At 66.5% G+C, this 57402-nt stretch carries 53 protein-coding genes (1 of these 53 only partly in view); 24 read left to right on the forward strand and 29 right to left on the reverse strand.

The window, feature by feature from the left end:
• Positions 1 to 109: 109 nt before the first annotated feature.
• From E6K76_02700 to E6K76_02725, 6 genes are all read right to left on the reverse strand, one after another.
• Entirely contained in the window at positions 110 to 1111 is a 1002-nt protein-coding gene (locus E6K76_02700) for a TauD/TfdA family dioxygenase (protein ID TMQ60046.1), read from the reverse strand.
• A 12-nt stretch (positions 1112 to 1123) separates the two neighbouring features.
• Positions 1124 to 3580, reverse strand: coding sequence for an amino acid adenylation domain-containing protein (locus E6K76_02705; protein ID TMQ60113.1), 2457 nt, complete (start codon positions 3578 to 3580; stop codon positions 1124 to 1126).
• A gap of 67 nt (positions 3581 to 3647) precedes the next feature.
• Positions 3648 to 6122 (reverse strand): peptide synthetase, encoded by a 2475-nt coding sequence (locus tag E6K76_02710; protein ID TMQ60047.1) that lies wholly within the window; start codon positions 6120 to 6122, stop codon positions 3648 to 3650.
• Positions 6119 to 7132, reverse strand: a complete 1014-nt coding sequence (gene sbnB, locus E6K76_02715) for a 2,3-diaminopropionate biosynthesis protein SbnB (GenBank protein ID TMQ60048.1) — start codon at positions 7130 to 7132, stop codon at positions 6119 to 6121. Before sbnB ends, E6K76_02710 begins: the two co-directional genes overlap by 4 nt.
• 8 nt (positions 7133 to 7140) lie before the next feature.
• Positions 7141 to 8223, reverse strand: coding sequence for a 2,3-diaminopropionate biosynthesis protein SbnA (gene sbnA, locus E6K76_02720; protein ID TMQ60114.1), 1083 nt, complete (start codon positions 8221 to 8223; stop codon positions 7141 to 7143).
• Positions 8224 to 8739: 516 nt separating this feature from the next.
• Positions 8740 to 9438, reverse strand: a complete 699-nt coding sequence (locus E6K76_02725) for a transcriptional regulator (GenBank protein TMQ60049.1) — start codon at positions 9436 to 9438, stop codon at positions 8740 to 8742.
• Positions 9439 to 9650: 212 nt separating this feature from the next.
• Here E6K76_02725 and E6K76_02730 point away from each other — a divergent pair, with 212 nt between their 5' ends.
• Positions 9651 to 10070 carry a hypothetical protein gene (locus tag E6K76_02730; GenBank protein TMQ60115.1) on the forward strand — a complete coding sequence of 140 codons (420 nt, stop codon included), beginning with the start codon at positions 9651 to 9653 and terminating at the stop codon, positions 10068 to 10070.
• A 32-nt stretch (positions 10071 to 10102) separates the two neighbouring features.
• Here the strand turns inward: E6K76_02730 and E6K76_02735 are convergent, their stop codons facing one another.
• The 4 genes from E6K76_02735 to E6K76_02750 all read right to left on the reverse strand — a co-directional run bounded on the left by E6K76_02735 (position 10103) and on the right by E6K76_02750 (position 13845).
• Complete coding sequence (locus tag E6K76_02735; protein ID TMQ60050.1) at positions 10103 to 10606, reverse strand: DUF4440 domain-containing protein; 504 nt, start codon at positions 10604 to 10606, stop codon at positions 10103 to 10105.
• 55 nt (positions 10607 to 10661) lie between these two features.
• Positions 10662 to 11780: a hypothetical protein gene (locus E6K76_02740; GenBank protein TMQ60051.1), complete on the reverse strand. Its 1119-nt coding sequence runs from the start codon at positions 11778 to 11780 to the stop codon at positions 10662 to 10664.
• Between the two features lie 353 nt (positions 11781 to 12133).
• On the reverse strand, positions 12134 to 13153 hold the full coding sequence (locus E6K76_02745) for a M50 family metallopeptidase (GenBank protein TMQ60052.1): 1020 nt from the start codon (positions 13151 to 13153) through the stop codon (positions 12134 to 12136).
• 41 nt (positions 13154 to 13194) lie between these two features.
• Positions 13195 to 13845, reverse strand: coding sequence for a hypothetical protein (locus E6K76_02750; GenBank protein TMQ60053.1), 651 nt, complete (start codon positions 13843 to 13845; stop codon positions 13195 to 13197).
• A 147-nt stretch (positions 13846 to 13992) separates the two neighbouring features.
• Here E6K76_02750 and E6K76_02755 point away from each other — a divergent pair, with 147 nt between their 5' ends.
• Positions 13993 to 14466 carry a DinB family protein gene (locus tag E6K76_02755; protein ID TMQ60054.1) on the forward strand — a complete coding sequence of 158 codons (474 nt, stop codon included), beginning with the start codon at positions 13993 to 13995 and terminating at the stop codon, positions 14464 to 14466.
• A 99-nt stretch (positions 14467 to 14565) separates the two neighbouring features.
• The gene (locus E6K76_02760; protein TMQ60055.1) at positions 14566 to 14958 is read left to right on the forward strand and encodes a VOC family protein; all 393 of its coding nucleotides are present in this window, start codon (positions 14566 to 14568) and stop codon (positions 14956 to 14958) included.
• A gap of 54 nt (positions 14959 to 15012) precedes the next feature.
• Here E6K76_02760 and E6K76_02765 read toward each other — a convergent pair whose 3' ends face one another.
• On the reverse strand, positions 15013 to 15816 hold the full coding sequence (locus E6K76_02765) for an SDR family oxidoreductase (GenBank protein TMQ60056.1): 804 nt from the start codon (positions 15814 to 15816) through the stop codon (positions 15013 to 15015).
• Positions 15817 to 16003: 187 nt separating this feature from the next.
• On the opposite strand from E6K76_02765, the gene E6K76_02770 reads away from it, so the two are divergent.
• The 3 genes from E6K76_02770 to E6K76_02780 all read left to right on the forward strand — a co-directional run bounded on the left by E6K76_02770 (position 16004) and on the right by E6K76_02780 (position 20002).
• A complete protein-coding gene (locus E6K76_02770) occupies positions 16004 to 16762 on the forward strand; it encodes an SIMPL domain-containing protein (protein TMQ60116.1) in 759 nt (252 codons plus the stop codon).
• 329 nt (positions 16763 to 17091) lie between these two features.
• Positions 17092 to 18927 (forward strand): response regulator, encoded by a 1836-nt coding sequence (locus E6K76_02775; protein ID TMQ60057.1) that lies wholly within the window; start codon positions 17092 to 17094, stop codon positions 18925 to 18927.
• A 130-nt stretch (positions 18928 to 19057) separates the two neighbouring features.
• Positions 19058 to 20002: a hypothetical protein gene (locus tag E6K76_02780; protein TMQ60058.1), complete on the forward strand. Its 945-nt coding sequence runs from the start codon at positions 19058 to 19060 to the stop codon at positions 20000 to 20002.
• A gap of 344 nt (positions 20003 to 20346) precedes the next feature.
• On the opposite strand, the gene E6K76_02785 is transcribed toward E6K76_02780, so the two are convergent.
• Positions 20347 to 21222 (reverse strand): hypothetical protein, encoded by an 876-nt coding sequence (locus E6K76_02785; GenBank protein TMQ60059.1) that lies wholly within the window; start codon positions 21220 to 21222, stop codon positions 20347 to 20349.
• Positions 21219 to 21578 carry a hypothetical protein gene (locus E6K76_02790; GenBank protein TMQ60060.1) on the reverse strand — a complete coding sequence of 120 codons (360 nt, stop codon included), beginning with the start codon at positions 21576 to 21578 and terminating at the stop codon, positions 21219 to 21221. Before E6K76_02790 ends, E6K76_02785 begins: the two co-directional genes overlap by 4 nt.
• 422 nt (positions 21579 to 22000) lie before the next feature.
• On the opposite strand from E6K76_02790, the gene E6K76_02795 reads away from it, so the two are divergent.
• Positions 22001 to 22780, forward strand: coding sequence for a hypothetical protein (locus tag E6K76_02795; protein TMQ60061.1), 780 nt, complete (start codon positions 22001 to 22003; stop codon positions 22778 to 22780).
• A 202-nt stretch (positions 22781 to 22982) separates the two neighbouring features.
• Positions 22983 to 23729: a hypothetical protein gene (locus E6K76_02800; protein ID TMQ60062.1), complete on the forward strand. Its 747-nt coding sequence runs from the start codon at positions 22983 to 22985 to the stop codon at positions 23727 to 23729.
• Here the strand turns inward: E6K76_02800 and ispG are convergent.
• Positions 23708 to 24979, reverse strand: coding sequence for a flavodoxin-dependent (E)-4-hydroxy-3-methylbut-2-enyl-diphosphate synthase (gene ispG, locus E6K76_02805; GenBank protein TMQ60063.1), 1272 nt, complete (start codon positions 24977 to 24979; stop codon positions 23708 to 23710). The two genes, E6K76_02800 and ispG, sit on opposite strands and share 22 nt — an antisense overlap.
• A gap of 99 nt (positions 24980 to 25078) precedes the next feature.
• Between ispG and ubiE the strand changes: the two genes are divergently transcribed.
• Together ubiE and E6K76_02815 are read left to right on the forward strand one after the other, a co-directional pair.
• Entirely contained in the window at positions 25079 to 25780 is a 702-nt protein-coding gene (ubiE, locus tag E6K76_02810) for a bifunctional demethylmenaquinone methyltransferase/2-methoxy-6-polyprenyl-1,4-benzoquinol methylase UbiE (protein TMQ60064.1), read from the forward strand.
• Positions 25660 to 26211 carry an acyl-CoA thioesterase gene (locus E6K76_02815; GenBank protein ID TMQ60065.1) on the forward strand — a complete coding sequence of 184 codons (552 nt, stop codon included), beginning with the start codon at positions 25660 to 25662 and terminating at the stop codon, positions 26209 to 26211. The genes ubiE and E6K76_02815 overlap by 121 nt, the downstream gene beginning before the upstream one ends.
• On the opposite strand, the gene E6K76_02820 is transcribed toward E6K76_02815, so the two are convergent.
• From E6K76_02820 to E6K76_02850, 7 genes are read right to left on the reverse strand one after another with little or no spacing between them, the layout of a single operon-like run.
• The gene (locus E6K76_02820) at positions 26152 to 27621 is read right to left on the reverse strand and encodes a 2-succinylbenzoate-CoA ligase (protein TMQ60066.1); all 1470 of its coding nucleotides are present in this window, start codon (positions 27619 to 27621) and stop codon (positions 26152 to 26154) included. The genes E6K76_02815 and E6K76_02820 overlap by 60 nt on opposite strands.
• The gene (locus E6K76_02825; GenBank protein ID TMQ60067.1) at positions 27618 to 28733 is read right to left on the reverse strand and encodes an o-succinylbenzoate synthase; all 1116 of its coding nucleotides are present in this window, start codon (positions 28731 to 28733) and stop codon (positions 27618 to 27620) included. The genes E6K76_02820 and E6K76_02825 overlap by 4 nt, the downstream gene beginning before the upstream one ends.
• Before the next feature lie 34 nt (positions 28734 to 28767).
• The gene (locus tag E6K76_02830) at positions 28768 to 29649 is read right to left on the reverse strand and encodes a 1,4-dihydroxy-2-naphthoate polyprenyltransferase (GenBank protein TMQ60068.1); all 882 of its coding nucleotides are present in this window, start codon (positions 29647 to 29649) and stop codon (positions 28768 to 28770) included.
• Positions 29650 to 29670: 21 nt separating this feature from the next.
• Positions 29671 to 30501 (reverse strand): 1,4-dihydroxy-2-naphthoyl-CoA synthase, encoded by an 831-nt coding sequence (menB, locus tag E6K76_02835; GenBank protein ID TMQ60069.1) that lies wholly within the window; start codon positions 30499 to 30501, stop codon positions 29671 to 29673.
• Positions 30502 to 30513: 12 nt separating this feature from the next.
• Positions 30514 to 31530, reverse strand: a complete 1017-nt coding sequence (gene menH, locus E6K76_02840; protein TMQ60070.1) for a 2-succinyl-6-hydroxy-2,4-cyclohexadiene-1-carboxylate synthase — start codon at positions 31528 to 31530, stop codon at positions 30514 to 30516.
• The gene (gene menD / locus E6K76_02845) at positions 31371 to 33203 is read right to left on the reverse strand and encodes a 2-succinyl-5-enolpyruvyl-6-hydroxy-3-cyclohexene-1-carboxylic-acid synthase (GenBank protein TMQ60071.1); all 1833 of its coding nucleotides are present in this window, start codon (positions 33201 to 33203) and stop codon (positions 31371 to 31373) included. Before menD ends, menH begins: the two co-directional genes overlap by 160 nt.
• Positions 33184 to 35022 (reverse strand): isochorismate synthase, encoded by a 1839-nt coding sequence (locus E6K76_02850; GenBank protein TMQ60072.1) that lies wholly within the window; start codon positions 35020 to 35022, stop codon positions 33184 to 33186. Before E6K76_02850 ends, menD begins: the two co-directional genes overlap by 20 nt.
• Before the next feature lie 78 nt (positions 35023 to 35100).
• Between E6K76_02850 and E6K76_02855 the strand changes: the two genes are divergently transcribed.
• The 13 genes from E6K76_02855 (at position 35101) to E6K76_02915 (ending at position 48653) form a co-directional block, all read left to right on the forward strand.
• A complete protein-coding gene (locus tag E6K76_02855) occupies positions 35101 to 35349 on the forward strand; it encodes a hypothetical protein (protein TMQ60073.1) in 249 nt (82 codons plus the stop codon).
• 97 nt (positions 35350 to 35446) lie between these two features.
• Positions 35447 to 35974, forward strand: coding sequence for a cytochrome C (locus E6K76_02860; protein TMQ60074.1), 528 nt, complete (start codon positions 35447 to 35449; stop codon positions 35972 to 35974).
• Positions 35962 to 39042, forward strand: a complete 3081-nt coding sequence (locus E6K76_02865; protein TMQ60075.1) for a 4Fe-4S dicluster domain-containing protein — start codon at positions 35962 to 35964, stop codon at positions 39040 to 39042. Before E6K76_02860 ends, E6K76_02865 begins: the two co-directional genes overlap by 13 nt.
• Positions 39039 to 40448, forward strand: coding sequence for a hydrogenase (locus E6K76_02870; GenBank protein ID TMQ60076.1), 1410 nt, complete (start codon positions 39039 to 39041; stop codon positions 40446 to 40448). Before E6K76_02865 ends, E6K76_02870 begins: the two co-directional genes overlap by 4 nt.
• Complete coding sequence (locus E6K76_02875; protein TMQ60077.1) at positions 40438 to 40980, forward strand: DUF3341 domain-containing protein; 543 nt, start codon at positions 40438 to 40440, stop codon at positions 40978 to 40980. The genes E6K76_02870 and E6K76_02875 overlap by 11 nt, the downstream gene beginning before the upstream one ends.
• The gene (locus E6K76_02880) at positions 40973 to 41659 is read left to right on the forward strand and encodes a cytochrome c (GenBank protein ID TMQ60078.1); all 687 of its coding nucleotides are present in this window, start codon (positions 40973 to 40975) and stop codon (positions 41657 to 41659) included. Before E6K76_02875 ends, E6K76_02880 begins: the two co-directional genes overlap by 8 nt.
• A complete protein-coding gene (locus E6K76_02885) occupies positions 41656 to 42876 on the forward strand; it encodes a hypothetical protein (protein ID TMQ60079.1) in 1221 nt (406 codons plus the stop codon). Before E6K76_02880 ends, E6K76_02885 begins: the two co-directional genes overlap by 4 nt.
• Complete coding sequence (locus tag E6K76_02890) at positions 42873 to 43922, forward strand: c-type cytochrome (protein ID TMQ60080.1); 1050 nt, start codon at positions 42873 to 42875, stop codon at positions 43920 to 43922. Before E6K76_02885 ends, E6K76_02890 begins: the two co-directional genes overlap by 4 nt.
• Before the next feature lies 1 nt (position 43923).
• Positions 43924 to 44634, forward strand: coding sequence for a cytochrome c oxidase subunit II (gene coxB / locus E6K76_02895; GenBank protein TMQ60081.1), 711 nt, complete (start codon positions 43924 to 43926; stop codon positions 44632 to 44634).
• Positions 44635 to 44640: 6 nt separating this feature from the next.
• On the forward strand, positions 44641 to 46263 hold the full coding sequence (ctaD, locus tag E6K76_02900; protein ID TMQ60082.1) for a cytochrome c oxidase subunit I: 1623 nt from the start codon (positions 44641 to 44643) through the stop codon (positions 46261 to 46263).
• Between the two features lie 51 nt (positions 46264 to 46314).
• Complete coding sequence (locus tag E6K76_02905; GenBank protein TMQ60083.1) at positions 46315 to 47208, forward strand: heme A synthase; 894 nt, start codon at positions 46315 to 46317, stop codon at positions 47206 to 47208.
• Positions 47189 to 48067 carry a protoheme IX farnesyltransferase gene (locus E6K76_02910; GenBank protein TMQ60084.1) on the forward strand — a complete coding sequence of 293 codons (879 nt, stop codon included), beginning with the start codon at positions 47189 to 47191 and terminating at the stop codon, positions 48065 to 48067. Before E6K76_02905 ends, E6K76_02910 begins: the two co-directional genes overlap by 20 nt.
• A gap of 10 nt (positions 48068 to 48077) precedes the next feature.
• The gene (locus tag E6K76_02915; protein ID TMQ60085.1) at positions 48078 to 48653 is read left to right on the forward strand and encodes a hypothetical protein; all 576 of its coding nucleotides are present in this window, start codon (positions 48078 to 48080) and stop codon (positions 48651 to 48653) included.
• A 39-nt stretch (positions 48654 to 48692) separates the two neighbouring features.
• On the opposite strand, the gene E6K76_02920 is transcribed toward E6K76_02915, so the two are convergent.
• The 8 genes from E6K76_02920 to E6K76_02955 are packed head-to-tail and all read right to left on the reverse strand — an operon-like array spanning position 48693 to position 57062.
• Complete coding sequence (locus tag E6K76_02920; GenBank protein ID TMQ60086.1) at positions 48693 to 49682, reverse strand: class I fructose-bisphosphate aldolase; 990 nt, start codon at positions 49680 to 49682, stop codon at positions 48693 to 48695.
• 43 nt (positions 49683 to 49725) lie between these two features.
• Positions 49726 to 50784 carry a glucokinase gene (gene glk, locus E6K76_02925; protein ID TMQ60087.1) on the reverse strand — a complete coding sequence of 353 codons (1059 nt, stop codon included), beginning with the start codon at positions 50782 to 50784 and terminating at the stop codon, positions 49726 to 49728.
• Entirely contained in the window at positions 50709 to 51491 is a 783-nt protein-coding gene (gene pgl / locus E6K76_02930) for a 6-phosphogluconolactonase (protein TMQ60088.1), read from the reverse strand. Before pgl ends, glk begins: the two co-directional genes overlap by 76 nt.
• Complete coding sequence (locus tag E6K76_02935; protein TMQ60089.1) at positions 51488 to 52627, reverse strand: hypothetical protein; 1140 nt, start codon at positions 52625 to 52627, stop codon at positions 51488 to 51490. The genes pgl and E6K76_02935 overlap by 4 nt, the downstream gene beginning before the upstream one ends.
• The gene (gene zwf, locus E6K76_02940) at positions 52624 to 54168 is read right to left on the reverse strand and encodes a glucose-6-phosphate dehydrogenase (GenBank protein ID TMQ60117.1); all 1545 of its coding nucleotides are present in this window, start codon (positions 54166 to 54168) and stop codon (positions 52624 to 52626) included. Before zwf ends, E6K76_02935 begins: the two co-directional genes overlap by 4 nt.
• Before the next feature lie 20 nt (positions 54169 to 54188).
• Complete coding sequence (gene gnd, locus E6K76_02945) at positions 54189 to 55088, reverse strand: decarboxylating 6-phosphogluconate dehydrogenase (protein TMQ60090.1); 900 nt, start codon at positions 55086 to 55088, stop codon at positions 54189 to 54191.
• Positions 55089 to 55111: 23 nt separating this feature from the next.
• The gene (tal, locus tag E6K76_02950) at positions 55112 to 56251 is read right to left on the reverse strand and encodes a transaldolase (GenBank protein TMQ60091.1); all 1140 of its coding nucleotides are present in this window, start codon (positions 56249 to 56251) and stop codon (positions 55112 to 55114) included.
• 22 nt (positions 56252 to 56273) lie between these two features.
• Positions 56274 to 57062 carry a hypothetical protein gene (locus E6K76_02955; GenBank protein TMQ60092.1) on the reverse strand — a complete coding sequence of 263 codons (789 nt, stop codon included), beginning with the start codon at positions 57060 to 57062 and terminating at the stop codon, positions 56274 to 56276.
• A gap of 10 nt (positions 57063 to 57072) precedes the next feature.
• Between E6K76_02955 and E6K76_02960 the strand changes: the two genes are divergently transcribed.
• Positions 57073 to 57402: the 5' portion of a hypothetical protein gene (locus E6K76_02960; protein ID TMQ60093.1), read on the forward strand. Its footprint extends 333 nt past the window's final position; 330 of the gene's 663 nt are visible here — the first part of the coding sequence; it begins with the start codon at positions 57073 to 57075; the stop codon falls past the right edge of the window.

Below are 57402 nucleotides of genomic sequence, written 5' to 3' on the forward strand. Positions count from 1 at the left end.
CAAACATGCACTTCGTCGGACGCCAATCGAGACGGGCGCGCCGGCGTGGGGGCGCGCGCCGTGTTGGGCTCGGACACCGCTGGGTCCGATGCTGTGGGAGCGGTTGCCGTCACTTGCCGGTCACCTCGGTCGTCAGCGAGCAGTCGGCCAGGTGCATCGCGTCGGCCATCGCGACGAGCACTTCGCGTGGCCCCTGGAAGGGCTCCCTGCCGTGCGCGGTGCGGATGTTGTCCACGAGCATCAGGTCGCCGGACTGCCAAGGCTCGCGTACGGTGTTTGCCTCATAGACTTGGTTGATCACCTGCACGACATCCGCGCCGATCGGGTCGCCATCGCCGAAGCGGGTATTGAACGGCAATCCGTCCTCACCGCAGATGTCCACGAGGTACTCGCGCACCTCCGGCTCGATCGTCCACTCGCTGAGGAAGGCGATCTGGTTGAACCAGCACCGCCGGCTGGTGAGCGGGTGAGCCATAACCGCGCTGCGGCGCTGCCAGGTGCGCAATGCGCCGTCGGGTTGCCACTCGAACCGGATCGCGTTGGCACGACAGTAACTCTCGACGGCGGAGCGGTCGTCGGTCCCGAACGCTCCGGCGATCGACGCCCCGATGTCGTCGTTGTAGTTCCGGATCAGGAGCCAGCCCACCCTCTCGAAACGCTCGACCAGCTCGGCGGGGAGCGCGTGAAGCACGGTCGGCGAGTCGGCCACCGGGGTAGCGCCCCCGGCCGTTGGCGCCATGAGGCAGGCGAACAGCATGAGGCCGGGGACCTGGAGCGCATAGCTGAGCTCGTGGTGCATGCACATGGGCTGGTTGGGGGGCCACTTCGACGAGGAGTACACGCCGTTCGCGTAGCTTCGCCGCGGCGCGAACGCCTCCCGCTCGGTCATCAGGCCGCCCAGCTGCCGAAAGACCGCCTCGGTCTCGGCCGCGTCGCGCAGCCCGAGACCGCGAACGAGGAGGGAACCGTGCTCGACGACGAGGGCGCGCAGCGCGTCGCGGTGCTCCGCCGCCCAGCGCGGCGCGCCGCCGGTTGCCTCGGCTTGGAGCATCGGCGGTTTTCCAGGTCGCCGGTCCACGTGGAGCTGTGAGGTCGGGGGTGAGGTCGACATCTCGATTCCCCTTCAGGCGCTGCCGTTCTGGGAGCGGCGCTCGGCCCTGCCATCGATCAGCGTGGCCAGGTCGGCTAGGATCGGGTGGTCGGTGAGGTCCTTCAAAGACACCGCACGATCCAAGGTGATCACCAGCTTCAGGGCCGACAGCGACGTGCCGCCCAGGTCGAAGAAGTGATCGCGCCGGCCGATCTCGTACTTCGCGATGCCGAGCACCTCCGCCCACGCGGCCGCCAGCCGCTGCTCGGTCGCCGTGCCCGGCCCGTCGCGGTCCTGCTCGGCGACATCGAGTTCTCCGGCGAGCGCCGTCAAGGCCTTCCGGTCGATCTTGCCGTTCTCCGTCAACGGCAGCTCTCTCCGCCAGTGGAAGGCTGATGGCACCATGTACTCGGGCAGAGACTCACTCAACCGGTCCCGCAGCGCGTTCGCATCGAGCGGTCGCTCTCCGGAATAGAAGGCCAGGAGGCGCCTGCCTTGGTCGACCCGCCCGGTGACCACGACGGCGCAGTCGCGGACGCCATGCAAGCGCAGCAGGGTGTTCTCGATCTCGCCGATCTCGATCCGGAAGCCGCTGATCTTGACCTGGGTATCCCGGCGGCCGAGGAACTCCAGCTTGCCTTCGGGAAGCCAGCGGCCATAGTCGCCGCTCCGGTACAGGCGGCGCCCCTCACGGTGTGGATCGGCCATGAAGGCGCGTCGCGTGCGTTCGGAATCGTTGATGTACCCACGGCCGACGCACACCCCGGAGAATACGATCTCACCGGGCGCGCCGAGCGGTACGGGTGACATGTGCTGGTCCACAACGTAAACGTGCACATTGTGGATCGGGCGACCGAGAGGAACCCGCTCCCGGTCGGGCGCGCGGTCCATGACCTCGTGATTGGTGTCGTCCGAGGTCTCGGTGAGCCCGTACGCGTTGACCAGCTTGATCGCAGGCTGGGTCGCGAACCAGCGTTGCACGAGCTCCTTCTTCACCGCCTCGCCCGTGACCGAGACGCAGCGCAGATCCGGGAGCTCGCGGGGGCGCAGCGTCAGATACGACAGGACGACTTCGAGGTAGGACGGCACGACCTGAACGACGGCGACCCTGCCGCCCACGATCCTGTCGAGGAAACGCTCGGCGTCCAGGACGGCCTCCTGTTCGACCAGCAGCGTGCGCCCACCCACCAGGAGCGCGGAGACCAGTTGCCAGAGCGAGATGTCGAAGCACTGGGGTGCGGTCTGGGCCACCACGTCGCCCTCGCCGATGCCCAGGTCATGGATCTTGGCGCAGACGTGGTTCAGCATGCCCGCGTGCTCGCACATCACGCCCTTGGGCTCACCGGTGGAGCCGGAGGTGAAGTAGACGTAGGCGAGCTGGTCGGCGAAAACGCGGACACCCAGATCGACGTCGGCGTGGTTTTCCTCGTGGACGGTGTCGACGTAGAGCGTCTGGACTCCGGACATCGACTCGAGCGCGCGGTCGAGCGTCGCCGTGCTGCCGCGTTCGGTCACCACGAGCCGGCACCCGGCCCGGGAGAGCATCCTCGCGATGCGATCGGCCGGGAAACGGGGCTCGATCGGCAAGTACGCGCCGCCCGCCTTGAAGATGGCGAGCACCGCGGCCATCCAGTCCAGGTTGCGCTCGGTCGCCACGGCGACTATGCCTTCGCGGCCGAGCCCTCGCGCCAACAGGGCTCGCGCCAGCTGATTGGCACCGCCGTTGAGCTGCCGGTAGGTCCAGTGACGGTCGCCGTGCACGGCCGCGATGGCGTCCGGGTGTGCACGGACGCGCTCCTCGAACAGTTCGTGGACTCGGCGGTCCGGCAGCTTCCTGCGCGGGCCGGCGAGACCATCGAGATGGAATCGCAGCTCCTCGCCGGAGAGCAGGCTCTGCCGCGCGTGCTCGGCATCCGGGTCGGCGGCGACCCAGGCGAGCGCCGTAATGTGATAGCCGGCGATCCTCATGGCGCACTCCGCGTCCAGCACGTCCGTTCTGTGGCGCAGCCGGATTACGATCCCGTCCCGTTCCTCGATGCCGACCCGGAGGACGGTGCCCTCGGCGAGCTCGCCACGGGCGGCGGCCGTCGGATCGAAGACGGTCTCGAACAAGGGCTGGGTGAGGCCCAGCTCACGCCCGAGATCCTCGACCGCGAAGTCGGCGTGCGACAGCAGCTCCACCTCGGCTCGGTGCGTTTCCAGCAGCATCGCCCGCCAGGAGTGCGGTTCGGTCGTCATCCGGCAGAGCAAAGGCGAGCGGCCCTGCGGGGCGACATAGCCGGTCGAGACCTCGCGCTCACCCGAAAGAGCGGCCAGGACCTTGGCGTGCGCGGTCAGCAAGACCGAGCTGAACGACACCCCCAGCTCGTCCGCCAGACGGCGCAATGCCGCCACGAGCTCGTCGGGGATCCTCGACTCGTGTTCGCCCACGCCGGTCGCCGGCTCACGGGTCCACCGCGGAAGCACGGTGAACGGACCGGCGAGAAGCATGCGGCGCCAGAATTCCCGGCCCCGCTCCGCGCGGGTGCCCGTGTCCCGCAGTCCGAGGCTGCTCATCTCACATCTCCCTGGCCGGGTTTCCACCCCAGCGCGCGTGTGCCGGCACCTCCTCTCCCTTCATGAGAAAGGAGTGGGCGGCGAGAACGGAGCCGTCACCCATCGTCACTCCGTAGTGGACCAGCGCGCCGACGCCAATCGTGCAGCCGGCACCAATCGTGGTGTGGTCGGATTTGAAGGTGGCGTCCTCCTGTGAGTGGCATTGGATATGGCTCCCGTTGTTGAGCGCGCAGTGGTCCCCGATGGTGGCGAGCGTTCGCTCGGGTATGTGGGCGCCGTCGTCAAAGACCCTCCTGCCGATCCGAACCCCCATCAAACGCCAGAGGAAGGTCTTGTACGCGGTGCCGTCGAAGGAGTGGAGGTAGTCCATGGCGGGCACCTTCCACAGGCGCTCGTACAGCCAGAACCGCGGGTCGTAGATGGAGCAGTAGATGGGCCCGAGCGAACGGAATCCGACCAGGCAGCGCTCCACCAAAATGAAATACAACGGGCTGACCAAGAGGCTCGCCGCCAGGAGCCCGACCGTGGCCAGATGTCCCGCCACGTCGTAAAGCGCGAAGGCGGGAAGGTCCAGCAGGGCGACGATGAAGACGCCGAGCCACCGCGCGAAGAGGAAGATCCCCATGGTGCGGATATTGTGCCGGTTCTTGGCCGCAAGGCGGCGGGGGAACTCCTCCCCGATCCGAAGATGATCGAATCGGGTGTCCCGGTCGACGGTTCGTGGAATCTCGAAGCAGGGTGAGCCGAGCAGGCCTGTGTTCTCGCGAATCGCGCCGTCCAGCGGAACCATCACCTTGGTCGCCAGCAGGCAGTTGTCGCCGGTCCGGTCTCCCGGTGGATAGGTGACGCCATTGCCCAGGAAGCTGTGCGGCCCGATCGATACGCGAGACACGCAGAACGACGTGCTCGAGACTTCGTCGTTGATGATCGCCAGCGCGTCGGCGACCATCGTGCCGGTGCCGACGGAACACAAGTGGGGGTTTGCCTGCCACACCGAGGTGCCGAAGTTCGACCCGGTCTGCTCGACCGGGGACAGGCGGTACCCCAGCCAGCTCAGATAGTGGACGATGTAGGAGCTGTCGCCGAACAGACGGGCGAAGAGCTTGATGTTGCTCACGCGCGTGATCGCCCGCTGTACCCTGTCGTGGAAGCCATATAACGGATAGACCCTGTCCGGCTCGACAAACAGGTTCAAAAGGCGAGGGATCGTGACCACGAGGGGCAGGCCGATGAGAACGGCGCCGAAGACCAGAATCAGCGAGAGTTCCAGTGCGTCGATCGAGAGCTCCCGTAACGTCAAGACGCCGACGCCTGCGGCACTCGGATGCAGAAGCCTTGCCAGCGACGGCACGACCTGCGCGAGCAGGTACGGAGTCCCCTCGAGGAACGGCAGGTACACGAGGAAGACCAGGAGCAGCGTGCCGGCGGAGAAGGAGACCCGTCGCAGCGTGCCGCAGGGCATTGGCGCGACTCTCAGGTAGTCCACCTCCGTGCGCTGTGCCGGACATCCATGCCGTCGCTCGCCGGCGGGTATCGCCTGGCCGCTGTGCAGCGCTGAGGCGTGACCGAGTTGCGCCCCATCCCCCATCGACGTGTCGATGTCGAGCACAGTCTGCTCGCCGATGAAGGCGTCCCGGCCGACCGTGACCCTTCCGGTCTCGATTCGACCTGCATGCGCCCGGTAGCACTGGAAGAACGACTCCCTGCGAATGATCGTTCCCGCGCCGATGGTGAGCAGGTCGGTGCATACCGGTATTCGGCGGGAGAAGATCGCGACGCCCGAGCCGATCTTCGCGCCGAGCGCCCTCAGGTACAGCGCGTAGATAGGAGAACCGACGAACAGGAGGGCGCACGGGTTCGCCCGGATCAAGGTCTTGACGAACCAGAAGCGGACGTACGCCAGGCTCCAGAGACGGATCCTCCCGGGCTTCCAGCGACCGATGAGCACCCATTTCGCCAGGATCGGCACGCTGCACACGACGAGAAAGGTCGCGGCGCCGCATAGCACGAGCCGCAAGTAGATCTCGACCATGTCCGGGGCCGCGGAGATCCATTCGTAGGCCAAGCCTGCGCCGAGCACGGCAAGGTAGGAATAGCCGAGAAACGACAGGAGCTGCAGCACTCCACAGGCGACGTACTCCAACCTGCTCGCCGGTGCGACCGCCTCGGTCGGTGCCGGCACCGGCGACTGGACAGCGCGGGGCTCGGCGTCGGCGAGCGCTGCTGCAAGGCTCCGGATCGTCGGATGCCGGTAGACGTCCTGCATCGATATCGACGGCAGGTCCCCTCGCTTCCTCACCCGCGCACAGAAATGGGCCATCACCAGGGAGTCGGCGCCCAGCTCCTCGAAGAAGTGGCGATCGACCGGCACGCGGTCGACGCCCAGGACACCCGCCAGCACTTCGGCGAGGACGCTCTCGGAGCTAAGGGTGGCGGCGCGGCGCCGCTCCTCGATCACCGTCGATTCAGGGTTCATCGCACGACCTCGTAGAAGAAGTCCGACAGGCGCAGGTCCCTGCCGGCGGCGACCGCTTTGTCATACACCCACTTGCCGACCGCCAGGTCGAGCATCCCCATGCCGAAGGGCGAGAAGATGATCGGACGGCTGCGATCGACAAATCGGCGTTCGAGCATGATGTCGGCAAGCGTGCCCGACACGAAGCTTCTGTCTCCCGTCCGCTTCTCGGCGAGATGGGGAGAGGTGTTCGCCTTCATGACGTGCTCGACGTCGTCCACCACGTTCTGCGACCTGAGGAGGATCTCGGGTGCTAGATCGCGAAGCGAAATATGCAGCACCAACGGGTTGTGTTCGAAGAGGGCAGGGTCGGTGATGTAGGGCGTCGAAGCCACGGTCGTGAAGACGATCAGATCGCAGGCCCTGACGAGTTGTGCCACGTCGGGGACAATCGTGACCGTGCGGTGCCGCTCGGGACGGCAGGCGGTGTTTCTGAACTTCTCGCTCTCGAGAGGCACCAGGTCGTACAACCGTACTTCCTCGATCGCCCACCCCGTGTCGATCAGGAACTCGTAGACATACCGGGCGATGAACCCGGTGCCCACGATTCCCAGCGAGCGGGCCCGCCGCGATCGCCCCCCCAGCCAGTGCGCGGCGAGAACGGCCGAAGCGGCTGTCCGTGAGGCCGAGATGATCGAACTCTCGAGTATGGCAAAGGGGTAACCGGTGTCGTAACGATTGAGCACGAGGACGGCCGAGGCACGCGGAAAACCTCGCTGGACGTTGCCGGGGAAACTGGCGATCCACTTCAGCCCGGCCACGTCGAAGCCGTCTCCCAGGTAGGCAGGAAGCGCGATGATCCGGCAATCGGGCTTGTCGGAGAACCGCAAGAAGTAGCTATCGGGGTTGACGGACCGTCCGTTGGCGTGCGTGAGATACGCCCCCCGCACGATCTCGATGCATTCCTCCCGATCGGCGCGGATGATGTCGGAGACGGTCTTACCATTGATGATCGAAAGCTCGAACGGCACGCCTCCTCCTACTCGAGCCTGGACACCCAGCTCGCATCGAACACCGTGTCGAGATATGCCGTACCGCGGTCCGCGCACAGGAACAGCACGGTGGGCCGCTTGGACCTTGTCATCTTCTCCGAGTAGCGCTTGATGGCCGCGAACGCGGACCCGCTGGAGCCGCCGGCGAACAATCCATGGATCGTGAGGAGTTCCCGGCACGCCTGAATGGCCTCGCGCTCGGGAACCAATACGACGTCGTCGATCTCGGCATGCGACAACAACGGTGGGACGATGCTCGACCCGATGCCCGGAATATGACGTTTGCGGGGCGCCCCGCCGAAGATGACGGAACCTTCCGTATCGACGGCGATGACCCGAACGTTCGGATAGCGCTCCTTGAGGCGGCGCGACACCCCGGCGATCGTTCCCCCGGTGCTGACGCCGATGAAGACATAATCGAGCGAGTCGAAATCGGCGCAGATCTCGCCCGCCGTGAGCTCGTAGTGCGCCTCCATGGCGTCCAGATTTCCGTACTGGTTCGTCCAGTACGGGTTCGGAACGGTGGCGCAAAGATGCTTCACCATCTCCAGGCGGGTCTTCAGAAATCCGCCCGTGTCGTCCAGGTCCTCGACCTTCACCACCTTTGGGCAGATGCGCCGGAGGAACGACTCGTACGTGCTGGAAATCTTGGGGTCGATAACCGGGATGAATTTCAGGCCGACCAGGTGAGTGAAGGCTGCGAGAGCGGCGGCGAAATTCCCAGAGGAGGATTCGATCACCGTCGTCTCGTCGCGGATCTCACCTCGCTCGGCGGCTCGCTTTAGGATCCAGTAGGCGGAGCGGTCCTTGATGCTGCCAACCGGGTTGACATACTCCAGTTTGGCAAATAGGTGGATGCCCTTCATGGCCAATGGCACGTGCGGGGTGGGTCGTAGCAGATTGCCCAGCAGTTCCAAGCGCGCGGCGAGAGGTGAGGGCGGACCGGCGGTCGGGAGGCCGACCCGGTCCGTTTCTATTCCAAGTCGAGATTCGAAGGGGGCCCATTTGCGAGATACCCTGCCCAATTGCGAAATGGGCGTCCGTGTCGATGTGCCATTGTGCCGAGGCATGAGCAGTCCAAGCAAGTTGTTGGCTGACAAGGCGCATCTGGCGGAAACTCCGCCAACCCCGCGCGCACCGCATTCTCGCGATGGCAGCGGGACCGATGTACAAAACACTCGCGCTGTAGGTGGCGAAAGGCATTATGCGTGCCATGCAATTTCATCCCGGACTAAACAGACAGTTTGCATTACCTGCTGCTTCGCGGCCGCTCCGTAGAGAACTCTTTGAAACCGCGGGGATTGTGAGCCAGGAGGACATGCGAGGGTTGATTGATCTGGGGATCGAGAGGGGCGTTGAGCGATTTGTCCCGCTTTTGTCCCGTTTCGGATACGTCCGGACATGATTTGTAGAATTGGGATGCTCAGACAAAGCAGGTGGGGGGGCTGGCAGGTGGTGCTCCTAGCCGGAAGTCGCCTTGCGGGACCTACGGGAAAACAACCTGCAGGCAGAGGGGTCAAGGGTTACATAGTTCTGGTAGAACCTTCGGCCAACGCGCCACAGGACACCGCTGGCAGCAGTGGTCATCAGCGTCGCGAACCTTTCAGGGCCACGCAGCACGTTCCCGCGTGTGGAGCGAGCCTCGCTCGCACCCCCTTCACTCCAAGACCAGCGAGTAGACCCTCGATCAACGCGAGATTCATCGGGCAAATCAGGTCTCTGGACTCGGTCCGGAGCGAATCGAAGGGGCAGTTGCGTAGCACTACTTCGCCTTCACCGCCGGTCGTTCCCTGCGGTTCAAAGCCGAGGGCCTTCAGCGCCCGCGCCGCCCGGCTGAGGGGGCCGCCCCGTCCTGTGCCCGCAGCGGATTCCTCAGCCAGCCGCTTGCCACATTCGCGGGCCGCGTTTCGCAGCGCCTCCAGCGTGGCGCCGGCTCCCGCCTTGGCCAGCGCGTGGGCGAGTACGTGCGCAGCAAGCTCGTAGCGGCGCTGCGGGAGGCTCACGTCGAACTGTGCGGAAGAGCGGCGGTAGAGCTTCGACGGGCGCCCGGCGCCTGGACCCTTGCGACCCGAGAGCCTGCGGAACGTGGCTTGTAGGAGGTCCGCTTCCACAAGCTTGTCGAGGTGGAAGGCCGCCAGAGCGCGAGACACCCGCGTCGACCGGGCCGCCTCGTCCCGACTGACATCCCCACCCCGCCCGACCACGTACAGGTAGAGCTTCCGGCGAACCGGCTCGTCGAGAGCCGCGAGACCTTCCAGCTGTTTGGCGAACTCCTTGGAATTCATTGGATTGGGTCCATTCTAAAACGTACGATCGCTTGTAAAAAGACTTTATCTGAATCGCTCCCGCGTTCTAAACATCAGATGCATTAGTTATAGAAAAGGAGCAAAGCACCGAGAACCCACCCTACCGGAGGCATCGCCGGGGAATCTGCGGGGCGCGGTCCACCCCCCGGTACGAGAGGAGGAACTGTATGGGCAATGCAAGAACCATCGCCATGGGAGGCGCGGAGCTGGCCGAACCGTCCACCGCCGCACGAGACACCACCAGGCCTTCGTACCAGGCCTATCGGATCCTGCACTTCGGCTTCACGGTGGCGCCCATCCTTGCGGGTCTCGACAAGTTCTTCAACCTACTAGTCGACTGGTACAAATATCTGCCCAGCGTGGTGAGCAACTTGGTCGGCGGCCACGGCCATGCCCTGATGTTGGTCGTGGGCGTCATCGAGGTGGTAGCGGGCGTCGGTGTGGCCCTGAGGCCACGGATCTTCAGCTACGTGGTCGCGGTCTGGCTCTGGGGCATCATCGTCAACCTGCTCCTGATCCCGGGATACTTCGATGTGGCGCTTCGCGACTTTGGCCTATCCCTGGGTGCTCTGGCGTTTGGGCGGCTGAGCTCCGAGTACAGCGACAAGTAACGGCGAAGGCAACCGGCACGAGACCAGAGGGCTTAGCCCCCCGACGTCCCTCCGCGGTGCGGGCTGCCCGCTGTCGGCGGCTGGCTGTTCCAGATATCGACCACGCAGCGCCAGACCCCATCTGGATCCTTGCGCCACACCGTCACGGCCTTCCCATTGCTCGTGTGAGTGGTGCCGGCGGGGTCCGCGATCGTGAACTGGTTGGTCCCGATCTCGTAGGCCATCTTTCCGCCGGGAGCCACGACCACCTCTTGAGCTTTCCATGTCACCTGGAAGCCTGGGGCTTGGAACCCGGCCGCGACGTATTGTCGAATCGCGTCTTTGCCTTTCAGGGCCGCCATGTCGGGCGGCATGAGCGTAGCATCGTTGGTCCAGTACGCGACTGTTCGCTCGAGGTCCTTTGCGGCGGCGGCCGAAGCCCATGCTTGATCCTGCGCGAGGATGTCTCGGCGTTCGGTCTCAAAGTCCCGCTGAGTGGAGCTACATCCGAGTAGGAAGGTTGGGAGGAGGAACAGACACAGCGCGAACGACCTCATGAGCACCCCCTGACTCTGGTCGGTGAGAACCACTCATCGCACGCGCCCCTTCTAATCAATTCCTGCCGTCCGATCCTGTCGGGCGGTCCAGATCGATCTGCCGTGAGGCGGGCCCTACGGTTCGGGTCGGCCGGCCGTCGAAAACATAGCCCTGCCGCACGGACTGCGAGCCGCATCCCGCGGCGCAGTTTTTCGCCCAATCGCTCGCCACGAGGACCCTTGTTCCGTCTCTCGAAGGCACCGCGTGGGGCTCGCATCGGTAGCATCCCGCGTAGTCGCTGTGCGTGTGTCCCCAGCGTTGCAGGGCGCGACTCCCGTCCGTCTTGACCGAGATCACCTCGTCCCAGTAACGCTTGCCGATCTGGGATGGATTGTTCATGTACGTGACGTAGGCCCATCCGGGCCGGTCCAGATTCCGCATGGACACCCATCCCACGGATGCCTCGTTCTCCGGATTCGTGAGTCCGAGGACCGTGCCGTCGTCGAGCTTCACCATCGTCACACGGCCTATGTCCGGCCCGCCGACACAAGCCCTTCCCCCGACGATGACCTCTTCGCCGGTCTCCGTGAGACCCATATCGGCATGCTTGAGCGGGAAAATCCAGCCCTGGGACGGAGGAAAAAGGGATGCGTAGGCTCCTCCGGGATCGCATACCGTGCCGGGCGACATGGGATGGGCGCTCAAAGCGAGGGTGCCGGGATCGACGCCCAGGATGCGATGCGCGTCGGCCGTCACCAACGAATCGGTCGAGCCGCCGCGATAGATTTTGTCGGCGTACTTCACGTCCACATAGTCTCCCAGGGGAGAGATCGAGACGTTGCCAATCGTGTCCGGCGGGGCGGGAAGGGAGGTTGGAAGCGTCAAAATCGGCCCAACGCGGACGTTCGGATACGGCGCGTACGGAGGCTGCGGGTCCATATCCACGACGAATACCGAGCTCCCGCTGCTCAGAGCGACGAACCGGCCATCATTCGATGGATTTCCTTCTCCCTTGCCGAAGCCGTCCACCGCGAGCGGCAGAGGCCACGCCCTGGTTTGCCGACACTCCAGGACGTCGAACCATTCGAGGGTCCGACCATCTTGCGAGACGTTGATCTGCTCGTGGGGATACGCCCGGGAGGGATGCCAGCGAAAATCCCACGGCGCGAAGCTTCCGCAACCCATCCTTTGCACCGGGAGAAATGTCTCCCCATCCAAGGTGAGTTTGCTTGGGGTGCCGCCAGAGCGGTTCTCGATCAGTACCCACGACTGATCCGAGTTCCAGGGTTCCTGTTTGGAATACACGTGCCTCACGTCGGAGCCCCACGTCTTCGAAGGACCCGGCCCAAGAGGGATGGGTGCGCCTGGGTCTCCGGCGATCCTCCTGAATGGCGTGCGAAAGATCGAATCCGGCATGGATACAAGGTAGGCTGGCTTTCCGACTTGAGGCTCCGAACAGACGGAGGAATCCGAGATCATATCCCGGAATCCAGGATAGGTCGTGGCCGAGCTTGTCGCGGGTATGAGAAGGAGAAGCAGGAACCGTTTCATCTGGCCACCTCATCCTGGATCACAAGGCTCCCCTTCAATTGCGCGCTTCCTTTCGCGTCGACCAGCTCGTTGCCGACGGCTGCAACGAGATCCCGATCCAGGTCCGTCACTTCAACAAGCGCATGCTCAAGAGCAGCCTGCGCCTTCCTGAGGGCCCGCGTCGCCCCCGCGGCGTCCGAGGAGCGGAGGCGAACGGCCGCGTCCGCGCGGAAGATCCGGTGCTGCTCCGTCAAAGCCGGCTCGGCATCCTTCAAGAACTTCTTCGCTTCCACCACATCTCGACGAAAGAACGCCAAATAGAACGCAACCTCGGCTGCCGCGTCTCCACGGACCAGCGCGGGGGAGGCATCGTACATGCCGAGGAGCGCGTCGACGGCGGCCTCGGCTTGCAGGCGATTTCCCTGATCGAGTCGGTGCCGTAGAACGAGCGTCATGGCGCCAAGTGCCAATGCCGCCGGAGAGCGTATCGCCCCGGCAGTTCGTACCAGCTCTGCGCTCCACTCGCGCGGCCGGACCCCGGCTGCCGCCAGCCCCATCAATGCCACGACGGCGGCCTCTTCCTTGGCCTTCACCCGGTTCGCCGCGAAGAGCAGGACCTTGCCGCCGTCACTCCGAACTCCGATTCCAGTGCCAAAGGGCTGGACGGTGGCAACCAGCACGCACGCAGACATCAATGCGAGCACCATGGCCCATCGACTGAGGGATGTGAGCGCGGGGATGGAATTGCCGACCCAGAAGGCAACGACCGACAGCGCGAGGCTCGCCAGCGGACCTCCGGCCGCGTAGAAGGCCATCCGCGCCGCGAGCGCGCGCGTGTCCGTGGGATACGCTAGGGCCATTCCGCCCCATGCGGCGGGAAGTCGATTCCATCGGAGGCGAATGCTGGCTCCCTCGCGAGCGAGCCAGACTGGACCGATGGCGAAAAAGCCAAAGCGAAAGCCCATGATTCGGCCGGCGACGAGGTGTCCCGCCTCGTGCACCGCGAGGGCGCACGAAGCACCTCCCAGAAGCATCATGAATGATAGAATCGATCTCAAATTCTGTCCCCGTGATCCAACTACGCCTCGCGCTTCGAGGTCCGCGCGCGTCTCGCGGCAACGCGGCGGTAAAAGGCGCGTACCTTGTTGCGATTTCCGCAACTCTTCATGCTACACCAGCGGCGGCTGTGACTGCGCGAGGTATCCAGGAAGAACCAGCCGCACTCGGCGTCGCCGCATTGGCGCACGAACCGGCAATCGGCCGAGGTCAGGAGGTGGGCCGCGTCGAGCGCGGCGGCCCACGCCAGCCGGTTCGGGTCGGACGCGCCCTTGCGCCACGCCCACCCCGTCGCACGGCCGCTCGGTTGGAGCGTGCGGGCCGCCCACGCCATGCGGCACGCCGCCTCCAGCCGCCGGAGCGGACCGGACGGAGGCGTCTTTCCTCGGATTCTGGCCCTGAACACCGCAGCGATCGCCTCGCGCACCTCGATTGCTTTGGTCAGCGCGCGCGCCGCCGCGCGCGGATGCGATCCGGCCCAGGCGCGCAACCTGCCGACCTCGGCGCGTCCGAGCGCACCCCCGGACCAACCCCAGCGCAGCAGATCGGGGAAGGCGCGCAGCAGCTCGACGGGCCGTTTGCGAAGCCGCCAATCGAGCGTGTTCGCAAAGTCCAACGCCAGGCTTCCACCGGTTCCGGTGCCCGGCCACGGGCTCTTGAATTGATCCTTCACAGGTCCTCCTCCCGCCGCCGCCGACCCGATACTAACCCTCAAAAGCAGTTTGACAGGTTATGTCGCCTGGGTCATCATAACCCATGTTAGCCGATACACGGGTTATATGCTAGGGCCTGTGCGGGCCCCTTACCAGGGGAGGGAACGATGAACGAATGCGAGCGGCTGGCGGACCAATTGACACGGGCACTGAACGGCGATGCCTGGCACGGGCCATCCTGGCGGGAGACGCTCGAGGGGATCACGCGCGAGGCGGCCCTCCATCGACCGATCCCCGAAGCCCACACGATCGCCGAGATCGTCCTGCACGCCACCACCTGGCACGACGTGGTGCGGCGCCGGCTCGAGGGGGAATCACCCGAGGTGTCGGACGCCCAGGACTGGCCCGCCGCGTCGTTCTCCGACGAGGCGGGGTGGTCGGCAGCGGTGGCGCGCCTGTTCGAGACCGGGAACACGCTGGCGGCGACCATCAGACGATTCGAGGCGGAGAAGGTGCATGGGACGCGGCCGGGTGTGGACGGCACGTGGTTCGAGTTGATCATTGGCGAGTTGCAGCACGTGCTCTACCACGCGGGACAGGTCGGGCTTCTCAAGAAGGCACACGTGCGCTTGGCCGTGTGAGCGATCAGGCTGCCCACTCGCCTCCCGACATCGTATACAATTTCTGGCCGGGGTGTCTTCACGGAGCAGGCTGACGCAGGTTTTCGCAAGGGGGATATCATGACCACAACGACGCTTCAGATCCGCAGCCTCATGCCAACCCTTACCGTAAATGACCTCAAGCGGAGCCTTCAATTCTACCGGGATGGTCTGGGATTTGCGGTCGGCGAGGAAATGAAGGAGGGCGGTGAACTCACAGGCGTGCTGCTCGAGGCCGGAGGAGCGGGCTTGGGGCTTTCGCAGGACGACTTTGCAAAGGGCCGCGACCGGGTCAAAGGCGTGGGAATGCGCCTGTACCTTGAGACGGATCAGGATGTCGGAGTGCTCGCGCGGCAAGCGAAGGCGGCGGGGATCACCCTGAACGATGGACCCGGACCTCTCCCGTGGGGGCCCATGGGGTTCACGGTGACGGACCCCGATGGATTCAAACTGACCATCTCGAATCCTGCCTGAGAGGCGGGCGCGGGCGCGGCACGGCGTCGGGTGGGGCGCCGTGTCAGCCCGGGCTTACCCGATCTGGATCTCGGGGGGCACCTCCGGGTTCATCAACGATGCACCCCCGTCTGCGTAAATCACCTGTCCCGTGATCCACTTCGCCTTTTCCGAACACAGGAGCTCCGCGACATTCCCCACGTCCTCCGGGGTGCCCAAGCGTCCCATCGGCGTCCAGCCACGCGTGTGCCAGCTCCGGATAAGGCTCTGGGCTTGCTCCGGGAGCGTGTTCAGGACGCTGTCCTCGGTCCAGCCAGGACTGATGGCATTCACGGTGATACCGCGTTTCGCGAGTGTGACCGCGAAATAGCGAACGAGGGATTCCAGCGCCGCTTTCGCTGAACCCATTCCCACCCATGGTTGCAGCCCGCCGGTGCGGCTTCCTTCCGCGTAGGTGATCGCGAGAACTCGTCCGCCGTCGCGCATGAAGGGAACCGCCTCGCGCACGCCGACCAGAAATGCCTTGGCCTGCGAATCAAACGCGGTGTCCCACTGCTTCAGGGTGATGCTCAGGGGTGGCTCAAAGAACTCGGGCGCCTCAGGCCGTGCATTGCTGACGAAGATATCGAGCGTCCCAAAGGCGGCCTTGACCTTGCCGAGCATGGCGCTGATTTCATCTGGACGCGTCACATCTGCCTGGACCACCACACCGTCGGAGCCGAGCTTGCGCACTTGCGCGAGCGTTTCCTTTGCGGCGGCTTCGTTCCGGTAGTAGTGGATCGCGACCTTCACGTGATCGCGCGCCAGCGCGAGCGCGATCCCTCTGCCGATGCCGCGTGAACTGCCCGTGATGAGCGCGTGTCTTTCACGAGGAGCCATAGGTCCCCCTTCTCGGCTAGGCCGATGCCTCAACGGTTTTGACGGGTCACGGCACGACGGTGCTACTTCGTGTGCCCGATTGCCACCGAAAATGATTCACTCGGGACCCAGCGACCCCGGGCGCACCGTCGTTTTGGCATGACGCCGGAAGCGCGAAACCCTAGCATGACGCCCCATGCACGACGACATGCCGGGTCCCTCGCTTGGCGGCCCCACCCTCGCCCTCATCCTCCTGGCGTTCTCGCTCGCTTTCGCCGGCTGGTTCGTCGGCAAGGGCATTCGGGAGATCCGCACAGCGGATCGGTTCGTCACCGTGAAGGGCGTGGCGGAGCGCGAGGCGAAGGCCGACCTGTCGCTCTGGCCCATCCAGCTCGCCGTCCCCGACGCGGATCTCTCCGTGGCACAGAGCCGAATCAACCAGAACGTCTCGAAGGTGATGACCTTTCTGCGCGCGAACGGAATCGACTCGAGCGACGTCGAGCTACAGGGATTGCGGGTCACCGACACGTACGCGAACCCGTACAATCCCGGAGGACGGCAGGGACCACGCTTCGTCATCCAGCAAACAGTGATGGTCCGATCCGAAAAGCCGGAGATCGTCCGCGCCGCCAGCCAGAAGGTCGGCGATCTCGTGAACGCCGGCGTCGTCCTCTCCTCGGGCCCCGAGTGGGGCGCCGGGGGACCGTCCTACCTCTTCCGGAGGCTGAACGACCTCAAGCCGAGCATGATCGCCGAGGCGACGGCCGAAGCCCGAAAGGCCGCCGAGCAATTCGCGAAGGATTCGCATAGTCGCCTCGGGGGAATCCACAGCGCGAACCAGGGAATCTTCGTCATTCTCCCTCGCGACGCTGCCGGGAGCGAGGGCGGTCCCGGAATGAGCGAGCAATCCCAGATCTTCAAGACCGTGCGGGTCGTCACCACGGTGGAGTACCTCCTGCGCGATTGAGGCCGGGGCGCATCCTCCCACCCCCACACCGGGGCGGGGCTTCGCTGAACGTCCCCGGTCCCTCCCTTTGGCAGCCTTAATGCTTGGTAGGCAAAACCGCCGGCAGGCCGCGACCGGTAGGGAAAGGTCCAGGGGCATCGGATTCCGCCTAGGAGCCCGCCGGCGCTGGCAGTTCGCGACGCCCGCCGGACGAAAGATGACCCTCGGGTGCTTCACAGGCAGTGTGCCCCGGGGATCGGAAGGTAAACTTTGCAATTCTGATTTACACGCGGGGCCAAGAATCGCGATCGACCCGGACCCCGCCGGCGCCGGTGGTGGAGAAAACGAAAATGGCACCCTTGCCAGCTCGCGCCACCCTCCCGCCCAAAGACCACATCGTCCGCTTCTACGAGACCGACTCTTTCCTGTGCGACATGGTCGGGCGGTACCTGGCGGAGGGCTTGGAGCTTGGGGAGCCTTGCGTCGTGCTTGCCACGGAGGGGCACCGCCATGGCATCGAGCGGGTGCTCACGATCCAGGGCGCGAAGATTGCGCAAGCAAAGGAGAAGGGTCTCCTCAACCTGGTCGACGCGGAAGAAATCCTATCGAGCTTCATGGTCGGTGGCCTCGATCGAGGCATGGTCAATCCCGAAGCCTTTCGGGAGGTGGTCGGCGGCCTCCTCGAGCGCGCGTCCTTCCTCTCTCGCGCTGGAAGCACACGAGCCTACGGCGAAATGGTCGATCTCCTCCTTCGTCGAGGCAACGAAGCCGCGATGGCCCGCATCGAGGAGCTGTGGAACGAGCTTCGGAGCACCCACTCATTCCAACTCTATTGCTCGTACCGGCTCGGCCATTTCGCCAGGGAGGAGCATCAGGAGCCCTTCCAGAGGATTTGCGAGGTCCATGGTCACGTGCTCCCGGCCGAATCGTTCGACGCGAGCGCGAGCCTTGAAGAGCGGCACCGCCAAATTGCCAAGCTGCAGCAGCGCGCCCGTGCCCTCGAGACAGAGGTCGCCGAGCGCAAGCAGCTCGATCGCGCGTTGCGGGCCGAGCGGGAGCACCTGCGCGAGGCGAACCGCCGGAAAGATGAGTTCCTCGCGATGCTGGGACACGAGCTTCGCAATCCCCTGAATCCAATCCTGACCGCACTGGACCTCATGGACATGCGCGGGGACGAACACTCGCGACGGGAACGTGAAATCATTCGACGTCAGGCGATGCACCTTGCCGGCTTGATCGAGGATCTCCTCGACGTGTCGCGCGTGACCGGCGGCAAGATAACGCTCCGAAGGGAACCAACCGAGATCGCTTCCGTGATCGCGAGGGCGATCGAGATGGCCAGCCCGCTCCTCGAGCAGCGAGCGCATCTCTTGACGATCGCGGTGCCCCAACGCGGTCTCCTCGTCGAGGCCGATCCGATCCGGCTGCCGCAAATATTCGCGAATCTCCTGATGAACGCCGCCAAGTACACCGAGCGGGGAGGACACATCTCCGTCGCGGCGAGACAACGGGACGGTGAGATCGAGACCGAGGTCAGGGATGACGGCATCGGAATCGCGCCCGAGCTCCTCGCGACGATATTCGAACCCTTCGTTCAGGGGAGCCGCAGCCTGGATCGCGCGGAGGGCGGGCTGGGGCTTGGGCTGGCCCTCGTGCGCAGCCTGACCAGGCTCCACGGCGGGACTGTGTCCGTGCAGAGCGACGGACTGGGGAAGGGAAGCTGCTTCACGGTGCGGCTGCCGGTGCTTTGCGAGGTTCCCCGAACACAGCAGGCGAAATCCGCCGACCCTTCCGGTCCGGCCGCTCCGCCCGAGAAGCTCGAGCGCGTTCTGATCGTGGACGACAACGCGGATTGCGCCCTCGGATTCGCCGAGGCGCTCCGCCTGCTCGGGCACCACGTGGAGGTTGCGTTCGACGGGCCGCGCGCCCTCACCGTGGCGGCCGAGTTCAAGCCGACGGTCGCGCTGATCGACATCGGCTTGCCTGTAATGGATGGCTACGAGCTGGCGAGAAAACTTCGCCAGGCGGCTCGCTCCCGACCCGTGAAGCTCATCGCGGTCACCGGCTATGGTGAAGATGCGAATCGCGCCATGAGCCTGGAGGCGGGTTTCGATATTCACACGGTGAAGCCGCTCGGGCTCGAGAGCTTGCGCAGCCTCCTCGACCGCGAGAACGGCGATCGCTGACCTCGAGCCGCACCCCAGACCGCCCCGCGCCCCCCGCGCCGTACCACACCGCCCGCGTTTCGTCTAAAGATCACGCCTCCATGGGGCGATCTCTCCCGGGACAGCCTCCACTCTTCCCGGCGAGGGATCCATGGCAGATACGACGACCACCCAGCCCATCCCGGGCGACCCCGGCCAAGCGCCCGCGGGCCCGCTTCGCCGGATGCTCCATGCGATCCTCGGCCTGCTCGCGCTCGGGACGATCTCCCTCGCGATTTGGCCTCCGCTCCTCGGGTACATCCCGGGCGCGGAGATCGAAGGGTTCGGCGGACCCGGGCAATTCCGCGTCCTGGCCCTCGTCGTTTCCGCTGCGTTGATGCTGGTCCGGTTCCTCATCCGCCCCGGGAAAGGCCCATCGCGCGAAAGCATCGCCTGGGGACAGTTCGCGAGCGAGGTCGGCGGCACGCTCACGAACGAGCGGCGCAGACCTGGACCCGTGGGCTGGGAGGGCGGTCCGACCGTGCGCTGGACGACGCGCGGCACCGAAGCGAGCCTGTGCGCCTCCACCGATACGAGCCGGAACGACCACACGCAGTTCGCCGCCGACGTTCGGCTGGAGCGCGGCTTTCAGTTCCAGGTGGTTCACGAGTCGCTGCTCACCAAGGCCCTATTCTCGCAGCAGCTTTGGAAATTCGCATCAAGCTTGAAAAGCCGGGAGAGGGCTCCGAGGGGAAAGACCGAAGCCGTGAGCTTGGCGGAGCAAATGGCATTCCTGGCCGAAAAGGAGATCCTGATCGGCGACGCGCGATTCGACAACGCGTTTCTACTGAAGAGCGATAGCCCAGACATCGCGCGTGAGTTCTTCGGAGACGCGGGGGTCGCCTACGGCCTTCACGAGGTCAACGGGCTTCACAAAGGCTGGCACATGAGCCTCATGAAAAGCGGTCCCTCCGGCACGTATCGGCTCTCGCTCGCGATTCCCGGGGTCGTGCTGGATTCGCAGACGCTCCGCGCCGGCCGTGCGTTGGTCGAAGCCTCGATCCGCTGCTTCGTCGACCGCGGCATGCTCGCATCGGGGAGCGACCGGGCGGCCTAGCTTCGTCCCGGGGTCCCGCCTCGCCCGTGCAGACTTTACATACCCCCTCACACCTCCTTGCGGTCCCGGCTGGGCATGGCGACGCCCGCCGGCCAATTTCACGACGCGGGCATCCTATTGGCAGGTGTCCCGATAGTTCGGGGCGCGTGCGGAGGCAAAAGAATCGTGGCACACTATCTGCTGCCCGCCTGTCGCGGGAAGCTTGGACGAAGGAACGCGAACGTCGGCAGCTCCAGATTAACGGGGAGCAGCGGAGTTAGACCGCTGCTCCCTCAGGGTGGGAGGGGAACCAAGGAGGTTCCTCTCCCTACCCGCGAGAAAGGCGGCGCCACTCGAGGCCCGCGTCAGGTCCTCCCCACGCGCAGCGCAATCGTCACCCCCGTAAGAACGACGAACCCTCCGAGGTAGGCCTCCGGGGCCGGCGACTCGCCGCGGATCAGGGATCCGAGGGTCACCGCAATCATCGGAATGATGAGCGCCGTGGTGCTCACGGTCGTCACGTTCCAACGCGAAACCAACCAAGCGTAGAGAACGTAAGCGCCCAGATTCCCGGCCAGAACGAGATAGAGAATCGGCCACCACTCGCTCATCCCGCCCGGGATTCGATGCGGCTCGCGCAGGAATACGCTGACGAGCAGGCATACGGGTGCGCCCGCGAGCGCACCGACGGAATTCGTCATGAAGGGGGACTGGGGCGGAGTGCGTTTGAGGACGATCGTGGAAAGGGAAGCGGTCGTCGCGCCCAGAAAGACCGCGACCAAGGCAACCGCGGGGGCGCCGAGCTTCAACTCCCCGGCAAAGATCATCGCGACGCCTGCGAGCCCGATCACGGCCGCGAATATCTTAGCCTTCTGGGGTCGCTCGAGCCCGAACGCCCAGGCAAACACTCCGGCTGTGAGAGGCACGGTCGCGTAGAGCACCGCCGCGATCCCGCTTGCTACGGTTTGCTCGCCCCAGTAGAGGAGCGAAAAGTTGACGCCGAGGTTCAAGAAGCCGAAGAGCGCCGCCCCGCTCAAGGCGCGTCCCTTGGGAAGCGGGGCGCCCCGAGCACGCGCCACGGCGAAGAGCAGCAAGGCGGCCAGGAGCAGACGCAGCGTCGCGCCCCAAAGCGGCGGCACGGTGTCGTTCCCGAAGCGGATCGCGAGAAACGTGCTTCCCCAGATGAGCGACATTCCCGCGAAGGCCGCATACTCTCCCGGCCTGCGCGGCTCGGGAGTCACCGGGTGGTTCGCTCGCTCTCCAGGAGGACGGCGGCCGTCTCGGTCTTGAATGTGAACGCCGCTCGGAAGACACCCTTGACCGCGACCTGCGCGCCCTCTCGCGGCGCTCCGCCTTCTTTGCTCACGACGATCAGCGTACCCGTCCCGTCATCAACCTGGTAGGCTCCGGTCCCGAAAACGCCGACCGAGCTTGTGACATTGCCGGCGATCCGGACCGTCTTTCCGTCAAACTGCCCCGGGTTGTCGAGAAGTGTCTTGATCGGTGTGGCACCCTGGCAACCCGAAAGCACCATGAGGGCGGCCGCGACCAGGATTCGTGGAGCGAGAGAACGGACCGCGTGTCGCGGTGGCTTCATACCTCCTCCTCGGGACGTCGAGCGGCGGATCATTTTTTTTTGCCGCGGAATTATCTCAGAGCGGGCGTATCGCAACCTATTCAGAATTTGCAGGTTTTGCCCGGTGGTACGCCGGCGTCCACGTTGCCCCTCTCGGGACAGGCAAGGCGGTCGCGGCCTCGCCGGACTGGCCGTCATGAACGTCCCAAGCGGTTGTTATTTCGATTCCTGCAGCTCCTATTCACTCCCCGGGCCCGGTTGGCACGCCCGTTGAGAGCAAACCGCCCGGTGAGGTTCATCGTTCCCTTGTTCATCACCATGCGCTTTGCTCACCGCCCCGGCCGGGCGCGGGTCCGCCCAGGATCCTGCCGTCTGCTGGGGCGAACCATGTACGAGACCGACATCCCATGGTGGGATGCGGAAGCAGGGAAGGAGACGTCAGGATGAAGAGGTTTCTGATGTTGATCTTGGGTTCGGCGATCGCGATCACGGTCGCCGGGGCCGCCATGGCGCAATCGAGCGATCCCGCGAGCGGCAAGTCCGACGCGCAGGCGACGGATAAGGCCAAGGAGACGACGCCGCCGTCGGCCACGCCTCCTCCGGACGCCGGCACCACGCCCGTAACGCCTCCACCCGCGAGCGCCACGGTGAATGAGCGGGCCGCCGCCAAGAGCAACCCTGCCATCGAGCGGGTGAAGGAGCGCGGGCTCAAGGTTTCGACGAAGGAGCGTGCGGACATCGACAAGAAGCTGGACGAAATCGAAAGGCAGATCGAGAACGAGGCTACTTCGAAGGGAGACGCCGCGGTCGCGGGAAGGATCGCGGGCGAGTTCTCCATGACGGCGGACGCGCTCACCGCCGAGCGGAACCAATTCAGCCGCGGCTGGGGCGAGATCCTCGTGGCGCACACGCTGTTCGCGAACGCGAAGAGCGACGTCACCTTCGCCGATATCCTCCAGATGCGGAATCAGGGCATGGGGTGGGCTGTGATCGCGCACGGGCTCGGCTTGAGGCTCGGGGAGGTGGTCGGCGCGGTGAAGACGGAGGGTAGAGTCGCGATGGGTCTCGCCAAAGGGGATGGGAAGCCCGCGACGATCCACGCGAGCACCGGGGCGAACGCGAAGGCGGGAGCCAAGGTCAACGCCGGAAAGACCTCTACCTCCGCGGGGACCGGTATAGGGGTGGGGGTGGATATCGACAAGGCGGCCAAGGGCACGAAGTGAGCGGGCGAATCACCCGGCGCGGGCCAGCGGAGCCGAAGCGTCCGGAATTCGCGCGTCGATAGATAAGGGCGGGTCGCCGGGGCATCCCGGCGGCCCGTTTTTTGCTCTAAGCGTCCATATTACAGGCAATTAGCCTCTAAAGCACGGGGCCGGGGCTGCCGATAATTACCCGGAGTCGAAACACTCCGGGAGGCCGCCCCAGATGGACCGTCGCCGATACTTCATATCGCTGCTCTTTCGCCTGTCCTTGGTTCTCGTCGCCCTGATGCTGGCGGTGCGGGCGATCTACGTCTTTGAAGGAGACGTCGGAGCGTGGTGTCTCGCCGGCGTTTTCGGTTTGAGCGCCGCCGCCCTCCAGATCCGTCCCATGCTCGTGCCCACCCCCGGTCACGCGAGCGCCGTATACACACCCGGCCCCGCGTTTTTCCTGGCGGGACTCTTTCTCGTCCCGGCCGGACCGCTCGTCACGTGCATCGCGTTCGCGCTGGGGCTCTCGGGTCTCGTGACCGCGATGCGCCCGCACAAGATCCTCTTCAATCTATCGATCGCGGTCCTCGCGTACGGCAGCTGCTCGTACTACCTGAAGCTGGGGGTGGAAAGCATCGGCCCGCCGGGGCCTCGTCCCGAGCTCATCGCTGGAGAGCTGCTCCTCGGAGCCGCCGTCCTGGTCGCGCAGCTACTCCTGAGGAGCGTCGCCATCAGGCTCGAACGAGGCGATGAATCGCCGCACTGGGGGGCGTTTCAGCCTCAGGCGGTGACGGAGGCTCTCTTCTGCCTCGCGCTCTCGGTGCCGATCACGGTCCTGGCGCGCATCCACGTCGCGCTCCTGGCCGCGGTGTACCTTTACCTGGGGTTCACCTGGTGGTTCATGGAGCGGTACCGGAAGCATCTGCGGGCGCTGGCCCAGGAGACGGTCACGACCGAAGATCAGCGGCGCTGGGTGGCGTGAAGGTCAGATCCGTAGTGGGTGGAGACGTACTCGTCCACGAGCTTTAGGAAGTCGCCAGCAAGGGTGGGGCCTTTAAGGGTCGTGACCTGGCGGCCATCGATGAACACAGGCGCCTTGGGCTCTTCGGCCGTGCCCGGGAGGGAGATCCCGATATTCGCGTGGCGCGACTCTCCCGGCCCGTTCACCACGCACCCCATCACCGCGACCCGCAGCTCCTCGACGCCCGGATAGAGTGCCTTCCAGTGCGGCATCCGCGCGCGCAGATGCCGATTCACGGTCTCCGCCAGCTCCTGGAAGAACGTGCTCGTTGTTCGGCCGCAGCCGGGGCAGGACGTGACTTGAGGCTGAAAGTGCCGGAGGTCGAGCGACTGGAGAATCTGCTGGCAAACCCAGACCTCTTCGCGGCGATCGCCGCCGGGTATCGGCGTCAGGCTCACGCGGATTGTGTCGCCGATTCCGTCCATGAGAAGCGACGCCAGCCCCGCCGTGGACGCCACGATCCCTTTCATTCCCATTCCGGCCTCGGTGAGCCCCACGTGGAGCGCGAAATCGGTTTCCGACGCGAGGCGACGGTAGATCGTGATCAGATCGCGGACGCCGGACACCTTCGCCGAGAGCACGATCCGGTCGTGCGGCTGGCCGAGCTCCTCGGCGAGCGCCGCGGAGCGGACCGCGCTCTGAAACATCGCTTCGAGCGTGACCTCTTGCGGCTCGAGCGGCTCGGGGCGGCGCGCGTTCGCGTCCATCAGCTCGGTGAGAAGCTCCCGGTCGAGCGAGCCCCAGTTCACGCCGATCCGGACCGGCTTTTGGTGTTCCGCCGCCGCTTCGATGATTCGCTTGAAGTGCGCGTCATGCCGCGCTCCGACGCCGACGTTTCCCGGGTTGATCCGGTACTTGTCGAGGGCGCGCGCGCATTCGGGATGGTCGTGGAGCAGGATATGCCCGCTGAAGTGGAAGTCCCCGATGATCGGGGCGTCGACTCCCGCATCGCGCACGCGGCGGACGATCTCGGGCACCGCCTTCGCGGCCTCCGGGGTGTTGACGGTGACGCGGACCATCTCCGATCCTGCTTGGGCCAACTCGATCACCTGGCCGGCGGTCGCCTTGGGATCGGCGGTATCGGTGTTGGTCATGGATTGAACCGCGACCGGGCGGCCACCCCCGACCGTGACCATGCCGATCGATACGGCGGTCGAGCGCCGCGGGCGCGCGGCCGGGAACCCGATGGAGGGATGCGGGGAATTCGTCATCGCCCGCTGAGTTTACCCGCGGCGCGGACGGGGGTCAAACGTCCTGCCGGATGCGCAGCCCCTCGCGGCGCACGATGCTTTCGGGGTATCCTCCGTCTCGTGAGCTCTCAGGTGCGCGCCATGTTCGCTTCGATCGCCAGGCGCTACGATCACGGCAACCAGATCCTCTCGATGGGCTTCCACCATCGGTGGCGCAGGCTTGGCGTGAAGCTGAGCGGGGCCAAGCCGGGATCCCGCGTGCTGGATTGCGCGACCGGGACGGGGGATCTCGCGTTCGAGTTCCAGCGCGCGGTCGGCCCTTCGGGGCAGGTCATCGGCATCGATTTTTGCGCCGAGATGCTCGAGATCGCGCGGGCCAAAGCTTCGCGCGAGGGACTCCCCACCCGATTCGCGGAGGCGGATGCGCTGCGGCTGCCCTACGAGGATGGATCCTTCGATGTGGCCTCGATCGCGTTCGGCATCCGGAACCTGGACGACCCCGCGCGCGGCGTGGCCGAGATGGCGCGGGTCGTGCGGGCCGGCGGATCGGTCGTGGTGCTCGAGTTCGGGCAGCCCGGAGGCGCTCTGTTCGGTCCGCTCTACCGTTTCTACAGCGCGAATGTGATTCCGCGCATCGGCGGGTGGGTCACAGGGGAGCGCCATGCCTACGAGTATTTTCACCGCACGTCTTCGGAGTTTCCGTGCGGTCCGGCGTTCGTCTCGCTCATGGAGAGCACGGAGCGTTTCTCCGAGGTCCGCGCGCGCCGCATGACAGGCGGGATCACCCACATTTACGTCGGAATCGTGGGGGCCCCATCGTGAGCTTCACGATCGAATTCGCGGTTCGATTCCAGGACGTGGACGCGGGCGGCGTGCTCTTCTTTGGCCGGATCTACGACTACTGCCACCAGGCCTACGAGGAGTTCTGGGGCTCGGAGGGTATCGATCGCGCTCATTTCTTCGCCGGCGCCGAATACCTCGTTCCCGTCGCGCATTCCGAGGCGGACTACCGCCTTCCGATCCGCCACGGCGATCGGATCCGCGTGCGGATCGAGGTGACGAGGGTTGGGCGAGCTTCCTTCACCCTGCGCTACCACGTGATCGGTCCGAAAGGGGACCTTCGAGTGGAAGCTTCCACGGTCCACGCGTTCGTGAACCGGTCGACGATGAGGCCGATCTCGATTCCGGAGGCGTTACGCGCGATTCTTCTCCGCCACTTGCTCCACGAGCCGACTCCGAACCTCGCCGCGTAGAAGTTTTCCCGACTCGTTCCGCGGCAACGCGTCCGCGAGGTGAAGCCGCCTGGGCAGCTTGTACGATGCGAGGGTCCTTCCGGCGTGCTCGCGCAAATCCTCGAGCGTGAGGGTAGCCCCCGGGCGAAGGACCACGGCCGCGACGACCTCGTGTCCCCAGGCCTCGGCCGGAACCGCCACGACACAAACGTCGGCCACGGCGGGATGCGCCTCGATGACCCGCTCCACTTCGAACGGGGAGACATTTTCGCCGCCCACGACCATCCGGTCGGTGCGCCGGTCGAGAACGATGAGCCTGCCCGCTTCATCCCACACGCCGAAGTCGCCCGTTCGGAGCCAGCGCCGGTCGAAGGCCGCCTCGTTCAACCGCTCGTCGTCGAAGTACGCGCTCATCACGGTCGGTCCGCGGACGGCGATTTCTCCCTCCTCTCCCGGGCCGAGCGCGCGCCCGTCCGCGGACCTCACTTCGAGGCGGAGGAACGGGAGCGGCCGGCCCGCGGTCTCCAGGCCCGCGGGCCACTCACGAAGGGGAAGCGTCGCGGCTTGCGAGGTCGTCTCGGTGAGACCGTAGGTGGGCAGCGCCTTCATCCCGAGATCGGCCGCGCGGCGCAGGAGGGCCGCGGGCGCGGGTCCCCCTCCGACGAGGGCGGCGCGGAGGGTCTCCGGGAATCGGCGGGCGCCGCGCGCATCCAGCAGGCGCTCGAGCATCGGAGGAACGAGCGACACGAGGGTGACCCCCTCCGAGTCGATCGCCCGATTCACCGCTTCCGGCTGAAACCGATCGTGGATCAGAACCGTCGTTCCGTAGTAGGCGCTCCTCGTGAGCACCGAAAGACCGCCGACGTGATGGAGCGGCAAGCAGGCGAGCCACACGTCGTCCGCTTGGACCCCGAGATACCGCGCCGAAGCGATCGCGCTCCAGAGAAAATTTCCGTGGCTGAGCACGACCGCGTGGGGCGATCCCTCCGTCCCCGACGTGAAGCAGATCGCGGCCGGCGCCTCGAGCCGGCGCTCGAGCAGGGGCGGCTGGGCCGGTCTGCGGGTCTGTCTCGTCCCGGATGGCCGCGCCGGCTCGGGTGCCGCGGTGAGCGCGAACTCCACGTGCGCGCGCTGCCGGAGCCGCACGCGCTCCGGTTCCTTGGCCTGCCCCCCGATCAGCACGGGCAGGAGCCCCGCGCGGTGGAGCGCGTGAAACGTGGTCGCGAAATGCAGGCCCTGGTCGGCGCCGATCTCGACGGAGATGTGCTCACCCGACACGAGCCCCTGCTCGAAGAGCGCCACCGCGGACGTCGAGACCGCCTCCTCGAGCCGTGGGTAGGTCCAAGTCTCCCCGCCCATGCGCAGAGCGACACGCCCCGGCCGGGCGCGCGCCCAGAACGCGACCGGATCGTAGGTCCAGGCGCCGCTCACTCGGCCTCGACGGTGAACGCGTCCCGCCAGAAATCGTCGGACGGCTTCACGCCCAATCCGGGCCGCTGGGGGACCGCGATCGCGCCGCGCGTCAGCGCGGGGGAGGGGGCGATGTCTTCACGGAGCGCTTCTCCCGTGGCGAGGCCGTGCGCGTACGCGGTCTCGCCGAGGGAGGCCGCGAAGTGAACCGCCGCGGTGCGCCCCACCGCGCTCTCGACGAGCGAGGTCACGACGACCGGCATGTCCCCCTCGCTCGCGACGTTCAGCACCGACCGCGCCTCGCGCAGCCCGCCCAACGCCATCGGCTTCAGGATGAGAATATCCGCCGCGGAACGGTACAGGATCGCTTCGGCGCTTTCGACGCCGCGGACGGTTTCGTCGGCCGCGATCGGGACGGGGGAGGCCTGATGCACGCGGGCGAGTCCCTCGATGTCGTCGGCCGCGACCGGCTGCTCCGCGTACTCGAGACGGTAGCGCGCGAAGGAACGGAGCGCCTCGATCGCTTCGTCGCAGCCCCAAGCCTGATTGGCGTCGATCCGGATCCGCACTTCCGGTCCCACGGCATCGCGCAGGGCGCGAAGCCGCTCCTCATCCTCGGCACGCGGCGCGCCGCCTACTTTGAGCTTGAGGGTCCCGACGCCGGCGTCGACCGCACGCCGGCCCAGCTCCGCCGCGCGGCCGGGGGGCACGCGCGGGATGGTGACGTTCGCCGGCACCTCCCGCAGAGTCTGGGCGCCTCCCAGGTATCGCGCGAGCGGGAGACCCTCCTCCTGCGCCATCAAGTCGTGGAGGGCGCAATCGATCGCGGCCCTTGCCGTCGGCGCCGCGGCCACGGGGGCCAATCGCGTCAGATCGGCGATGACCGCGGCGAACCCATCGCGGGACGTCCCCACGATACGCGCCATCGCGAGCTTGAGGCCCGCTCCGGCCGAGGCATGGGTCTCGAGGCCGAATCCCGGAAACGGGGCCGCGTCTCCCAGCCCTACGCGGCCGGAGTTGTCCTCGAGCGCGAGGATCCACCCGCGCCGGTCGTTCACGTTTCCGTCGGCGCTCGGCCACGGGTCGCGGAGGGAAAGGGAGTAGGACTGGAGACGCGCGCGGACGATGCTCATGGCCGGGAGGGCGCGTCGGGGCGGGGGGGTGCGCTCACGCGATCATCATTCCGGTTGCGAACAGAATCCCAAAGAGCACGTGGAGACGCGCCGTGCCCTTAAGCGCCGCGTTGAGCGAAGCCCCGTCCTCGCGCGCAAGAACCCGCCGCCCCTCGAGCGCCGCGAACGGCACGGTGAGGAAGGGAAGGATCACCCACCCGCTGGCGCGCCCCGACAAGGCCAGGAGCGCCGGGGTGGCATAGGCGACCGCGAGGAGCGCCACATACTCCGCGCGCGCGCCGCGGCGTCCCACCCGAACGGCGAGGGTGCGTTTCCCCGCGGCCCGGTCTCCGTCCAGATCCCGCACGTTGTTCACCACGAGGATCGCCGTTGCCAGCGCGCCGACGGGAATCGCCGCCAACATCACGTCGGGCGAAAGGGTGTTCCCCTCGACGAAGTAAGTTCCGCACACGGCCACCATCCCGAAGAAGACGAAAACGAAGATCTCTCCCAATCCAGTATACGCAAGCGGCCAGGGCCCCGCGGTGTAGGCAATTCCCGCCGCGATCGACGTGAGCCCGATCGCGACCACGATCCAACCCGCCGTGGCCACGAGATAGACGCCGGCCAAAGTCGCGCAGAGAAAGGAGGCGATGATCCCGGCACCCACCTCCGAGGTAGTGAGCCAGCCCATCGCTAGCGCCCGGGGTGGTCCGAGACGCTCGCGGGTGTCCGCGCCCCGGAGAAAGTCGCCCCAATCGTTCACGAGATTGGTACCGATCTGGATGAAGATCGCGCCCAGGAGCGCCGCGAGCGCGGGGCCCGGCCGGAAGCGATGGTCGCGCGCGGCGAGCGCGGACCCGACGGCGACGGGGACCACGGCGGCCGCGAGGGTCGGAATCCGCGCGGCGTGGAGCCACGCGCGCGCGCGGCTCATGGAGGGGGTTTCATCCACCGCTCAGGGGAGACGGCGGAACTTGGAGAAGTCGGGCTTTCGCCGCTCGAGGTAGGCATTCCGTCCCTCCTGCGCCTCCTCCGTCATGTAGAAGAGAAGCGTCGCGTTTCCGGCAAGCTCTTGCAATCCCACCTCGCCGTCGCATTCGGCGTTGAAGGAGGCCTTGAGGCACCGGATCGCGAGCGGGCTCATGGCCAGCATCTCCCGGCACCATGCGACGGTTTCCTCTTCCAGCCGCTCGAGCGGGACGACCTCGTTCACGAGCCCCATCTCGTGAGCCTGCGCGGCGTCGTACTGGCGGCAGAGGTACCAGATCTCGCGAGCCTTTTTCTGTCCCACGATTCTCGCGAGGTAGGACGCCCCGAATCCCCCGTCGAAGGAGCCGACCTTCGGGCCGGTCTGGCCGAAGCGCGCGTTGTCGGCCGCGATCGTCAGATCGCACACGACGTGAAGCACGTGCCCGCCGCCGACCGCGTACCCCGCGACCATGGCCACGACCGGCTTGGGGAGGGACCGGATCTGTTTTTGAAGGTCCAGAACGTTCAAGCGGGGCACCTGATCGTCGCCGACGTAGCCGGCGGCCCCCCGCACGCGCTGGTCTCCCCCCGAGCAGAATGCTTCGGTCCCCGCGCCGGTCAGGATCGCGACGCCGATCTCGGGATCTTCCCGCACGTCCTCGAAGGCTTGGATCATCTCCCGCACGGTGAGGGGGCGGAACGCGTTTCGCACGTCGGGTCGGTTGATCGTGATCTTCGCGATTCCCTCGGCCTTCTCATAGAGGATGTCGGTGAACGTGCGCGCGGGCTTCCACGCGATGCCTACGGCCTGGGTCATGAGGGTCGGCTCCTATTCGTAAGAACGTGACGAGGCTTCGGCGTCGAGCTCCGGGAGCGCCATCCAGTGCGCCGCGAGCGCGTCCGCGAGCGCCTCGGGCGCCTCCAGGTGGACCGCGTGCCCCACCCCGGGAACGATGACGCACGACGATCCGGGAATCGCCTCCGCCATGCTGCGGGCGACCCGGACGTACTTCACGTCGCGCTCCCCGGCGAGGAGGAGCACGTCGCAGCGCACGCGGTCGAGGCGGCTGCCGAGGTAGTCGTGGACGCCCTGGCCCATGCCCCGCAGCGAGCGGGCGAGCCCGGCGGGGAGAGACCCCATCCGCCTCGAACGGAGCGCCGCCAGGGTCGCTGGGGGAAGCTCCCGCTGCGTCTCGAAGAGAGGAAGCATGCTCCAGTAATTCACGAACCACTCGATTCCGCGCTCCTCGATCCGGTCGGCGAGCGCGTCGTCCTCGCCGCGCCGCCTGGCGCGGGCGTGAACGTCCTCGATGCCCGGCGAAGAGCTCTCGAGAATGAGCGAGCTCACGCGCTCGGGTTGGGCCAGCGCCATATGGAGGGCGACGCGGCCGCCCATCGAGTATCCGAGCCAGTCCGAGCGTTCGACGCCCAGGTCCCCGAGGATCGCGTCCAGGTCCCGGACGGCTTCGGCCATGGTGTAGCGCGAAGGATCCGCCGGAGCGCCCGTGGCTCCATGGCCCAAGAGGTCGACCGCGATCGCCGCACGCCCCTCCCCGCGGAGCCTGGGGAGCAGGGGGGTCCAGTCCTCGCTCGAGCCGTTGAATCCGTGCAGGAGCACGATGGGGCGGCCGCGCGCGGGTTCGCCGTCGAGGACGATGTGGTAGGGGACGCCGCGCACGGTCAGGGTCACGAGCCGCTCCCGACCGCGCGGACCACGTCGTCCCAAACGGCCTGATGCCACGCGCGATTCCCGTCCCGCTCGGTCCGGACCTCGATCACCTCGGTCGCGCGGGCCCGAAGCGAGGCGGCCGCCCGGGTCCTGAGCTCCTCCCAGGTGCGTGGGCATGAATAGGGGGTTCCATACATCGCGGCGGCGGGGGCGAAATCGAGACCGTGGGGCGTTCCGAAGTAGCGCTCGAACGCCGCATGCCGCGCAACGGGAAGGAAGGAGAAAATGCCGCCGCCATCGTTGTGCACCACGACGATGGTCGCCCCCACCCGCTCGCCGCGAGCCATGTGGAGCGCATTCAGATCGTGGTGGAACGAGAGATCTCCGGTGACGAGAAGAAGCGGGTCGTTCGAAGCGGCGCTCGCCCCGAGGGCGCTCGAGACGACGCCGTCGATCCCGTTCGCGCCGCGGTTCGCGAGCACGCGCACGCGGTGGGGATGGTTGGGCACGAAGGCGTCGAGATCCCGGATCGCCATGCTGTTTCCGACGTAGAGCGTCCCCGTCTCGGGAAGCGCCTCCAGCAGCACGGGGAAGATCTTCCCCTCGCAAAACGTCCGGGCGCGCTCCAGATGCCGCGCGATCGTCTCCCGCGCGGCGCGCTCCGCCCGCTCGAACTCCTCGCGCCAGCTCGGGAGCGGATCCGCCGCACCGGCGAGGGCTTCCGACAGGGCCTCGGCGAAGGCCGTTGGGTCGGCGGTCACGACTTCGCGCGCCCGACGCGCGGGGCTCCGCCATCCGGCTCCCGGATCCACGATCACGTGGCGCGCGGAAGGATGCCGTGCCGTGTACGCATGAAACGCTTTGGACGTGAGAGCCGCGCCGAACTGGATCACGAGCTCGGGCTCGTGCCGTGCCGCGAACGGCGCCGACCGAAGAAACGCGTCGTAACCGCCGAGGACCGGCCCGCCGGGGCGCGAACCAAACCGGATCTGGGACGCGGGGTCCGCGAGCGTGGGGTAGCCCGTGACCAGGGCGAGCTTGGCGACCGCCGACGCGAGGTCGGGCGGAGAATCGTCGGGGCCGCACACGATGAGCCCGCGTCTCAGCACCCTCGCTGCTTTCGCGATGCGCTCGACGGTCTGCGGCGCGGGTGGAGGAGGCTCGGCCACGATGGACGCTGCGGGCGCCGGAGTGGGCGCCGGCGGGAGGGCGTCGGGCTCGGGAAGGAGCGGCTCACGAAACACGAAGTTGAGGTGCACCGGCCCCGCGGGCGCGCGCCATGCCTCCGCGACCGCGCGGGCTCCGAGGGAGGCCGCGTAGTCGAGCATCGTGGGAGACCCCTCGGGCGCTCCCACTTCGACGAACCAGCGTACGTGGGAGCCGAAGAGCTTGATCTGGTCGATCGTCTGCGGGGCGCCTGTGTCCCGCAGCTCGGGCGGGCGATCGGCGGTCGCGAGGATCAGCGGAACGCGCGCGTAGCCCGCCTCGATGATCGCGGGAAAGAAGTTCGCCGCCGCGGTGCCCGACGTGCACACGAGCGCGACCGGCCGCCGCGACGCCTTGGCCAAGCCGAGGCCGAAGAACCCGGCCGAGCGCTCGTCCAGCGAGATGTGCGTCGCGATCGGGGAGCGGTCGAAGGCAAGCGCGAGCGGTGCCGAGCGCGAACCCGAGCAGAGGACCGCGTCCCGGACCCCCGCGTCGTGGAGCGCCGTGGCGAACCGGTCCGCCCAAGCGAGGTTGATCGCGCCCGGCGCGCGCAGCGGCTCGGCCCCTTCGGCGGCGGGGGCGCCGGCGTCCGCGGAGCGCATCCCCGCGCGCCGCGTCTCGGATTCAGTCGCGCGCGACGGCATCGAGAATCCCTTTCATCTTGAGCTCGGTCTCGTTCCACTCGAGCTCGGGATCGGAGCCTTCGACGATCCCGGCGCCCGCGAAGAGGCGGGCGCGCCGTCCCCGCAGGGCGAGCGATCGAATGCCGACCGTGAAATCACCCTCTCCCCTGCCGTTCAGCCAGCCCATCGGCCCTGCGTACCAGCCGCGGCCGCAGGGCTCGACCCGGTCGATCCAGGCCTTGGCCTCGGTCCGCGGCCAACCCGCGATCGCGGGGGTGGGGTGCAGCCGCGCAACGAGATCGAGGACATGCGCTCCCTCCCGGGCTCGCCCGCGCACGGGAGTGCGGAGGTGCAGGAGATGGGGAAGCCGCATCACCTCCGGCTCCTCGGGCGCGTGCAGCGAGTCGCAAAGAGGACGGAGTGTCTCGAGCAGGTGGCGGAGGACGATCTTGTGCTCGCTCCGGTCCTTCTCGCTCTTCGCGAGGGCGCGCATGAGGGCGTGTTCATCCTCCCCCGGCTCGCAGCGTTGCGTGCCGGCGACCGCCTCGGTGGAGATCTCCCCGTGAGCGAGCCGCGCCAGTCTTTCGGGGCTCGCCCCCAGGAACGCGTTCCCGTTCCCATCGGAGATGAGAAACCGGTAGCACGTGGGATAGGCCGCGCGGAGCGATTCCATGATTTCGATCGCATCGGTCGCGGGATCCAGCTCCAGCTCGACCCAGCGGGCGAGCACGGCTTTGGAGCAGGCGCCCTCCCGAATCCTCGTGAGCGTCCGTCGCACGGCCTCGATCCAGCGGCCCCGGTCCCACGCGGGGGCCGAAGGGGGCTCCAGTCGGGCGAAATTCGCGGCGCCGCTCCAGCCTCCTTCGCCGCCCGTGCCGGATGTCCAACGCGTCTCGACGGTCTCCTCCGTCTGGTTCCCCCAGAACACGCGCGCGGGAATGAAAAAGGCGGCGTCGGGAAATCCAGGCCACCCCGGCCGCGCGCCCTGCTCGGCGAAGGAGAAGCCGCCGATCGCGATTGCGCCGGGGAAGCCCTGCGGCGCCGGACCGCGGTGGCTCGCGGCGCGGAGCAGGCGCCCGATCTTGGCCGCGATCTCCGTGAAGCGGGCGCCGTCCGCGTCGACGCCTGCCCTCGCGACGCGCGCGTCCGCGGCCTCAATTCCGGATAGAGCCCCGACCCCGGCGATCGCTTCCCCCTCCGGCGCTTCCCAGAGGAAGACCGGGCGTCGGGCCGCCTCCTCCCGCAGGGACCGAAGGCAGTCCCATGGGCTTCGTCCGGAAACCCTCGCGCTCTCGCCCGAGATCGAGCCCGGCTCGGCCGCGATCGCGCGCGCGGCTCCTTGCGTATCTTGGAGCCGAGCGTCGGACCGAGCTGCCGCGAATGGAGAGGTGTCGGGAGCCGCCACGGTCGGCCAGTATAGAGAGCGCGCGGACACGCGGCAACTCGAGGATGCTAGGCAATCGCGCGCGGCTATCGTATCTTCCCGCGCATGATTCCCGCTCCGGCCCCCCATATGGCCCTCGGTCTGGTTCTCGGTCTGCGCCACGCGCTTGAGGCCGATCACATCGCGGCCGTCGCCACGCTCGTGAGCCGCGGGCGCAGTCCGCTTCGCTCCGGGCTCATCGGGGGCTTCTGGGGGCTGGGACACCTCGCGTCGCTGCTCCTGGTTGGATTGCCCGTGATCGGGCTCGGCCTGAGGTTTCCTTCCGCCCTCACTCTCCCTCTCGAGCTCGGGGTCGCGGCCATGATCGTCTTCCTCGGAGTGGGCGGGCTCGCGCGCGATCGCTCGCCCGCTTCCGCGCGAGGCCCCGCGCCGTCCCCGCGGCACGACCACTCCCATTCGATCCGCGGCCTTGGAACGAGGCCCTTCTGGGTCGGCGCCGCGCACGGGCTCGCGGGGAGCGGCGCCCTCACCCTCGTGATCCTCGCGACGATGCCGTCGCGCGTGGACGGTCTACTCTACCTTGTCCTATTCGGATTCGGCTCGATCGTCGGCATGGCGGCGGCCAGCGCCGGTCTTTCCATTCCGATCGCGGTTTCGGGGCTCGCCGCCCCCGGAGTCACCCGGCGGCTCGCGCAGGCGGTCTCGTTCGGGAGCGTGATGTTCGGATTGTTCTACGGCGCGACGACGCTCGCCACCGCGATCGCGCGTCACCCGCTCTCCTGAGGGGGATCCGCTTGACGGTCGACAAAGTTGGTGACATTATTCACAATCTTGTTTCCAAGGGGTCTTATCCGCGCGTGCGGCGGGGCACCGGGGGAAAGTGGTTTCCGGCGACTTGAGCACTTCTAAGCCAAAGCAAGCCATTGGGATCGCGCTCGTTCTGCTTGTCCTGGGCGGCTGGTCTTTTTTCGATTCATTCAGCAACGTGGGCTACGCTCCAAAGCAGCCGATTCCCTTCAGCCACAAGCTCCATGCGGGCACGAACAAGATCCCGTGTCTCTACTGCCACTCGAATGCCGAGCGATCGCGTCATGCGACGGTCCCCGCCATGGCCGTCTGCATGAACTGCCATACTGTCGTTCGGACCGACCGGCCCGCGATTCAAATGGTGGCGCAGTACTACCAATCCGGTAAGCCGCTTCCGTGGGTGCGCGTCCATCGCGAGCCCGACTATGTCTATTTCAGCCACCAGTGGCACATCGCGCGCGGGTTCGCGTGCCAAACCTGCCACGGGCAGGTCCAGAACATGGACGTGATCCAGCAATCCAAGGATCTCAAGATGGGTTTCTGCATCAGCTGCCATCGAGCGAACAAGGCCCCGACGGATTGCAACACGTGCCATATATGACGGAACCCACACCGAAGCACTGGCGTTCTCTGGCCGAGCTCCACGGGGATCCCGAGGTTCGGGAGCTTCGCGAGCGCGAGTTCCTCACGCCGTCCGAGGAGACCACCGAAATCCCATCCCGGCGTGATTTCCTGAAGCTGGTCGGGGCCGGGGCCGCGTTCGCGGCAGCGGGCTGTGCGCGGAGACCGGTCGAAAAAATCCTTCCCTACATCAAGGCGCCCGAAGAGGCGATTCCGGGGAAGGCGGTGTGGTACGCATCCACGTGCGGCGAGTGCCCGGCGGCGTGTGGCGTCCTCGTCAAGACCCGCGAGGGACGACCGATCAAGCTCGAGGGGATGAAGGAGCACCCGTTGAGCCGGGGCGGGCTCTGCGCCCGCGGCCAGGCGTCGCTTCTCAACCTCTACGATCCGGACCGGCTTCGTGGCCCCGTCGCGGTCGACCGCAACACCGGGGCGGCGAACGCGACCACGTGGGGCGGGCTCGACGCGCGCACCGCAAACGCGCTGCGCGAGGCGCGGGGTGGCGGCGGCAGGGTCGTCCTCCTCACGGGGACCGTGACGAGCCCAACGACGCGGGCGCTGATCGATGAGTTCCTCAAGATATTCCCCGGTGGCGCGCACGTCTCCTACGACGCCGTCTCGAGCGACGCGATCGCGAAGGCTCAGGAGCTCTGCTACGGAGAGCGCCTCATCCCGCACTATCGCCTCGACCGGGCCGACTTGCTGGTCACGCTCGGAGCCGATCCGCTGGGCACGTTTCTTTCGCCGGTGGAGTTCGCCCGCGATTTCTCGAGCCGCCGCAAACCGGAGTCGGGCTCGATGTCCAAGGTCGTGGCGATCGAGCCGATCCTCACGCTCACCGGAACCAACGCGGACGTCCGGCACCGCGTCCGTCCGGAGCATCTCCTCTGCATCGCGCTCGCGCTGGCGCACGAGCTCCACGTGCGGATTCCGAGAGCGCCCCTTTCCGGCAACGCTGCGGTCGGTGCCGCGCTCGGCGGGTACCCTGCCGAAACCGTGGAGCGGGACGCGGGCCTCAAGCCGGGAACGCTCGCCGCGCTCGCGGACGAGCTTTGGGCCAACCGCGGAAAGAGCCTGGTCCTCGCTGGACCGCAGGCGGCGCCCGCGAGCCAAGCCGTGGCGCTTCAGGTCGCGGCGAATCTCCTGAACATGGCGCTCGGGAACGAGGGCGCGACCGTGGAGATGGCGACACCCTCGCTTCAGGCGCAGGGCTCGGAGGAGGCGGTGCTCTCGCTGGTCGAGGGGATGCGCGCGGGCGAGGTGCAGGTGCTACTCATCCAGGGGGTGAACCCGGCCTACACGCTGCCCGCGGCGCTCGGATTCGCGGAGCTCATGAAACGGGTTCGGTTCATCGTGAGCTTCTCCGACCGCGTGGACGAGACCGCCCGGCACGCCGATTTCGTGGCCCCCGACCATCACTACCTCGAATCCTGGAACGACCATGAGCCGAACCGAGCCGTGCGCTCGCTCACGCAGCCCGCGATCGCGCCGCTCTACGACACGCGCGCGTTCCAGGACACGCTGCTCGCGTGGGGGCGTTCCTTGGGGGCCGGTTCTCTCGCGGCCACGACCGGGAGCTGGCATGACTACCTAAAAGAGCGTTGGCGCGGCGATGTCTATCCGAAGAGCGACGCCGCGGCGTCTTTCGACCTCTTCTGGGAAGGAGCGCTCCGCGAGGGCGTATGGCAGGCGAAGGACCGGGGGAGAGCCCGCCCCGCGTCGGGCGCGTTCCGGCCGGAGGCGCTGAGCGAGATCCCCGCGACGCGCGCACCGGCGCCGTCCGGGGGGCCGCTTTCGCTCGTGCTCTACGTGCCGGTCACGCAATACGACGGTCGCAGCGGGAACAACGCCTGGCTTCAAGAGCTTCCCGATCCGGTCTCGAAGATCTGTTGGGACAACTACGTCTCGATCGCCCCGTCCCGCGCGAAGGAGCTGGGCGTTTCGGAATACGAGATGAAGGCGGACGTGGTCACCGTCGACGTGGGTCACGCCAAGTTCGACCTGCCCGTCCACGTGCAGCCCGGTCTCCACCCGGATGTGGTCGCGATCGCGGTCGGATTCGGACGCACCGCGGCGGGACGCGTGGGGAATCAGGTCGGACAAAACGGCTACGCGTTGGCGCAGGCCACCGGGGGCCGGATCGGGCTGAGCGGAATTCCCGCGCGGGTCACGAGGACGGGCCGCCGGGCGCCGCTCGCCTGCGTCCAGGGACACCAGTATACGGAGAACCGTCCCATCATTTACGAGACCACCTTCGCTTCCTTCCTCAAGGATCCCTCCTCGGGAAACGACGCCCCCACGAGCGAGCCGTCGATGTGGTCGAGGCACCAGTATCTCGGCTACCGCTGGGGAATGGCGATCGACTTGAACGCGTGCATCGGGTGCGCCGCCTGCATGGTCGCGTGTCAGGCCGAGAACAACGTGCCGGTCGTGGGGAAGTCGATCGTCCTCCGGGGGCGCGAGATGGCGTGGCTTCGGATCGACCGGTACTACTCCGGGAATCCCGAAGATCCGGAGACGGTCCATCAACCGATGCTCTGCCAGCATTGCGAGAACGCGCCGTGCGAGACCGTCTGCCCGGTGCTCGCGACCGTCCACAACTCGGAGGGTCTCAACTTACAGATCTACAACCGCTGCGTCGGGACTCGCTACTGCTCGAACAACTGCCCGTACAAGGTCCGGCGCTTCAATTGGTTCGATTACTCGAGCGTGCGGGAGAAATCGCTGAGGCTCGTGCTCAACCCGGACGTGACGGTGCGGTCCAAAGGCGTGATGGAAAAATGCACGTTCTGCATCCAGCGCATCCGCGACGGCAAGGAGCGCGCGAAGGCGCTCGGAGTTCCTGTCCAGGACGGCGACATCGAGACCGCGTGCATGCAGTCCTGCCCGACGCAGGCGATCACGTTCGGCGATATCAACAACCCGAAGAGCCGCGTGTCGGAGCTGATGAAGCGCCCGCGCGGGTACCACGTGCTGGCCGAGCTGAACACCCTGCCCGTCGTGACGTACGAGCTCAAGGTAAGGAACCGTGAGGAGGTGGGCTCATGAGCGACGTCGCCGAGTCCCCCGTGCTCCCGGCCGAGCCCTTGATCGACGCGCGGAAGTCGTTCGCCGACGTGAATCGGGATGTTTCCGCCCCGCTGGAACGGAAGCCCGGGATGCTGTGGAAGGTCTTTTTTGGAATCACGGCCCTCCTGACCCTCCAGTTCTTCATGGAAATCGGATACCAGATGTACAAGGGCATCGGGATTTGGGGGCTGAATCACCCCGTCGGCTGGGCCGTCGACATCACGAGCTTCGTGTTCTGGATCGGCATCGGCCACGCCGGCACGCTCATCTCGGCGATCCTCCACCTGTTCCGGCAGCGTTGGCGCACCGCGATCAACCGCTCGGCCGAGGCGATGACGATCTTCGCGGTCATGACCGCGGGGCTCTTCCCGCTGATCCATCTCGGCCGGACCTGGTTCGCCTACTGGCTCGTCCCGTACCCTAACTGGCGGTTCCTCTGGGTGAACTTCCGCTCGCCGCTCATCTGGGACGTCTTCGCGGTTACGACGTACCTCACGATTTCGATCTGCTTCTGGTACACGGGACTCATCCCCGACTTCGCCTCGCTGCGGGACCGCTCCACCGGCTGGCGCCGCGCGATCTACGGCGCCCTCTCGCTCGGCTGGCGCGGCTCGGAGCGCCATTGGCAGCACTACGAGCGGGCGTACATGATGCTCGCCGGGCTGTCGACGCCGCTCGTGCTTTCCGTGCACAGCGTGGTCTCCTTCGATTTCGCGACGTCGCTCCTGCCCGGGTGGCACACGACCATTTTCCCTCCGTACTTCGTGGCCGGGGCGATCTTCTCCGGCTTCGCGATGGTCGTGACCCTGCTCGTCATCCTCCGCAAGGTCTTCCATATGGAGGAGTACGTCACGCTCCAACATCTGGAAAACATGAACAAGATCATCCTCGTGACGGGGATGATGGTCGGATACGCCTACGCGACCGAGTTCTTCGTCGCGATGTACAGCGGAAATACCTTCGAGCGGTTCACCTTCCTGAACCGGGCCCGCGGGCCGTTCGCGTGGTCCTACTGGATCATGGTCACGTGCAACGTCGTCGTTCCCCAGATTTTCTGGTTCCGGAAGCTCCGGCGAAGCATTCCCGTGATGTTCGTGGTGTCCATCCTCGTCAACGTGGGAATGTGGTTCGAGCGCTTCACGATCATCGTGACGTCGCTCCACCGAGACTTCCTCCCGCCGAACTGGTCCTATTACAAGCCGACGATCTTCGACTACTCCGTGATCGTGGGCTCGTTCGGCTTCTTCTTCATGTGGTTCCTGCTCTTCTGCCGCTTTTTCCCGGCGATCTCGATGGCCGAGGTGAAGAGCGTGCTCTGGAGCGCGAAACGAACCGCCGCGCCGCGCGAACTGCCTCGGGCGAAGGAGCCGGTCCATGTTTCTTGACCGCTTCCGAAAACGCCGCCCGGTGCGAGCCGTGCTCGCCCTCTACGATGACCCCGACCGCCTGCTGAACGCCGCGGCGCTCGCAAAGGAGCACGGACTCGAGGGGATCGACGCGTTCACGCCCTACCCGGTCCACGGTCTGAGCGAGGCGCTGGGCATCAGGAAATCCTGGGTGCCCTACGTGACGCTGGTCATGGGGTTGAGCGGGGCCGCGCTTGGGCTCACGTTCGAGATTTGGACCTCGGCGTTCGATTGGCCGATCAACGTCGGTGGAAAGCCGTACATCTCGCTCCCGGCGTTCATCCCGGTCATGTTCGAATGCGGCGTGCTCCTCGGGGGTACGATGACCCTGGCCGCGCTCATCCTGGCGTGCGGCCTCCCCGATCTGAAGGGCCCGATCCTCGATCGCAATTTCACCAATGACCGCTTCGGGCTCTACGTGCCCGAGCACGGGCCCAGCTGGAACGAAGAGCGGATTTTCAGGATCCTGGGAGGGACCGGGGCCGTGGATTTGAGGGTGGTCCGTGTTTAGGGCGACCGCGCGGTGGAGTCTCTCCGTGCCGGCGGTGGTGGTCGCGCTGGCCCTCGTGGCGGGCTGCTCGCACCGGAAGAGCGAGCCGGCGCTGGAGTACATGCCGAACATGGCCTATTCGCCGGCGGTCAAAGCGCAGAACGAAGATCCTCTGCGCCCCGGAATGTCGGCGATGCGCCCTCCGGTGCCTGGAACCGTGCCGCGCGGGTTCACGCCGTACCGTTACGGCGTCGAGGACAGCCTCGCCGCGCAGCGAGACCTTGTTAACCCCCTCCCGCGCACCGCGGACGTCCTGGGGCGAGGGGAGCGGGTCTTCATGACGTACTGCGTCGTCTGCCACGGGCCCAAGGGGGATGGACAGGGCTACATCGTGCCCAAGTTTCCGATGCCCCCGTCTCTGCTGTCGCAGAAAGTGAGCGGTTGGCCCGACGGCCGGATCTACCACGTGATCACGCGCGGCCAGAACCTCATGCCGAACTACGCATCGCAAATCCAGCCGGAGGACCGCTGGGCCGTGATCCATTACGTTCGCGCGCTCGAGCGCGCCGCGAATCCGCTTCCGCAAGATCTCGCGGCGGCCGGGATCAAACCCGATACGACGGCGGGGGAGACGAAGGCGCCGGCCGGCCCCGTCCCGGGCGCCGGGGAGGGGAAGGCTCCGGTGGGAGGGAAGCCATGAGCGCCGACTCCTTGGCTCACGCGGTCCAGCACCCGGGGGAGAAGGTGCGCGTCGCGCCCGTCTCGGCCTCCATGGGGGTGCGCGCGCTGCTGGGGCTCATGATCGTCATCGGCGTCGTGACCTTCCTCCTCGAGGTGAAGACCGACCCGACGCGCGCCTACGCCGCGTGGCTCCACAATTACTGGGTCTTTCTCTGCCTCGGCCTGTCCGGCACGTTTTTTACGGCGATCCATTACCTGGTCGGAGCGACCTGGAGCGTGGCCGTGCGGCGGATCGCCGACGCCTTTTCCTCGTTCGTGCCGGTCGCGGTTCTCCTCTTTCTGGTCGTGGTGATCGGCATCCCGCACATTTACATCTGGTCGAGCCCGGCGGCGACCCAGGGCGAAGAGTGGAAGCTGATCGCGAAGGGGGGCTATCTCTCACCGAATCTCTTCGTGCTGCGAAACCTGAGCTTCCTCGCCCTCTGGGTGTTCTTCTCGTGGTTCTTCGTGCGGAACTCGACCAAACAGGACGAGACGCGCGACCTTTCGCTCTCGAAGGCCAATCTCAAGTACGCCCCCATTTTCGTCCTCACGTTCGCGCTCACCTTCACCCTCGCGAGCTTCGACATGCTCATGTCGCTCGAGCCGACCTGGTACAGCACGATCTTCGGCGTCTACTGCTGGGCGGGTCTGTGGCAGAGCGGTCTCGCCGCGATCGCGATCACGGCGGTGCTCCTGAGGCGCCAAGGGGCGCTGCAGGGGGTCGTGAGCCGGGCCCATTACCACGACCTCGGCAAGAACATCTTCGCCTATTCCGTCTTCTGGACGTACATAGCCTTTTCGCAGCTCATGCTCATCTGGTATGCGAACTTGCCTGAGGAAATCGAGTGGATGATCCACCGGATCTACACCGGATGGGGGGCGATCGCGATCGTGGTGGGCGTGCTCAAGTTCGTGATTCCGTTCTTCGTGCTGATGCCCCAGAAGGTGAAGGAGAACGAGATCGCGCTGCTCACGGTGGCGAGCGCTGTCGTGATCGGCCAATGGCTCGATATGTACTGGGTCATCTATCCCGCGTTCTCCCCGGAGCACGCGGTCTTGAGCTGGAATGAGGTGGGCGTCGCGGTGGGCTTCATCGGCCTGTTCGGCTGGACGGTGCAGTGGTTCTTGAGCCGCCATCCGGCCGCGCCGCATGGGGACCCCTACTTTCAGGCAAGCGTGAGGTTCCACGCGTGACCGGCACGATGCGTCCAGAACCCGACCCGCGGCACGAGGAGAACGCCGTGCCCGGTCTCGCGATCGCGCAGTTCGTGGTCACGGGCGTGCTCCTCGGTCTCATGGCGACGCTCGCCTACATGGCGGGCATGCGCTCGGCCGGGAGCGAGGGCGGCGAGGCGCGCGCGACCGCGGCGAAACCGGGAGCGTCGGTGGATGTCGCGTCGCTGTTGAAGCCGACGCCCGAGCTGATCGCGAAGGGGAAGAGCCTCTTCGCGGTCAACTGCGCTTCCTGCCACGGGCCGAACGGCTTTGGGGACGGGCCCGCCGCGGTGGCGCTCAACCCGAAACCGCGAAATTTCCACGAGGGGTACTGGAAATACGGAGGGGGCGTCGCCCGTATCGTTCAGACCGTCTCGACCGGATCTCCCGGGACCGCGATGGCCGCGTTCACGAATATCCCCCTCGAGGATCGCTTCGCCCTGGCGCATTACGTGCGTTCGCTTTCGCCGAAGCCCGGGGAGGACAGGCCGGAGGATCTGGCCTGGCTGGGTCCGATCGGGGGAGCGCCGGGCGCCGGCGCGGGACCGGGAGGGACTCCGGGCGGCACGCTGGGCGGTCCCCCCAAACCCGGTCCCACGATTCCCGTGGAAGTGGCGATCCGCCTTCTCGCGGAGCCGAACCCGCCTGTGGGTATGGCCGCGGCGGCCCCGGCGGACGGTCCCGGCGCGTCGCTCTATGCCGAACGGTGCGCCTCGTGTCACGGCGCATCCGGCGAGGGGGGAGTGCGGGTGCGCATGCTGGGCTCCGCGCCGTACGCTTACGTGACGACCATGAAGATCTCGACTTCGCGGACCGGGTGGGCGGGAGACCCCGCGCGGTTCGAGAAACTGGTTGTGGAAGGAATCCCCGGGTACGTGATGCCCGGAAGCGGAAATCTCTCGCACGCCGAGATCCGTGGGCTATACGATTTCACCATGAGCCTGCGGGCGCGGCAGGCAGGAAGCACGGCCGGGAACGCCGCGTTCCTTCCTGCTCCGGCGCCGGCCGGCGCGAACCGGAGCTGAAATGAAGAACCGAAAGGGCTGGGCGCTGTTTCTCATCGTCGGGTTGAGCGTCGCGGCGGCGCTCATCGCAAGCCCCGCCGGCGCGTGGCTGCTTCACCCCGTGACACCCGTGGCGCGCGACGTGCGCTCCCTCTTCTACAAGGCGGTGGCCATCACCGCGTTCTTCTTCATCGTCGCGGAAGGGCTGCTCCTGGTCGCGGTCCTGCGCTTCCGCGCCAAGCCTGGAGTGCCCGCGGCCACCTGGCATGAGAACTTGAGGCTCGAGCTCGTCTGGACCGCGATCCCGACGCTCGCGATGGTGGTGCTCTCGGGGCCCGCCTTCAGCACGATGAAGTACATGGAGACCATCCCGAAGTCGGACGTCCAGATCGAGGTGGTCGGGCACCAGTGGTTCTGGGAGTACCGCTATCCCAAGTACGGCGTCATCTTCGCCAACGAGCCGCTCGTCGTCCCGGCGGGGAAGATCATCTCGGCGAATGTGACATCGATCGACGTCGTGCACAGCTGGTTTGTGCCCGATTTCGGCATTAAGATGGATGCGAACCCGGGGAGGATCAATCACGTGTGGTTCCAGGTGGACCACCCGGGCACGTTTGAAGGTCAGTGCGCCGAGCTGTGCGGGGTCCTCCACGGCAAGATGTTCATCACGGTGAACGTGGTGACCCCGGAAGAGTTCGAGCGCTGGATCGAGCAGAAGAAGAAGGGAGTCTAGGAAAAGATGGAAGCCGGCACCGTCGTCGCCAGACCGGTCCCGCCGCACGCGGCGGCCGCGTACCCCGGCACGAAGCCGAGGTCAGGCATTTTCAAGTGGCTCCTCACCAGCGACCACAAGCTGATCGGGGTGATGTATCTCTGGCTCGCATTTTTCTTTTTCTCGATCGCCGGCGCGTTCGCGATGGTCATGCGGGCGCAGCTTTCGGCCCCCGGGCTCCATGTCCTCCGTCCCGAAGTCTATAACCAGCTCATGTCGCTTCACGGGACGTTCATGGTCTTTTTCTTCACCATACCCATCATGGCGGGGATCGCAAACTACGTCGTGCCGATTCAGCTCGGCGCGCGCGACATGGCGTTCCCGCGCTTGAACGCGGTGAGCTTCTGGCTCCTGGTTCCGGCCGGTTTGCTCATGCTCTCGAGCCTGTTCCTCCACGGAGGGTCGGCGGCGGCCGGCTGGACGAGCTATCCGCCCCTCACGGACCGGCAGTTCTCCCCGGGTCCCGGCGTCGATCTTTGGATCCTGGGGCTCCATCTCGCGGGGGCATCGTCCATCTTGGGCGGGATCAACTTCGTTGTGACGATCCTGAACCTCCGGGCGCCCGGGATGACGATGTTCAAGATGCCGATGTTCTGCTGGACGGTGCTCGTGACCCAGACGATCATCCTCTTCGCGACCCCGGTTCTCGCGGGGGCGCTCACCATGGCGCTCACCGACCGCATGTTTGGAACGAGCTTCTTCCATCCGGCGGCCGGAGGGGATCCGGTCCTGTGGCAGCACCTCTTCTGGTTCTATTCGCACCCCGCCGTTTACATCATGGTGCTTCCGGGCATGGGAATGATTTCCCAGATTCTGCCGGCGTTCTCGGGGAAACGCCTCTTCGGCTACAAGGGCATGGTGCTCGCGACCGCCGGAATCGGGTTCATCGGGTACCTGGTCTGGGGCCATCACATGTTCGCCACCGGCATCGACTACCGCCTCCGCCAGTTTTTCAGCTTCGCGTCGATGGTGATCGCGGTGCCGACCGGCATCAAGATCTGGTCCTGGCTCGCGACCATCTGGGGCGGCTCGCTGCGATTCCGGACCCCGATGCTCTTTGCCGTCGGATTCATCGCGCTCTTCATCATCGGCGGGATCACCGGCATTTGGCTCGCGCTCGTGCCGTTCGACATCCAGGTGCACGACACCTACTTCGTGGTCGCGCACCTGCACTACGTGCTTTTCGGCGGTTCGCTGATGGCGATCATGGCCGGGATCTACTACTGGTTCCCGAAAATCTCGGGGAAGCTCTACAACGAGTTCTGGGGAAAGGTGCACTTCTGGCTCACGTTCATCGGGATGAACCTCACGTTCATGCCGATGCACATGATGGGCATGCTGGGAATGCCGCGCCGCATCTATACGTATCGCCCCGAGTTCGCGAGCTGGAACCACGTTGCAAGCGCCGGCGCCGCCGTGCTCGGGGTGGGCATGACGATCTTCGCGGTGAACATGCTGTGGAGTCTGGGACGCGGTAAGCGCGCCCCCGTGGATCCGTGGACCCATTCGGCCGAGACCCGGACTCTCGAGTGGACGGTCAGCTCGCCTCCTCCCGCCGAGAACTTCCACACGATTCCGGTCATCCGCTAGAAAGCGTCCCCTCGCGGGGCGAATCGAAGGCCCGCTCCCGCGAGACCCGCGATGCCAGCGAACCGAAGCCGCCTGCCGAGCTTCTTCGTCGTCACGCTGGGGCTCGTCTTCGTGCTCGTGGTTTGGGGCGGAATCGTCCGGCTCAGTGGCTCGGGGCTCGCGATCCCCGACTGGCCCCTCGCGCACGGGGGCGTCCTGCCCAAGCAGGAGACGCGGGTGATGATCGAGTACATCCACCGCGTTCTCGCCATGACGGTGGGCGTCTTCACCCTGGGGCTCGCGATCGCGGTCTATGCGATCCCGCGCTACCGCGCCCCGCTCGGAGGTATGATGGCCGTCGCGCTCGTGACGCTCGTGGTCCAGATCGTCATGGGCGGACGCGTGGTCCTGGAGGAGCTTCGCGTCCAGCGGGTGGTGGCCCATCTCCTGCTCGCGTTTCTCTTCTTCGCGATCCTTCTCCGGATGACGCTTCGCGCCCAGGATCTCGATCGCGGCCCAGGGGAGAAGGGCGTGGTCCAGGGGACCAGGGGGCTCAGAGCTTGGAGCCACGCCGCGGCGGGTCTGGTGTTCGTGCAGGCCGGGCTCGGCGGATGGGTCTCCTCGTCGGGAGCGGGGCTCTCGTGCCCCGATTTTCCTACCTGCCAGGGGTCCTGGTTCCCCAGAATGGAGGGGCTCGTGGGAATTCATTACGCACATAGGCTCGGCGCCTACGTGGTCTTTGCCGCGGTGCTCGGGCTCTTGATCCGCGCGGCTTCGGCGCCGCTTCCCCCTCGGGCGAGGTGGCCGCTGCGGATCGCGGGGGTGCTGGTGGCCTTACAGATGCTGCTCGGAATCGGCAACGTGGTGCTGGGGCTGCCCCTGGCGGTCAGCGCGGGGCATCTGGCGACCGCGCTCGCGCTGTTCGGAACCCTGCTGGTCGCGAACCATGAGCTTGCCCGTCTCTAGCTATCTCCAGCTCACCAAGCCGCGCATCGTCCTCCTGGTGCTCGTCACGGCTCTCGCGTCTCTCGTGATGGAGGGATCGCTGCTTCAAAGACCCTGGCGGTTCCTGCTCGTGCTAACCGCGATCACCATGGTGGCCGGCTCCGCGAACGCGTTCAACCAGTACTTCGAGCGGGATCTCGACGCCCAGATGGCGCGGACGCGCACCCGCAGACCGCTCCCTTTGAATCAGATGCTCCCCAGGAACGCGCTCTTCTTCGCGATCGCCCTCGGAATCCTCTCGGTCGCGCTTCTCTTCTGGGTCGGGAGCGGGCTCAGCGCCTGGCTCGCGCTCGGGACGATCCTCTTCTACGGTTTCGGCTATACGCTCTGGCTCAAGCCGCGCACCGTCCACAACATCGTGATCGGCGGGGCGGCGGGAGCCATGGGCCCCGTGATCGCGTGGGCGGCGGCCAGCGGCGGCTTGGGACTCGCTCCCATCCTTCTCTTCCTCGTGATCTTCCTCTGGACGCCGCCTCACTTCTGGGCGCTCGCGCTTTGCGTCAAGGAGGACTACCGGAAGGTCCGCATCCCGATGCTCCCGCTCGTGCGGGGGGACGCGGAGACCTACCGCCAAATCGAGATCTACAGCGTCGTGCTGGTCGCCCTCACCCTGGCGATGCCTTTCTTGCGCACAGGCGGCCTCCTCTACGCCCTCCTGGCCCTCGGTTTGGGGGGCGTCTTCGTCTGGAAGGCCGTCCGGGCCCGGCGGCTCGCGACCGTGCGCTCGGCGTGGGAGGTATTCGGGTTTTCGATCCTGTATCTGTTCGTTCTCTTCCTCGGGCTCATCGCCGACGCGATCTGGCGAATCCCGATCCTCTGAGAGGCTCCCCGTGAAGCGGCCGAGCAATGCCCTCCTTGGGGTCGCGATGGGCCTTCTCGTGCTTCTGATGTTCTCCTTTGCCTACGCGAACGTGCCGCTCTTCAAACTCTTTTGCGAGCGGTTCGGTCTGGGCGGGGCAGGGAAGGCGAGGATGAAAGGAGGATCCCCGCCGGTCATGTCGAGCACCACGGGGCCGATCGAGTCGCGGAACATCACGGTGACCTTGATGGGAATCTCGGCGAGCGGCCTTCCGATTCGGTTCCGCCCGTCCGTTCCCTCGGTCGTCACGAACCCCGGCAGACCGGTGCACCTCTCCTATGTGTTCACGAACATGAGCGACGACTCCGTCTTCTTCCGCGCGGTGCATTCGATCGTGCCGCAGAAAGCCGCGCGCGAGTTTCAGCTCATCCAGTGCTTCTGCTTCGAGGATCAGACGCTGGGGCCGCGCGAATCCCGCACGCTCCCGGTTTATTTCGCGCTCTCGCCCCGCATGCCGCCCGAGATCGAGGAGATGTCGCTCTCGTACACGCTTTTCCCGAGGGATCCGAAGAAGAAGCTGCCGGTGCCTGCGGCGGGGGCGAACTGAGGGAAGCAGGCTTCGGGGCCGCGCCTTAGGGCCCGCGGGCTACCGCGCGGCGCCGGAATAGATCGCGATGACGGCCCGAAGGAGCTTCAGGGCCTCCGGCTTTTTCCTCTGGAACGAGTTTCGGCCTATGATGGAGCCGAAGCCGCCGCCGTCGCGGATCGCGCGGGCCTCGTTCAACAACTCCTCGTCGTTTTCCTTCTTCGCGCCCCCCGAGAAGATCACGATGCGCCGTCCGTCGAACGAGGACTGCACCACGTGCCGCACCCGATCGGCCAGCGTCGCCACGGGGATCGCGTTTTTCTCGTAAGCTTTCCGCGCCTCCTCCTGTTCGATGTGCTCGGTTGGAAGCTTCACCTTGAGGATGTGGGCGCCGAGCTGGGCGGCGATGTGGGCGGCGTAGGCGACGACGTCGATGCCGGTCTCGCCCGCCTTGCTTATGCTGGACCCGCGCGGATAGCTCCAGATCACGACGGCGAGGCCGAATCGCTTGGCTTCCTCCGCCATCGCCCGGATCTGCTCGTACATTCTCTGGGCGTGGGCGGACCCCGGGTAGATCGTGAACCCGATCGCGCAGCAGCCAAGGCGGAGCGCGTCACTCACGCCGGCGGTTACCGCGGAGATCGGATCCTTTTCGTCGTGGAGGACGTCGTGATTATTCAATTTCAGAATGAGTGGGATCTCCCCCGCGAATTCCGCCGCCCCCGCCTCGATGAACCCGAGCGGGGCGGCATAGGCGTTGCACCCCGCCTCGATGGCCAGCTCGAAGTGGAATCGCGGATCGTATCCCGCGGGGTTCGAGGAGAAGGACCGTGCGGGGCCGTGCTCGAACCCTTGGTCCACCGGAAGAATGACGAGCCTTCCGGTGCCCGCGAGCGCGCCGTGGTTCAAGAGACGCGCGATGTTCGTCTTGGTCCCCGGGTTGTCGGAGCTGTACCAGGAGAGGATCTCTCGGACCCGCTCGGTGGAGCGGCGCGTCCCCGCCGCTTGCGCGGCGGACGCTTTCGGTGCCAGGACCGTCTCAGGATTCATCGGCGCCAGTATAGTCCGGCGATTCGACGAGGGGCAAGCCCTCTCAGGCTTCCGCGATCGCGGCGTAGCGGGCGGCGCCCAGGAGGGCCGTGCGCTCGTTTCGAATGACCCATACGGGGATCGAAGCGAGGAGCGGGCGCAGATGGTCCTTGTCCCGGAACGCCTCGAGGAAAATGTCCCAGTGGAGGGCCGGCAGGATCTTGGGCGCGATTCCTCCACCCAGGTAGATTCCGGCCCACGCCAGGGCGCGCAGGGCCAAGTTGCCGGCCTCGGCGCCGTAGACGCCCACGAAGAGCCGAAGCGCGTCCTCGCACGCGCGGCAGGCTCGCTCCATGCCGAGCCGGCTGACGTGGCCGGCCGGCCCGTCCTCGCCGCCTTCGGCGACATGCCGCGCCCACACCGCGGACTCCCCGCGCTCCTCGTGGAACAGCTCCGCCACCGCGGCAAGGCCCGGGCCCGAGAGAATCCGCTCGTAGCTCACGCGGCCATAGCGGGCGCGGAACGCGCGGAAGACGCGCAGCTCGTCGTCCGTGCGCGGCGCGAAATCGGCGTGTCCCGCTTCGGAGGGGACCGGAACAAGATCGCCTCGCACGCGCACCAGGATGGATTCGCCGAGCCCGGTGCCGGCCGCCACGAGAGCGGAGTTGCTCTCATCGTCGCGTTGCCCGGGCTGAATCGTCTCGAGCTCGTTCGGCTCGAGCGCCGCGAGCCCATAGCCGTTCGCCACGAGGTCGTTGATGAGATGGACGCGCTTCAGCTTGAGCTTCCGGGCGAGGTGCGCCGCCTCGATGGTCCACCCCAGGTGGGTCACGCGGGCGCGGTTTTTCACGACCGGCCCCGCGACGCCGAAGCAGGCCGCCGCGGCGTGGCCGGGGTGGCGGGAGCCGTAATCCTCGAGCAGCGCCTCGAGCGAGGGATATCCGTCGTTCCGGATGTGCTCCACCGCAAGCGGGGGACCGAGCCCCCCGTTGCGAAGCTCGAATTGGGCGACGTAGGTTTTGGTCCCGCCGACGTCGCCGGCCAGGATCACCGGCGCTCCTCTTCGAGCGCCTGCGCGGTGGTCCGGGGGAGGCGCCCCGCTGCGCCTCGGTCGAGAAGCCAAATCACCTCGCCGTTCGCGGGCGAAACGCGCGCGGCTGGGGTCGGCTCCTCACCCTCGCCGGGAGCGAGCGTCCGCTGGACCGCAATCGCCTTTTCCTTGCCCGCGACGAGAAAGACAATGCGGCGCGCGGCGTTCAGGAGCCTGTAGGTCACGGTGGCCCGCATTCCCTGGAGCGCCTCGATCCAGACCGCGACGACGAGGCGCGGCGGATCGTCCGGAATTCTCACGCCTGGGAAAAGAGAAGCCGTGTGCCCGTCTTCCCCCAGGCCCAGGTATACGAGATCGAAGGATGGATCGGCCGGGGGCGGGGCGGCGAAGCGCGCGCGGATGAGCGCCTCGTAGCGCCGGGCCGCCAGCTCGAGATCGGATGCCTCGCCCCGGATCCGGTATGTGCGGGGCGCCTGGAGCCCGAGCGGCTCGAGCAGCGTTCGGAACGCGAGGCCGGAATTCGATTCCGGATGATCCTGGGGAACCGGACGCTCGTCGCCGAAATAGCACTCGATGGAGTTCCAATCGATCCGGCTTCTCGTCGGCTCGGAAGCGAGGATCCGGTACAGGGGCTCCGGCGTCGTCCCGCCGGAAAGGAGGATGCGTCGCGGCCTCTCGGGCGTCGCTCCCGCGACCGCCGCAATCAGCTCCTCGGCGGCGACGCGGGCCACCTCATCCCGGTCCGCGAGGATCCGCACGTGCGCGTTGGAGTCTTTCATTCGACCTTCCACTCCTTCATCAGCCGTTCGGCCAGGCGGGACGCGCCTTCCAACGATCGGTTCGACGTGTGCCGATGGATCTCGCCCACGATGCACGCCGCGAATTCCCGGTAGTCGAAGGGCACCTCGGTCCGGCGGGCGCGCGGCGCGCGGGTCACGATCGTGGCGGTCGCCTCGCGCCCTTGGTGGGTGAATTCCAGATCCAGCGGATGGGGCTCCTCGGCCTGGATTCGAATACGCTCCAGCGCCCGGCCCTCTCCGCGCCGATCTCCGGTCATGGCGACGAGCACATCCCCCGACCCCGAACGAAACACGAGGCCCTTCGAGCTCGCCCCGGCGGGCGCCCAGGAGAGGCGCGACGCCAGCCATCCGGCGAGAAGCCACGCGGGGGGAGGAGGAAATCCCGAGCCCGCAAACCCGATCTCGACCCGCCGCACGGTCCCCAGGGCCGGAAGGTATTCCTTCGTGTCGAACACCTCGGCAAGGACCTGCCGCCAGGGGGTGAGCCGCGCCCAGGCGAGATCGTGGACCTTCCCGGAGCCTTTCCGCTCGATAAGATTCCACACGTCACGCTCTCTGCCCGGCTCCTTGAGGCAGCTGTCTTCCAGGATGAGGTCCGCCAAGTCCATCAGCTCCGAGACCCACGGGAGGTCTTGATCCGGATTGAAGTCGAGAAGCACCGTCGGAAGATCGCCGATGAGAAGGGACCGGATCGCGCTGGGGATCAGCGGAGTCGACGCGGGATCGGATTGAACGATGACCTGCTCGCAGCAAACGAGTCCTCCTCCACCTCCTTCGCGGCGGTGGCAGAGGGCCCCGATTCGCGCGCGGATGCCGGCCCCCCGGGGCGCGGACCCCGCCCCGATCGAGAAGAGCCTTGAAGGATGGCGGCGCGTGACGTCCACGAGGACCGGCATGAGCTTCGACTCGAGCCGGGGATCCAGCGGCACCACGAGGTTCGAGAGCGCCGCGCGGTAGATCGCGCCCGCCTGGGAGGGGGCGCTCTCCCCGGCGCGTTTCCACATCGTTCGCAGACCGCTTTCGATCGCCGTCGCGTCGAAGGGGCGGCTCCCGTCGGGGGCGTCGAGGAGATGTGTCTCAAACCGGTCGGAGGCGGGTGCGGAGGGCCCAGTCATAGCAGATACCAGTGATGGCGGTCTCGCCGGACCAATTCATCCGCCTCGGCCGGTCCCCAGGTTCCGGCCCGGTAGGTGAGGAGGGGAGGACCCTGGCCGGAGCTCCACGCGCCGAGGATCCCGTCCACGAATTCCCAGGCAAGCTCCACCTCGTCGCGCCTCGCGAACAGCGTCGAGTCGCCGAGATTGCAGTCGAGGAGAAGGCGTTCGTACGCGTCCGGCGGATCCTGGCCGAACGACGTGAGGTAGTAGAAATCCATCTGCACCGGGTCGATATGGAGGGACTGGCCCGGCGTCTTCGATCCGAACGAAAGCGAGATTCCCTCGTCGGGCTGGATCCTCAGGCGAAGAACGTTGGCCTCGAGCGCTTCGCATCCCGCCGAACGGAAGAGCGCGTACGGGGGATTGCGGAACACGATCGCGATCTCGGTCGCGCGCTTGGGAAGCCTCTTCCCGGTGCGCAGGTAGAAGGGCACGCCGGACCAGCGCCAGTTGTCCACTTTGATCCGGGCTGCCAGGAACGTTTCCGTTTGGGAGCGCGGATTCACGCCCGGCTCCTCGCGATACCCGGGAACCGGCGCGCCGCCCACGGCGCCGGCCACGTACTGCGCCCGGACGGTGTCGCGGGCGACGATCTCGGGTTTCATGGGCCGGATGGTGCGCAGCACCTTGGCCTTCTCATCCCGCACCGAATCCGCGTCGAATCGCGCGGGGGGCTCCATCGCCGTGAGCGTGAGGAGCTGCATCATGTGATTCTGGAAGATGTCCCTCGTAATCCCGGCGCTGTCGAAATAGGCCGCGCGGCCTTCGACCCCGACCGATTCCGCGACCGTGATCTGCACCTGCTCGACGTAGCGGTTGTTCCAGAGCGGCTCGAAGATTCCGTTCCCGAGGCGGAAGACCAGGATGTTCTGGACGGTCTCCTTGCCGAGGTAATGGTCGATGCGGTAGATCTGGCTTTCGTGAAATACCGTGTGGACGAGCGCGTTCAGCTCGCGCGCGGTTCTCAAATCGCGCCCGAAGGGCTTCTCGATGATCACGCGCGACCAGGGAGACGATACGTCGGAGCGCTTCGCGCGCCGGGCAAGGCCCGCCTCTCCGATGTTGCGCACCAGGGCGGCGTATTCCGAGGGAGGGGTCGCGAAATAGAAGAGGCGGTTTCCGGGGATCCCCCGTTTCTCATCGAGATCGTTCAGGAGGCGTCCCAGAGCGCGGAAGGCCTCCGGGTCCTCGAAGGCGCCCGGCTGATAGAAGAGGGAACCGGCGAAGCGCTGCCACCCAGGAGAGGAGCCGTCCGAGCCCGCGACGGTCCGGCGCATGTCCTCGCGGAACGCGTCCGAATCGAGGCGCCGGCGGGCGAAGCCCACGATCGGGGTCTGGGGATGCAGGAGCTTCTGCTTCGAGAGCCGGAAGAGCGCCGGGATGAGCTTTCGGTGCGTGAGGTCGCCCGTGGCGCCGAACACGACGATGCAACAGGGGTCGGCGGCCTTGAGGGTGACGCTCTCTTCGCGGAGGGGATTCGACGCCGCCTCGGAAGTCAGCGTGAGGCCACCGGGCGCGCTCACGTGGTCTTCACCGCGTGCCCGCCGAACTTGTGCCGCAGGGCGGCGAGCACCTTCGCCTGAAACGAATCACTCTGGCGCGACCGGAACCGTGACTGGAGGGCGAGCATCAGGACCGGAGCCGGCACGGCGCGCTCGATCGACTCCATCACGGTCCACCGGCCCTCGCCCGAATCCTCGACGTAGCCGCCGACGTGCTCGAGATTCGGATCGTCTTCGAACGCGCTCTCCGCAAGCTCGAGGAGCCAGGACCGGACGACGCTGCCGTGATTCCAGAGATCGGCGATCGACCGGAGGTCGAGCTTATAGGGCGAGGACTTCAGGAGCTCGAAGCCCTCGGCGTAGGCTTGCATCAAGCCGTACTCGATGCCGTTGTGGACCATCTTGGTGAAGTGCCCGGCGCCGCTTGCGCCGACCCGCGCGTAGCCGTCCTTCGGAGCCAGCGTCCGGAACAGCGGCTCGAGCCGCCTGCAGACGGCCTCCGGGCCTCCCACCATGAGACAGTAGCCGATGGTCAGTCCCCAAATGCCGCCGGAGGTGCCGGCGTCGATGAAATCGATCTTCCTCTCGCCGAGCCAGGACGCCCGGCGCACGGAATCCTTGTAATAGGAATTCCCGCCGTCGATGATCGCGTCCCCGGGCTTGAGCAGGGGGGCGACCTCCCGGATGACCTGCTCCGTCGCGTCTCCCGAAGGCACCATGGCCCAGACCGCGCGCGGGACGTCTCTAAGCTTCGAGACCAGGTCGGCGGGACTCGATGCGGCGATGGCCCCCTTGCCGGCCACCTCCTGAATCGCGTCGGCGGAATGGTTCCACGCCACGATCCGATGACCCCCATCGAGCAGGCGGAAGACCATGTTCTTGCCCATCCGCCCGAGCCCAATGAACCCGAGTTCCATCAGAGCCTCCCCTGGGGTTTGGATCAGCGGCGCTGGAGCAGCGCGACGGAGCGCTCGCGGATCACCTCCATCATGTCGTCGAAGGAGGCGGCGAAAGATTTGACGCCGTCCACGAGCAGACGCTCGCAGTGCGCTTGAAGCGAGATGCCCGCCTCGGCGAGCGCCTGCCGCGTGCGCCGCGCCGGTTCGATTTCCGGATCCAGTCGGTTGCCGGTCACCTTTCCGTGATCCAGGAAGGCGTCGAGGGTTTCGCGCGGCATGGTGTTGATCGTGTCGGGGCCGGCCAGCTCTTCCACATACTTCACGTCGGAGTAGCTGGGGTTCTTCGTGCCGGTGCTCGCCCAGAGCAGCCACTGCGGCTTGGCGCCGGCCCTGCGGCGGTCCTCGAAGTTCGGGCCGAAGAACTGCGCGCGGTATTCCTCCCAGACGTGGAGCGCGTTCGCCACGGCGGCCTTCCCACGGAGAGCGAGGAGGCGCTCCCTTTGGGCCGGGGGAGCGGACTTGGCCTTTTCCTCCAGCTCCCGGTCGACCGACGCGTCCAGCCGACTCACGAACAGGCTGCTGACCGAGTTCAGCCCCTGAAGCGAGAGGCCCGCTCCGATCCGCCGGTCGATGCCGCGCTTGTACGCTTCGGCCACCGTCACATACTGCGGGGCCGAGAACATGAGCGTCACGTTGATGCTCACCCCGTCCGCGATCAGCGCTTCGATCGCGGGGATTCCCGCGGGCGTGGCCGGCACCTTGACGAAGAGATTCGGGCGATCGACCTTCTTCCACAACCGCTTGGCCTCCGCGATCGTGGCCTCCGTGTCGTAGGCCAGGGACGGCGGCACTTCCAGGCTCACGTAGCCGTCCCGGCCCGTCCCGTTGCGGTAGGTCTCGGCGAGCAGGTCCGCCGTCCGGACGATGTCGCGGGCGGAAAGCTCGTCAAAGATTTCCTCCGCCGATTTTCCCGCGCCCGCCAGGCGGACGATCTCTTGGGGATAGGAATACTTGTCCCCCCCGATCGCCGCCTTGAAAATCGTCGGATTCGACGTGACGCCGTACACCACGCCGGCGCGGATCATCGACTCAAGCTCGCCCGATTGGATGAGCCCGTCGTTGATCGTATCCAGCCAGACGCTCTGGCCGAGCTCGTGGAGCGCGACGCAAGGGTTTTTCATCGGAGGTCCCTCACTCCGGGACTCAACTTCTCCTCTTCGTGGTGGCGAGCATCACCCTGCGTCCCTCGGGATCGACCGTGGTGACGACACGGTGCCCCCAGGGCATGTCCGCCGGAGGGCCCTCGAACTGGACCCCCTTCGCGGCAAGAGCGCTGTAGGCGCGGTCCACGTCCTTCACCATGAAATAGAGCGTCGGCTCCTTCGCGGGACTGGGCTCGCCCATGCCCTGCATCGGAGGCATGAACCCCACGCTGGACGAGTGACCGGTCTGCACGAAGAGGTAGTTCATCGTCGGGTCCTGCTCGAATCTCCGAAATCCCAAGAGATCGGTGTAGAAGCGCTTCACGTCGTCGAACCGGTGCGTCGTGTAGTCCATGTGCTGACTCAAGAGGCCGATCGCGCTCGGCGGAGATGCCGGAGCTTTGGCCGGCGACTTCGCGGCCGCTCTCTTCGCGGCCGGCTTCTTTCGCGCGGGCGCCCTCTTCTTCGCTGCCGATTTCTTCGAGGCTTTCTTGCGTGCGGGCATGACTTCCTCCTTTAGGTCTGACGCCGAGTTTCTTGCCGAAGGCAAATCATGCCGCAACGGAGACACGTGGGCAAGGGTGTCTGATTGACCTTCGCCGGGACAGGCCCATAAACTGCCGCCGGCGTCCCATGCCCCGCTCGACCGGAAAGGGGGAACCGTGACTTCGATCCGAATCGTCCTCGGCGCGGCGATCGCGCTTAGCCTCGCGGTGGCGGGCTGCGCGACCACCGGCCCGGGTGGAAAGAAAAGTGTCATCCTGATCGGCGAAACGGAGGAGCGGGACATCGGAGCGAAGATGGCCGCCCAGATCCGCGCCGAGAGGAAGATATCCTCGGACCGAGTCCTTACAGACTACGTGAATCGCACGGGCCAACATATTGTGAGATTGTCCGATCGCCCCGGGATCCCGTATCAGTTCTCGGTCATCGTGAGCAAGGACGTCAACGCCTTCGCGTTGCCCGGCGGCTACGTCTACGTCTACACCGGCCTGATGAAGCGCCTCGATACCCAGGCCCAGCTGGCCGGGGTCCTGGCCCACGAGATCAGTCACGTCGTCGCCCGCCACAGCGTGAAGCGCCTGCAGGAGGGCCTTGGTTTTCAGGCATTGAGCACCCTCGTCTTCGGG

The organism is Candidatus Eisenbacteria bacterium (genome assembly GCA_005893275.1).
Taxonomy (GTDB): domain Bacteria; phylum Eisenbacteria; class RBG-16-71-46; order SZUA-252; family SZUA-252; genus WS-7.

Coding starts and splice junctions, on each gene's coding strand:
- pgl (TMQ60088.1), bottom strand. CDS start 51,491: ATGAAAGACTCCAACGCGCACGTGCGGATCCTCGCGGACCGGGATGAG.
- E6K76_02780 (TMQ60058.1), top strand. CDS start 19,058: ATGGCAGATACGACGACCACCCAGCCCATCCCGGGCGACCCCGGCCAA.
- E6K76_02765 (TMQ60056.1), bottom strand. CDS start 15,816: ATGGCTCCTCGTGAAAGACACGCGCTCATCACGGGCAGTTCACGCGGC.
- E6K76_02760 (TMQ60055.1), top strand. CDS start 14,566: ATGACCACAACGACGCTTCAGATCCGCAGCCTCATGCCAACCCTTACC.
- menD (TMQ60071.1), bottom strand. CDS start 33,203: ATGCCGTCGCGCGCGACTGAATCCGAGACGCGGCGCGCGGGGATGCGC.
- E6K76_02910 (TMQ60084.1), top strand. CDS start 47,189: ATGAGCTTGCCCGTCTCTAGCTATCTCCAGCTCACCAAGCCGCGCATC.
- E6K76_02775 (TMQ60057.1), top strand. CDS start 17,092: ATGGCACCCTTGCCAGCTCGCGCCACCCTCCCGCCCAAAGACCACATC.
- E6K76_02920 (TMQ60086.1), bottom strand. CDS start 49,682: ATGAATCCTGAGACGGTCCTGGCACCGAAAGCGTCCGCCGCGCAAGCG.
- ctaD (TMQ60082.1), top strand. CDS start 44,641: ATGGAAGCCGGCACCGTCGTCGCCAGACCGGTCCCGCCGCACGCGGCG.
- E6K76_02825 (TMQ60067.1), bottom strand. CDS start 28,733: ATGAGCATCGTCCGCGCGCGTCTCCAGTCCTACTCCCTTTCCCTCCGC.
- E6K76_02905 (TMQ60083.1), top strand. CDS start 46,315: ATGCCAGCGAACCGAAGCCGCCTGCCGAGCTTCTTCGTCGTCACGCTG.
- E6K76_02735 (TMQ60050.1), bottom strand. CDS start 10,606: ATGAGGTCGTTCGCGCTGTGTCTGTTCCTCCTCCCAACCTTCCTACTC.
- E6K76_02885 (TMQ60079.1), top strand. CDS start 41,656: ATGAGCGCCGACTCCTTGGCTCACGCGGTCCAGCACCCGGGGGAGAAG.
- E6K76_02710 (TMQ60047.1), bottom strand. CDS start 6,122: ATGAACCCTGAATCGACGGTGATCGAGGAGCGGCGCCGCGCCGCCACC.
- E6K76_02745 (TMQ60052.1), bottom strand. CDS start 13,153: ATGATGCTTCTGGGAGGTGCTTCGTGCGCCCTCGCGGTGCACGAGGCG.
- E6K76_02870 (TMQ60076.1), top strand. CDS start 39,039: ATGAGCGACGTCGCCGAGTCCCCCGTGCTCCCGGCCGAGCCCTTGATC.
- tal (TMQ60091.1), bottom strand. CDS start 56,251: ATGAAAAACCCTTGCGTCGCGCTCCACGAGCTCGGCCAGAGCGTCTGG.
- E6K76_02730 (TMQ60115.1), top strand. CDS start 9,651: ATGGGAGGCGCGGAGCTGGCCGAACCGTCCACCGCCGCACGAGACACC.
- E6K76_02700 (TMQ60046.1), bottom strand. CDS start 1,111: ATGTCGACCTCACCCCCGACCTCACAGCTCCACGTGGACCGGCGACCT.
- menH (TMQ60070.1), bottom strand. CDS start 31,530: ATGCCCACGCACCTGGGAGGAGCTCAGGACCCGGGCGGCCGCCTCGCT.
- gnd (TMQ60090.1), bottom strand. CDS start 55,088: ATGGAACTCGGGTTCATTGGGCTCGGGCGGATGGGCAAGAACATGGTC.
- E6K76_02875 (TMQ60077.1), top strand. CDS start 40,438: ATGTTTCTTGACCGCTTCCGAAAACGCCGCCCGGTGCGAGCCGTGCTC.
- menB (TMQ60069.1), bottom strand. CDS start 30,501: ATGACCCAGGCCGTAGGCATCGCGTGGAAGCCCGCGCGCACGTTCACC.
- E6K76_02850 (TMQ60072.1), bottom strand. CDS start 35,022: ATGGGAGTGGTCGTGCCGCGGGGACGGCGCGGGGCCTCGCGCGGAAGC.
- E6K76_02770 (TMQ60116.1), top strand. CDS start 16,004: ATGCCGGGTCCCTCGCTTGGCGGCCCCACCCTCGCCCTCATCCTCCTG.
- E6K76_02830 (TMQ60068.1), bottom strand. CDS start 29,649: ATGAGCCGCGCGCGCGCGTGGCTCCACGCCGCGCGGATTCCGACCCTC.
- coxB (TMQ60081.1), top strand. CDS start 43,924: ATGAAGAACCGAAAGGGCTGGGCGCTGTTTCTCATCGTCGGGTTGAGC.
- E6K76_02935 (TMQ60089.1), bottom strand. CDS start 52,627: ATGACTGGGCCCTCCGCACCCGCCTCCGACCGGTTTGAGACACATCTC.
- E6K76_02755 (TMQ60054.1), top strand. CDS start 13,993: ATGAACGAATGCGAGCGGCTGGCGGACCAATTGACACGGGCACTGAAC.
- E6K76_02955 (TMQ60092.1), bottom strand. CDS start 57,062: ATGTCCCGCTCCTCCGTTTCGCCGATCAGGATGACACTTTTCTTTCCA.
- E6K76_02800 (TMQ60062.1), top strand. CDS start 22,983: ATGGACCGTCGCCGATACTTCATATCGCTGCTCTTTCGCCTGTCCTTG.
- sbnA (TMQ60114.1), bottom strand. CDS start 8,223: ATGCCTCGGCACAATGGCACATCGACACGGACGCCCATTTCGCAATTG.
- E6K76_02795 (TMQ60061.1), top strand. CDS start 22,001: ATGAAGAGGTTTCTGATGTTGATCTTGGGTTCGGCGATCGCGATCACG.
- ispG (TMQ60063.1), bottom strand. CDS start 24,979: ATGACGAATTCCCCGCATCCCTCCATCGGGTTCCCGGCCGCGCGCCCG.
- E6K76_02725 (TMQ60049.1), bottom strand. CDS start 9,438: ATGAATTCCAAGGAGTTCGCCAAACAGCTGGAAGGTCTCGCGGCTCTC.
- E6K76_02790 (TMQ60060.1), bottom strand. CDS start 21,578: ATGAAGCCACCGCGACACGCGGTCCGTTCTCTCGCTCCACGAATCCTG.
- E6K76_02705 (TMQ60113.1), bottom strand. CDS start 3,580: ATGCTTCTCGCCGGTCCGTTCACCGTGCTTCCGCGGTGGACCCGTGAG.